Below are 45,120 nucleotides of genomic sequence, written 5' to 3'. Positions count from 1 at the left end.
GGGGAAGAATTGTATTAGTGAGATTCCTAAAAAGCGTTGGGATATTGATAAATATTATCAAAAAGGGGAGGCTGTTGCAGGCAAGACCTATAGCAAATGGATGGGCGCTTTGGAAGGGTATGATCTTTTTGATCCCTTATTTTTTAATATTTCTCCTATTGAGGCAGAGAGTATGGATCCACAGCAACGATTGTTTTTGGAGGCTTGTTGGCATACGATAGAACATGCAGGATACAATCCACATGTGCTTTCGGGTAGTAAATGTGGAGTATATGTAGGATGTGCAGCTGGAGACTATCTTCAACAATCAAAAAAACATCAATTGAGTGCTCAGGGATTTACGGGTGCAGCCGGTTCTATATTAGCAGCACGTATTTCTTACTTTTTAGATTTACAAGGTCCTTGTATCTCTATTGATACAGCCTGTTCATCTTCACTGGTGGCTATTGCCAATGCCTGTGATGGCTTGGTGTCGGGCAATATTGATTCTGCTCTGGCAGGTGGGGTTTATTTGATGGCAACACCTTCGATGCACATTATGAGTTCACAATCAGGTATGCTCTCTCCAGATGGTAAATGCCATACTTTTGATCAGCGTGCCAATGGTTTTGTACCGGGAGAAGGAGTTGGAGTGGTCATGCTAAAAAGATTGGAAGATGCAGAAAAAGATAAGGATACTATTCTGGGGGTTATCCAGGGGTGGGGTATTAATCAAGATGGAAAAACCAATGGCATTACGGCTCCTAACACAGAATCACAAATACAATTAGAACAACAGGTGTATGATCAATTTGATATAGATCCGAATAAAATTCAGTTGATCGAGACGCATGGTACAGGTACTAAGCTTGGAGATCCTATTGAGGTAGAAGGATTACGCAGGTCGTTTAAAAAATACACAGAGGAAAAAGAATATTGTGCTCTGGGATCTGTAAAGAGCAATATTGGTCATTGTTTAACTGCTTCAGGAGTGGCAGGGTTTATTAAGGTACTACAGGCGATGAAGTACAAACAGTTGCCACCCACTATAAATTTTGAACAGTTAAATGAGCATATCGATTTGAAGGATAGTCCTTTTTATGTGAATACAGATTTAAGGGATTGGGAAGTCAGGGAGTCACAACAACGTCAGGCAGCGATCAGTTCTTTTGGATTTAGTGGCACTAATGCTCATTTGGTGATAGGCGAATACGTTTCTCAGAACCAGAAAGTGGTTAAACGACCTGTTCAGGTCATTACACAATACTCGGATTTTATAGTTCCTTTATCAGCCAGATCTGAGGAGCAATTAAAACAAAAGGCTTCTGATTTACTGGGATATATTGAAGAGAAGAAAGGTTCTCTGGACTTGATTGAGATGAGCTATACTTTACAAGTAGGCAGGGAAGCGATGGAGGAACGCCTTGGTTTTATGGTGAAGGATATCGATCAACTTACAGAAAAGCTTAGAGCTTATGGTAATGGAGAGGATGCTATAAACGGTGTCTATTTGGGTCAGGTGAAGCGCAATAAAGAAGGTTTACGAATCATTAGTAATGATGATGAGATGAAAGAAACCATTATAGATACATATATACGTCAGAGGCAATTATCGAAATTACTGGATTTATGGGTTAAAGGATTGGAGTTGGATTGGGATAAACTCTACGGAGATCATAAACCTAATCGTATCAACTTGCCATTGTATCCATTTGCAAGAGAACGATACTGGATTGAAAGAACACTTGGTAATGATAAAAAAGAGAAAGAAAAGACTTTAGAAGTACTTCATCCATTAGTGCATAAGAATACTTCGGACCTTCATCAGCAAAGCTATAGCACCATATTTGATGGTGAAGAATTTTTTATCAAAGAGAATAAGATTCATGATAATAAAGTCCTACCAGGATTAGCTTGTTTGGAAATGGCTCGCGCTGCTATGATATTGGCTAATGCCCCTCAGAATGAATCTTCGATAATTGAATTACACCATATTTCCTGTACAAAACCAATTGTGGTTGAGGAAACAAAGGAAGTTGAAATAGCCTTGTTTGCAAGGGAGGGAGAAGATCGTATAAATGAACGAATAGATATTGAAATTTATAATACTGAAGAAGAACAGGAAGTATATTTTCAGGGACAAGTCACTTATAGCCATCAAAATATAACCGCTAAACTGGATATTTCCCAGCTCAAGGATGAAATGAAACAGATTTCTTCGAAATCCAATGATATCTATGCAAAATTATCTCAAATAGGACATGTCTATGGTTCTACTCTCCAGGGAATCTCAACTATTTATCGAGGAGATAATCAATTATTAGCAGAAGTAAGCATACCACTTCTAGAAGAAAATGATCAGAATGGATTTATACTCTACCCTGCGATCATGGAAGGAGTGATGCAGGCATGTATCGGTTTAATTACAGATATGAAATCTATAAGCCAACCATTATTCCTAGCTTCTTTAGATACCGCACGTATCGTATCTTCTTGTACTAAGGAAATGAATATCTGGGTACGTGTTAAGGATATGAAAGTAACTAATCTTATACTAGATATTGATCTTATAGACCAGCAAGGGAATGTTTGTATAGAAATGAGGGGATTATCTTTACAAAATTTTAGTGTAGATACTAATACTTCAGAAAATGTAGAAAAAGCAGTTGATATACATCAAGACAAGTATAGTGATACTGCCTTACAGTCAGAAGAAGCTTCTCAGGAATTATTTTTCAAGGAATATTGGCAAGATCAACCTCTTACTTTTGATACTTCATTACCCGATAACAAGCAGCTTATCATTTTTGCAGATAAAGAGTTTAAAGAGAGTATCATAAATAGCGATAATACTGACCAGTTTGCTAAAGCAATTTTTGTATTTCAAGAACAGAAATACAAAAAGGTCACAGACAAACTTTATCACTGTCGCTTCAATAATGTGATAGATATTCAAAAAGTACTTAAAGGTGTAAACGATAAAAGTAATAAGTCTATTGGACTAATATATACTTGGGCAAAAAATAATAAGGAAAAAGGTATTCATGCGTTGTTTAATGTATTCAAAGCTATTAAAAAATTTGACAATTCTGTTGATATTACGCTAGTAGGTAACTATGATCCTGCATCTGTAGAAACATGTTGGGATTATTCTTGGATAGGCTTTGAGCGTTCCTTAAAATTAGTATTACCTAATTCAAAGATATCATTACTTTATACAGATTCATCTGGATGTACGCCTCAGCAATTATTAGATGCCGTACAACATCCTGGAGTAATTTGGTATAAAGATCAGCAAAGGTTTGAACTGTCATACAAACCATTTGATCTTAATAATACTGTAAAAACACCAGTACTTAGAAAGAATGGAAGCTATTTAATTACCGGAGGTATCGGAAAGCTAGGATTCGAGTTAGCATGTTATTTAGCCAAGGAATATCAGGCAAAACTACTCTTACTTGGTAGGAGACCATTAACCTCTGATATTAAGGAAAAGATCGATAAGTTAAAACAGGAAGGAGCTCAGGAAGTTTATTATCAGTCTGTTAATATTAGTGATAGAAAATCTATGACGTCTTGGGCAAAAAAACTTCCTTTTAATCTATCAGGAATTATTCATACAGCGGGAGTTGAAGGTTCTGAGGTTTTCTATGAAAAAACAACAAAAAACATCAATGAAGTGCTTCAACCTAAATCTAAAGGCATAATAATATTAGATGAAATACTAAATAAACAACCTCTGGATTTTGTATGTTATTTTTCATCATCAGCTGCTATGTTGGGTGATTTTGGATCTTGTGACTATGCCATAGCAAATCGCTTTCTAATGGCTTATGCCAATTACCGTGAACAGAAAACTCAAAATAATGGAAAATCCATTGTTATAAACTGGCCTTTTTGGAAAGATGGAGGTATGGGTAAAGGCGATTTTGAGCAAGCTGCCTTTTATCTAAAAAGCAGTGGTCAGGAGGTACTCGAAACATCAGAAGGAATAACAATATGGAATGATATCATCCAATCCAATCAAACACAAATACTGGCGCTCAAAGGTAAACCTAGTCGTGTTGAACAATTCTTACATCGTGCCTATACAACTGAACAACTGAGTCAATCACAGTCGAATGTTGAAAACCAACGTTCCCACATGAGTAAAGGGTGGAAAATACAATATCAGGACCTCTCTCTAAAAGAATGTGTCTATTCTGATCTGATCAAGCTTGTATCTACAAGTTTGAAAATACCTTCAGAGAAACTGGATGGAGTAACCAACCTGGCAGATTACGGTTTTGATTCTATCAGTTTGACAACATTTGCCAAAGAACTAAGAGCATATTTCTTTATTACTATAACCCCTGCGGTATTTTATAACTATTCCACTATTGAGAAATTAAGTGATTACTTCGTAGAAGATTATCATAAACACTTAGAAGAATTTTATAGTAAATCACAGAGTAAAGTGATTGAGAGAGAACGGGTAGCAGTGAAAAACCCGGTATTAAATAAAACATCAATCCGAAAACGTTTCTTACAAACTAAATCCAAAGATACTTCAAACTTTTCGAGTTTGGATCAGGAGCCTATTGCCATTATAGGTATGTCAGGACGTTTCCCCGGCGCAGATACAACAGATCAACTATGGGAAATGTTAGAAAAGGGGGAGAGTGGTATTAGTGAAGTTCCTTTATCACGTTGGGACTGGCGCGATTATTTCTCAAAACCAGGTGATTCAGATAATAAAATCAGTACTAATAAAGGAGGTTTTATTAACAATGTGGATGAATTCGATCCTTTGTTTTTTGAAATAACACCCAGAGAAGCAGAAGCCATGGATCCCGGCCAAAGAATGCTTTTAATTGAAGCGTATAAAGCGATTGAAGATGCTCAAATAGACCCGTCATCGTTACGAGGAACTCCAGTAGGTGTTTTTGCAGGAATGGAAGAAAGCCAATATAGCTCACTTACTTCAGATGAACAGGGAGTTGGGAATAGTGGCAATGCCATGATATCTTCCAGACTTTCATACTATCTGGACTTACAGGGCCCTACAATTGCGACCAACACAGCCTGTTCTTCAGGATTGGTAGCCATGCATCAGGCAATTATGAGTTTACGAAACAGAGAATGTGAATCAGCATTAGTTGCCGGTATCTCTTCTTTGATTTTATCACCTAAATTCTATGTTAAGATGAGCCAGGCAGGAATGCTTTCGGAAGATGGTCAATGCTATAGCTTTGCTAAAAAAGCCAATGGTATCGGTGCTAGTGAAGCTATTGTAGTGCTAATGCTAAAACCTCTGTCAGCAGCCATTGAAGCAGGCAACCCTATTTATGGAACGATCAAAGCCAGCGGTATTAACTTTGACGGGAAAACCAATGGAGTTACTGCACCTAGCGGTAAAAGTCAAGAAGAACTAATTAAAAATATCTATACCAATTATAATATCAATCCCCGGGACATCTCGCATATTATTGCTCATGGCACAGGAACAAAATTGGGTGATCCCATTGAACTTAATGCCTTAAATGACGCTTTTAAAAAATTGATTAAAGAACAACCGCATTCAAAACAAACCACTAATTGCGCCATAACAAGTTGTAAAAGTAACTTAGGTCATACAATGGCCGCTTCGGGATTGGTAAGTGTAGTCAGCCTATTAAAAGGACTGCAGCATAATAAAATACCCGCTACTATTAACTGTGAGGATGAAAATGATTATATAAGCTGGGAGAACAGTCCATTTTATATCAATAAGATGACCAAGAAATGGGAAAAAGAACAAGGTAAATCTCGTGTGGGAGGCATAAGTTCTTTTGGTCGTAGTGGTACTAATGCTCATGTAGTCATTGAAGAGTATAAAACACCAACAGCTCCTGAATTTTCTTCTGTCACGAATCCTGAAGATGATACACAGGTTATGATTGTTCTATCTGCCAAAACAGAGGAGCAATTACTGCACAAAGTTAGTGACCTGTTAACTTTAATAAAAAAACCTGATCATGTTATTGATTTACTTTCTATAGCCTACTCCTTACAAGTAACCCGAGAAGTTATGGAGGTGCGTTTAGGGTTTATTGTGAGTTCTGTAGAGGAGTTAGTAGATAAACTAGAGGCATACCTTAATTCAGAAAGAAATATTGAAGGCTTTTATAAAGGAGAAGCAAAACACTATGACACCTCAATATCCATATTTAATTCAGATACCGATTTACAGGAAACTATTGATAAATGGATAGCAAATAAAAAACTTTCGAAGTTACTCGAGTTATGGGTTAAAGGCCTTAAAATAAACTGGAACAAGCTTTATGGAGAAGTTAAACCTAAATGCATCAGTTTACCCAAATATCCATTTGCCAAGGAGCGATATTGGATCAAAAAGGAAAAATCGAAACAAGTCATTGAAAATAGCCCTGTAGAGGTTAACAATAATTATGAAATCATAGAAGATCTCGTCAATCAGATAGAAAGTGAATCCATTGCAACAGATCAAGCCATTGGCTTACTAAAGAAATATAGCACATATTAATAAATACTTAAGATAAATTGATTATGCAAAGTATAAATGAAACCGTCATTCCCTTATTAAAAGAAGAATCATCTACCATAATAAAAGGTGAAAATGGAATAACCACAATAACCTTTTATCAAGGTGATCAAACGCACGCATCTAATGTTCTACGCGCCCGGTTAAAAGAAATTATCGATGATAACCCTTGGTTGGCCGGACGATTAGTAAAAAATAAGAAACATAAAAATTTACAACTTTCATACCCTTCTGGACCTATACCAGACAATGTGATAGAACGTATTTTCCTTGATAATCCTTCTCATATTAAAATTGGATCTAATACAAAATATGAGGAATTATTTAAAGTATCCAAACCTGCCATAGTGAAAAAGGGAGTGAAATTAATTAATAAAACAGATCCTGTAACCAAATTGACCATTGTTCCTGACCAGCATTCTCAGGGAAAAGGATTTGCTCTTGTTTTTTCAATTTCTCATGTGGTAGCAGATGGATATACGTATTATAAGATCTTTAACCAATTGTTTACTGATAAACCTGTGGAACGCTTGGCAGCACAACGAAATCAAAAAGCTGCTGATAGGGTGACTGAAGTTGTGGGTCAAAAATCATTTAAGTTTTTTCATTCTGCACCATTTATTTTAAACTTAGTGAAAGGAGCCATATTTGGTAAAAAAACAAAGTGCTATGGATTTTATGTAGAACCCAAAAAAATCGATACAGCCAAAAATCAAGTTAAGGAAAATTCAACATCAGGGGTAGATTATATTTCAACCAATGATATCCTTACTTCAAGCTTTGCAAAGGTAACTAATTCACGTATTTGCATTATGGCAGTTAATTTGAGGAGTTGGATCAAGGATATTGGTAGTGATGATGCAGGAAACTATGCAGGAGGACTTCTATTCGATAATGATACAGGTCATCATCCAGTTAATATTCGCAAGGCTTTTCAATCAGGATTACCTGTTCCAACTACAGCAAAGCCCTTACCTAAATTTGGTGAAGCACTGCAATGTAAGCTTGGTTTGATCAGTAGTTGGGCCGATTTTCAAGAAAGCCATGATTTGGAAAAATGTGAACAGTTATTTCATATTCCTTTATATGAAGCCAAGAAAGCTTTTCCATTAGACTCTGCAGTAGTTTTCAAAGCCAAACCAGAACAATTTGGAATTATATATTTTTCAAAAACAGTAGAACGAAATAAATTTTTGTCGGATTGTGAAATTGATGATACTATCTCATCAAAAATTTTCGATTAAAAAAAGCGTGTAAGCCTTTTATACAGCATTATCTTAAAACCTTTTAACCCACTTTTTGTATAAGAACTTTGTGATGAAGCTTTGAATTACCATAAATACTGATGGATTCTTAATTTTTGTAGAGCATCGCTATGGTGAAATTGAAAAACATAGTGAAACGGTAGTATTTGCAGTAGTTCAAAGATGTAATAAATTTTCTAATCATGAAGCGGGTTTAATCAATAGCAGTACTATAATGATTGATTTCATAGAATATGTAGTTTTAGAATTGAAGAGCAAGAGACTTTCAAAAGCAAATGCTCTAGATCTTATTAAACAATTTAGTCACCGTGCAGTAACCCATACTAACAGAGATGTTATACATCCCTTGTTACACAAGAATACATCCGATTTAAGTCAGCAAAGTTTTAGTACAACATTTAATGGGGAGGAGTTTTTTCTGAAAGATCATGAGGTAAAAGGACAAAAGGTTTTACCTGGAGTTGCTTATTTGGAAATGGCTCGAATGGCCTTTAGAAAAGCCTTATCCCTTCAGGAAGAATCAATTGTTGAATTACGTAATATTATATGGGCTCAACCGATTATAGTTCAGGAATCTAAAGAGATCACTATTGCTTTATTTGCTGATGAAACTGAAATAAGTAATGGACAGATAAATTACGAAATTTATAGCAGCGAACTAGAAACAGAAAATGGTATCAAAGAAACGATTCATTGCCAAGGTCAAGCTGTCTATATCAATAATTCAAAGTCTGTACAACTCGACATTGATAAACTCAAAATAGAAATGCAACAGGGAAAGATAGAGTCAAAGTCTATCTATGCAGCGTATTCCAAATTAGGTCTAAATTACGGAGCTACTTATCAGGGTATAAAAACGATATTTCAAGGTGAAGGACAATTACTGGCAGAATTAAACTTACATAAGGGTATTGGATCAGACCTTGATGAGTATACTTTACATCCTGGTTTGATGGATAGTGCGTTGCAGTCTGCTATTGGTTTATTTGGTAGTTTAGACCAAATACCCAGTAAGCCATCATTACCATTTGCTCTGGAGTCATTAAAGGTTTTTTCGAGTTGTACTAAAGAAATGTTTGCTTGGGTTAGATATGCAAAAGGAAATAAACCTACCGATAAAGTTACCAAGCTAGATATAGATTTGTGTAATCAGGAAGGTGTGGTTGTCATACAAATGAGAGGATTTTCTTCACGATTACTTAATGAAGATTCGGTGACCAGAGAAACCACTGTAACAGAAAAAGGAGTGTTGTTTGCTGCCCCTGTTTGGCAAGTGACAAAAGATATAAAGCCTTTCAGCGAAAATGGAATAGATGTATTGAAACAACGATATGTTTTTCTATGTGAAATTCCCCAGGTAAATACAAAACAATTGGAATCTCTTCTTGCTTCCAGTAAAGTGATGCATTTACAAAATACTCAGCAAAAAAATATAGCGGAGCGATTTAGTGACTATGCGCGAATTTGCTTTGAACAGATCCATGCTATACTAAATGATAAACCTCAGGATAAAGTGTTTATCCAAATTGTTACAACCAATAATAGTGAACAATCTATATTTACAGGTCTTTCTGCATTGATTAAAACCGCTACCCTTGAAAACCCTCAGTTAACGGGTCAGGTTATTGTTACTTACCCAGATATAACGATAAAAGAACTGACAGCGCAACTTCAGGAAAATCAAAACAAAACACAGGATACGATTATAAAATATGAACAAGGTACACGACATGTTTTGGGTTGGAAAGAAATACCAGTAATACCTAATAAACCCAGAATTGTTTTTAAGGATAATGGTGTCTATCTCATTACGGCAGGACTGGGAAATCTGGGTATAGTGTTTGCGAAGGAAATTTTGAAACAAACCCTGAATGCCAAAATCATTTTGACGGGAAGATCAAAGCTTACAGAAGAAAAACAAACCCTTATTGATGAAATAGGTGGTAAGGTTGGTCAACTCACTTATAAGCAATTAGATGTCACAGATTATGATAAAGTGAAACAGATCATTGTTTCAATAAAAAAAGAGCATAAAGGTGTTCATGGTATCATTCACAGTGCTGGAATGGTTTCGGATAACTTTATTCTCAAGAAAACACCTGAAGAGTTTAGTAAAGTTCTTGATCCTAAAGTTTTGGGGACGTATAATCTGGATGAAGCTAGTAAAAATATTGATCTTGATTTTTTAGTTTTATTCTCATCAATCTCGTCTATAACCGGAAATAGTGGTCAGGCTGATTATGCAACAGCCAATAGTTTTATGGACCAGTTTGCCGTTTATCGTAATCAATTGGTTGCGATTAAACAAAGATTAGGGAAAACTATAGCTGTTAACTGGCCTTTATGGCAAGAAGGAGGGATGAAAATCGATCAGTTGAAACAGGAAATGTTACTGCAGAGTACGGGTATGTACCCAATGAGTACAGAGACAGGAGTACATGCATTTCATAGAAGTTTACAACTAGCTCATGACCAATTACTTGTTGCAGAAGGTGATTTAAACCAATTAAATCAGGTATTATTTACTAATAACACTTCTGAAACGCCATCTTCAGATAGTATTACCCGGGAGAAAAAAGAATCAGTTGTTGAAATAGATAAAGGAAACCTGGAAGAGAAAACCCAGAATTATATCAAAAAACAACTTTCTGAATTGTTCAAGCTTCCATCTCATAAGATTGATCCACTTGCTCCTTTAGAAAAATATGGTATAGATTCTATTCTGGCAATGAACCTAACCAATCAATTAGAAAAAACTTTTGGTTCTCTGCCAAAAACACTCTTTTTTGAATATCAAACTATTCAAGAGCTTACAGATTACTTTATAAAATCATATTCGAAGAAACTGACTACACTCTTTGCTTCTTCATTAGAAAAAGATAGTTCGAAAAATAGAGATATTTCCATCCCCTCACCTGTTAAAACTCAATCAGAACAAGCTCATTTCAGAACCATTAGACGTCAAAGGAAGATTGAGGTTTCTGTAGATAAAAAAAATAATATCGATACAGATACTATTGCGATTATCGGTTTGAGTGGTCGCTATCCAAAAGCAACTAATATTGAAGCGTACTGGAATAACTTACGCGATGGTAAAGACTGTATTACTGAAGTACCAAAGAATCGTTGGGACTGGCATGAATATTATAGTCCAGATCGTAATAAAAGCGGGTATCATTATAGCAAATGGGGAGGATTTATTGATGGTGTTGACGAATTTGACCCTTTATTTTTTAATATTTCACCTCTAGAAGCAGAGATACTGGATCCCCAAGAACGTTTGTTTTTACAACATGCATGGATGGCTATAGAAGATTCAGGCTACTCTAAAGCTGGTCTACAAATACCGCACAAATTTGGACAGGCAGGACAAGTCGGTGTATATGCTGGAGTTATGTACAGTGAATATCAACTTTATGGTATTGAAGCCAGTAAGAGAGGGCAACGAATTGGAGTTCCCGGGAGTTATGCCAGTATAGCAAACAGAGTCTCTTATATGTTAGATCTTCATGGACCTAGTATGACAGTCGATTCTATGTGTTCCTCATCCTTAACGGCTATTCATTTAGCATGTCAGGATTTAAAACAAGGGCGAACCAGTTTGGGAATTGCAGGAGGGGTCAATGTTAGTATTCATCCCAACAAATATATGGTAATCAGTGCTGGGCAATATATTTCAAGTGATGGACATTGCCAAAGCTTTGGAGAAGGAGGCGAAGGCTATATCCCGGGTGAAGGTGTAGGTGTGGTTGTATTGAAAAGATTATCTGAAGCGGAAAGAGATGGAGATCATATCTACGGCATTATTAAAGGTAGTACTCTTAATCATGGAGGTAAAACTAATGGTTATAGTGTGCCTAATCCAAAGGCACAATCTAATCTTATTAGTAATATATTAAAAGAAACAGAGACAGATCCTAGACATATAAGTTATATTGAAGCACACGGAACAGGAACTAAACTAGGCGATCCTATTGAAATATCAGCCTTAAATAAGGCATTTAAACAAAGCACATCAGATACAGGATTTTGTTTACTGGGCTCTGCTAAATCCAATATAGGTCATTGTGAGTCGGCCGCTGGTATTGCAGGACTAACCAAAGTATTGCTACAATTAAAACACAGAGAAATAGTTCCATCTCTGCATTCAAAAAACTTAAACCCTAATATAGATTTTGAGAAGACCCCGTTTATTGTCAACCAAACATTAAAAGCATGGGAACAACCCATAATTGATGGTATCCCACAACCTCGGATAGCTGGCGTTTCATCTTTTGGTGCTGGAGGGGCAAATGCACATATTATTGTTCAGGAATATGTAGCACCCGAAAAGGTAAGTCAATCCAGAATTTCTACTGATTCGGATTCAAAAACTATCATTCCTTTATCAGCTAGAACACCAGATCAACTTAAACAAAAAGCTCTTGATCTTCTCGATTTCCTTCAGAAGGAAAAAACAAAAAAACAAGATCAGGCTATTGAATCGGTTGATCTTACCGAAATGGCATACACGCTACAGGTAGGAAGAGAAACAATGGATATGCGACTTGGCTTTATGGTAAGTTCAGTTGATGATTTGATCCAAAAGCTTGAAGCATATATCAATGGTGAAAAGGATATTGAAGATACATATCAGGAGTATACAAACAAGGATAAAGACACTTTATTGGTATTTAATGCAGATGTAGATTTTGAGCAAACTGTTGATAAATGGATAGCTAGGAGGAAATTATCTAAACTTCTGGATTTGTGGGTTAAAGGCTTAAACTTGGATTGGAATAAATTCTATGGAGAGAATAAACCTAAACGTATAAGTTTACCTGTATACCCTTTTTCTAAGGATAAGTATTGGATCGATGTAAAAATGAATAATCAAAGTACGGTTGATGGAAAAATCACATCGATATTGCATCCTTTACTACATAGTAATACTTCAGACCTTAGCAAACAGAGTTATAGCTCTATCTTTAGTGGCGAAGAGTTTTTTCTTGCAGATCATCAGGTGAAAATTAAAGAAGATGAGATAAGCAAAGTATTACCAGCAGTAGCTTACCTTGAAATGGCACGGGTGGCAATAGAGAAAGCCACTCCTGTTAAAACAAGATCAGGTATTCTGGAACTTCATAACACCGCATGGGCTCAACCACTCGTGGTAGAGAAAGATAAGCAGGTAGAAATAGCTTTGTTTATTAAAGGTGAAAACCAGATTGATTATGAAATTTATAGTAAGAATAATGAGGAGGAAATTGTTCACTGTCAGGGAATAGCTAAGTATAGCACTTATCTTTTGCCTGAAAAATTAAATATAGAGCAACTCAAAGGACAAATGAATAGAGGCAGCATAGAAGCAGCTACCTTATATTCAATATTTAAATCTATAGGGCTTGTTTATGGTTCTGCCTATCAAGGGATCACTAAGGTTTATCAAGGAGAAAAACAGCTCTTGGCACAATTGAGTTTGCCATCAGTTGTTAAAGCAAACCAAAAAGACTATTTGTTGCATCCGAGTTTGATGGATAGTGGTTTACAAGCTGCTTTTGGTTTGATAGATGATTTAACTACGATTCCTTCACAACCTTCTGTACCCTTTGCTTTGGAGACTATACGAATACTATCTGCTGTTACAGAACACATGTTTGCTTGGGTTCGTTACTCAGAAGGAAGTCTGCCTACCGATGCTATTACCAAACTAGATATTGATATATGTGATCAAGAGGGGAATGTATGTGTACAAATGAAAGGATTATCTTCCAGGCAATTAAAGGAAGACACCATTGGTTTAAAAAATAAGGATATAGGCACTTTAATGGCTAAACCTTTATGGAAGAGCTGTGAAATAGCTCATATATCAGAAACTACCGAAGCTAAATTTGATGAGAAACATGTTATTTTGTGTGAAATATCTGGTGCAGAAGCAAGTCAGCTTGAAACATTAATTCACAATAGCCATTGTATACAACTTGAAGCCTCACAAAAAAATATAGCAGAACGTTATAACAATTATGCATTGACTTGTTTTGAACATGTTCAGAAAATAATAAAGAATAAACCCAAAGGAAAGGTTCTTATCCAAATTGTAGTTGCCGATAACAAGGAACAGGTACTTTTTTCAGGATTATCAGGATTACTAAAAACTGCAGCTCTGGAAAATCCAATGCTAACCGGTCAAATTATCCTCACAAAATCAAGTATACATACAAAAGAACTGGTAGGTCAACTACAGAAAGCAGCAACTCTACCAGAAAAATCTATTATAAAATATGAAAATAGCACTTCATATATTTTACAATGGAACGAAGTAAAAGCAAATCAGGAGAATACTAAACCTGTATTCAAAAATCAAGGCGTTTACTTGATTACGGGAGGTCTTGGTGCTTTGGGAGTTTTGTTTGCCAAGGAAATTTTACAACAAGCCAAAGAGGCAAAGGTTATAGTAACCGGGCGCTCTGAACTGATAGAAGAAAAGCAGATAATTTTAAATGAACTGAACTCGGGTACTGGTCAGGTTGAATATCAACAGCTAGATCTTAATGATCTGAATCAAGTAGAAAAACTTATAGCTACTATTGAAAAGAAAAATGGAAAACTTAATGGTATAATTCATAGTGCCGGTATGATATCAGATAACTTTATTCTGAAGAAAACCAGTGCCGAATTTACTAAAGTGTTAGCACCCAAAGTTACCGGAACGTACAATTTAGATCTGGCTAGTAAAAATATTAATCTTGATTTCTTAGTATTGTTTTCATCACTATCAGGTGCGATGGGTAATCTGGGACAGTCGGATTATGCAACAGCTAATGCCTTTATGGACCAATTTGCGAGTTACCGTAACCAATTGGCAGATCAAAAATTAAGACATGGACATACCCTTTCTATCAATTGGCCTTTGTGGGAAGGCGGAAACCTGAGTATTACTCAGAAAAATATTGAAATGCTCCAGCAAGCAACGGGAATATCTCCTATGCAAACTTCATCTGGTATCAAGGCATTATATAGAAGTATGACCTTACAGGATAATCAAGTTTTGGTTATGGAAGGAAATGTTCAGAAAATGCGCTCAATCTTACTTTCTAATCAAGCTCATAAGGTAGAACATAGACTAGAAGTTACAACTATAAAGAACAAAGAGTCCTCACAAGCTTCTATAGTAGATTCAAATATCCTTTTAGATAAAACCATAAGCTATCTTCGAAAACTGTTTGCAGAGGTTTTAAAAATTAAGACTCATGAACTTGATCCAAAAGCACCACTAGAGAATTATGGTATTGATTCTATACTCGCTATGAGATTGACCAATATACTTGAAAAAACTTTTGGCTCTCTTTCTAAAACCTTGTTTTTTGAATATCAGACTTTAAAAAGCTTAGCAGGATTTTTTGCCAAAACATATCCCCAAATTATTCAGGAACGTGAAGGGACTCAACAAACAGTATCTTCATCGATAGAATTGCCTAAGGATACAATTAAGAAACAATCACCGACTTCTACAATGTATTCAAGTAATCGTTTCTTTACTAATGAGGTCAACGTTCAGAGAGAAGTTGCCATTGTAGGATTAAGCGGTAAATATCCATTGGCAGAGAATATGGAAGAATTTTGGGAAAACCTGAAAAATGGTCGGGATTGTATTACACAAATTCCAGAGGGACGTTGGGATACAGATCGTTTTTTTGATCCTAAACGTAATCAAGTTGGGAAAAGCTATAGTAAATGGGGAGGGTTTATTTCTGATGTCGATAAATTCGATCCGTTGTTTTTTAATATATCACCTAAAGAGGCTGAATTAATTGACCCTCAGGAACGACTTTTTGTCGAAACTGCATGGCAAACCATTGAAGATGCTGGCTATAGTAAAGAAAATATCTCAACACTGGGACGAGTTGGTGTGTATGTTGGAGTTATGTATGGACAATATCAACTTTATGGGGCAGAAGCTATGTTGGCAGGTAATGCTGTTGTTCCAGGTTCATCTTATGCATCAATCGCAAATAGAGTTTCTTACTTCTTAGATCTGCATGGACCCAGTATTGCTTTAGATACTATGTGTTCGTCATCTTTAACAGCTATTCATCAGGCTAGTGAAGAAATACGGAAAGGTGAAATAGAAGCAGCCATTGCCGGAGGGGTTAATGTATCTATACATCCTCATAAATATCTCATGCTAAGTCAGGGTAATTTTGCAGCCAGTGATGGCAGGTGCAGAAGTTTTGGAGAAGGTGGAGATGGATACGTTGCTGGTGAAGGTGTTGGAGCTGTTCTGCTCAAATCTCTTGATAAAGCCATCGAAGATGGTGACCACATATATGGTATAGTGAAATCCAGTGTAATTAACCATGGAGGAAAAACGAATGGGTATTCGGTACCAAACCCTAATGCACAAGGGGATTTGATTCGGGAATCACTTAAAAAAGCCAAAGTTGATCCTTCAACATTGGGATATATTGAAACTCATGGTACAGGTACAGCTTTGGGAGATCCTATCGAAATTACCGGATTAAATAAAGCTTTTGGAGAATCAATTTCACAAAAACAAGTATGTCCGATAGGCTCTGTTAAATCAAACATAGGGCATCTGGAATCGGCAGCAGGAATAGCCGCAGTTACTAAGGTATTACTGCAGTTGAAACATAAAAAACTAGTTCCTTCTTTACATGCAACTACATTAAATCCTAATATTAATTTTAAAGACTCACCTTTTTATGTACAGCAAGAATTAGCAACCTGGAAAGATTATGAAGAACACCCCAGACGAGCTAGTATAAGTTCTTTTGGTGCGGGAGGTTCGAATGCACACCTTATTATAGAAGAATATAAAAACAGTAACGACAACAAAACCGAATCTTACTACAATGGACCTCAGTCGTTTGTTCTCTCTTCGAGAGATAAAAATACACTTTTGAAGTATGTCAAGAAGATGACAGGTTTTCTTAGAAGAAACAAAGATATTGAACTAGAGGAGTTGGTATATACCTCACAAGTAGGAAGGACACCAATGAATGAGCGTCTTGTGATCGTAACTACTAATATAGATGAACTTGTCGAAAAACTGGATCAATGGGCATCAATACACGAAGTAAAAAATCATACAGTATTAAAAAGAGGTACAAATGAGTTAGAAGGTGTATACTATGGAAATATTAAGAAAGCTTCTTCCGACACCATTGCCTTATTGGAAGGAGAAGAAGGCAACGCTTATCTGAAGGTGATTATGGAGGCCCGTAATCAGGAAAAATTGGCTAAACTATGGATATCAGGAGCTGATATTGATTGGTCTCTGTTCTATCAGAATGTTCGCCCAAAGCGTATTTCTCTTCCCACGTATCCTTTTGCTAAAGAGCGATATTGGATTACTAAACCTGCATTTTCTCTGCCTGTCGATTCACAGATAATACAAGGAAACAATATTGAGGATACATCTGAAGAAGAGAAAAAGAAATTACATTACTGCACTAAATGGGTTGAACAAAATCTTGATGTGTCTGAAGAAAAATCACCAGAGAATGGTTTCATACTAATCCTGGATACCTCAGAAGAACTTTTCCTTACTCTAAAAAAACAATCAAATCAATATCCAGAAGGGAATTCATATATTTTGTTAAAACCAGGATATGCTTTTGAAGAAATAGAGTCATCTGTTTTTACTATTGACTTTCAGAAGGAAGAACACTTTAAAGAACTGGTAGAACACCTTAGCATAAAAGACCAGCTTCCTTATCGAATTATTCATCGGGAGTTAGAGCCAGATGGTTTAGATGAGAAAGAAAACATAACTCATCAGCTCAATTATAGTATTTATACCTTGTTTAATCTATGCAAGGCTTTAATAGAACAAAAACATCAAACCTCGCTTCAGATTTTGTCAATTTTCTCGGGTAATACAAATTTAACTGTTCCATACAATGCTGCACTAGGAAGCTTTTTCAAAACCTTAACTCTAGAGAATCCTTACTATAAAGGAAAGATTGTTGAGGTTAAGGATAGTAAGCAAGTCGCTATGGTAGAAAAGGTTCGTATTATTAGGGATGAATTCAGTGATGAAAACTGGAGGAAGAATGAAATTCGTTATAAATTCCTAAAAGATAAACAAACCTATGTTCGTTATGTCAAGGAACTAACTCAATTTACCAATATTGAAAAGAATACAGATCGTTTACCATTAAAGCAGAACGGTGTTTATATAGTATCAGGAGGTCTAGGTGGGTTAGGTCTTATTTTTAGTGAATATCTGGCTAAAAATTACCAGAGTAATTTGATTCTTTTTGGGAGATCCCCCCTTAAAGCAGCACAAAAGAAAAAAATCGATATACTTAAAGCTTATGGCTCTAAAATCTTATACCTGCAAGCTGATGTATCCAAATTAGAAGATGTGGAGGCCATTGTAAAAACGGCAAAGACAAATTTTTCACAGATCAACGGAGTGATTCATGGCGCAGGAATTAACCGGGATTCGTTTATTCTCAAGAAATCTAAAGAAGAGATAGACAAAGTATTAGCTCCCAAAATTTACGGAACAATTAATTTAGACCTAGCTACGAGAGATGAAAATTTGGATGTCTTTATCATGTTTTCTTCAATCGCAGGTGTGTTAGGTAATATAGGACAATCCGATTATGCCTATGGCAATCATTACCTCAATTCATTTGCAGAAAATAGGGAAGCTCTGGTAAGAGAACAAAAACGCTACGGCAAAACGCTGGCAGTTAACTGGCCTTATTGGGAAGAAGGAGGAATGCGTATTTCTGATGAAGAAGTTACTTTGATCCAAAAGGAAACAGGTCTTTGCCCTATATCTATAGAAGAAGGGATACAATTTCTAGAAGAATTTCTATTATCTGATGTATCTCAGGGTATTCCACTATATGGTTTCCCATCAAGAATCAGGACTTATATTGATCGAACTGCTAAAAAAGTTGAAAAAAACAAGCAGATCCAAGCTAATACAATAGATATTGATATTCTTCTTGAAAAAACAGAAGAGTATCTTAAAACACTGATCGGAAAAGAGATTAAACTTGATCCGAATCGAATTGATCCTGAAGAACATTTTGAGTCCTTTGGTATTGATTCTATAAGTATTAACCAGATAAATTTAAATCTTGAAAGAGACTTAGGAGATTTGCCAAAAACTTTATTTTATGAATATTCTACTATAGGAGAATTGGCTGCATATCTGATTCAGGAAGAACAGGAGACGTTAATCCAATTCCTAAATATAGAAGGTTTGATAAACTTATCAAGTAATCAGATTAAACCACAGTATGAAACAGAAATCCAAAGAGAACCTGTAAGAGAAAGCAAACAGCAAATAAAGGATGCAATTGATGAACCAACTACTTATCAGGATTCAGAATCGATTGCCATTATTGGAGTGCATGGAAGCTACCCTCAATCTGAAAATTTGGATTCATATTGGGAAAGTCTGAAACAAGGAAAAGATTTAACGGACTTAGTACCTAAAAGTCGATGGGATTTTGAAGAATTTTATGATGGAGATCCAGAGAAAGCGGCAGAAGGAAAAATTTATGGCAAGTGGGGAGGTTTTATAAGTGATGTTGACAAGTTTGACCCTCATTTTTTCAATATCACTCCGGAAGAAGCCAGGATAATGGATCCGCAAGAGCGACTTTTTTTACAATCTGTTTGGGCTACCATAGAAGATGCAGGGTATACAAAAGATAGTCTGAAAAAACGATATCCTAAGGCCAAAAGTGCTAATGTAGGAGTTTTTGTAGGCGTTACAACAAATACCTATAACCTGTTGGCATCTGAAGAATGGAGTAAAGGAAATACAGTTCCTAGTGCCCACCCCTGGTCGATTGCTAACCGTATATCCTACTTATTTGATTTTAACGGACCTAGTATGCCTGTTGATACAGCTTGTTCATCTTCTTCAGTGGCGATACACCTTGCATGTGAAAGTCTAAAAAAACAGGAATGTCAGGTCGCTGTTGCTGGCGGTGTAAACTTATATTTGCATCCATCTAAATATCATTCATTATGTAAGAATCGAATGATATCCCTGGGAGGAAAATGCCATAGTTACGGTAAAGGAGATGATGGTTTTGTTCCTGGTGAAGGAGTAGGATCGGTTCTGCTAAAACCACTCAGTAAAGCCATTGAGGATGGTGATCATATATATGGTGTACTGGCAGGGAGTGCGTTTGATCATAGTGGCAGGTCGAATGGATATTCTGCTCCAAATCCTAATGCCCAGGCAAATTTGATAGAGCATACCCTTCAAAAGGCTCAAATCCATCCCGAAACCATAAGTTATATAGAAGGGCATGGCACAGGTACACAGCTGGGAGATAGCCTTGAAATTGTGGCTTTAACTAATGCATTTCAAAAACAAACTGTAAAAAAACAAGTTACCGCTATTGGATCAGTCAAATCCAATATTGGGCACCCTGAGTCAGCAGCAGGAATTGCAGGAGTAGCAAAAGTACTTTTGCAAATGAAATATCAACAGTTAGTGCCTACAATTAATTCTGATGAAATAAATCCAAATATTAATTTCAAAGAATCACCATTTTATCTCCAACATCAATTGACTTCATGGGAATCTCCCTCGGGGAATCCTCGTAGAGCACTTATAAACTCGTTTGGAGCAGGAGGAGTGAATGCATGTTTAATACTAGAGGAATATAGGAATGTAAAAGCTGAAGAGGTACACTCGAAAGAAGGGCCACATCTTATAATATTTTCTGCAAAAAATGATGAACGTCTTAAGGAATATTCGAATCGGCTACTCAATTATATAGAAAAAGAAAAACAAGTGAACCTTGCAGATCTATCTTTTACCTTACAAGTTGGTCGGGAAGTGATGTCAGAAAGATTGGCGATTGTTGCTTCAAATAGAGAAGAACTCATAATTCGATTGAAAGATTGGGAACAACAAAACGAGTCTGATCATATTTTTAGAGGTAAGCCAAATCCTAAACGAGGAAGAAAGAAAATACTCAATAACGAAGAAGAACTTCGTTCTCTTTTTGAGGCAGGTGATCTGGGTAAACTCGCGCAATTATGGGTTACCGGAGTTGAAATGGATTGGGAAAGGTTATATACTCGGGATAAGCCCAATAGGATATCACTGCCTACTTATCCTTTTGCCAAAGAAAGGTATTGGGTATCAGATCGAGTAATTGAAGAAAAGAGAACGGTAACCAAACCCATAGGTGCTCAACTACATCCTTTAATTTCATATAATTCATCTACATTAAGAGAAGTTCGTTTTAGTTCATGGTTATCTGATAGAGAGTTTTATGCATCGGATCATAAGGTTAATAAAGAGAAAATCTTTCCAGGTTCAGGGTTTATTGAAATTGCAAATATTTCAGGAAACCTCGCAGGAGAACAAAAGGTTAGTAAGATTAAGGATATTGTGTGGGCTCACCCATTAAGTTTTAAGAAAGGCTCACAGTTTATTAATACATCATTAAAACCTAATGGTATTGGTACTGAATTTAAAATTACTTCACTTGATGATGAAAATGAACAAATAATTCATTCTGAAGGGAAGTTGTTTTTTCAAAACGGTAATAAACATTCAGCAGATACTGAAAATATTTCAATACAAAAGCTTAAGGAACAGTGTTCTGAGCCTCAGAATGGCTCATACTACTATAATATCTTTAACCAGGTAGGTTTTAATTATGGCTTAGCATTTAAAACTATTCAGGAATTTTATATCAATGAATCCTTTGCTTTATCTAGGTTGAAATTAACAGATCATTTATTAATCGATTCTGATCGATTCATTCTTCATCCTTGTATTGTCGATGGCGCTTTACAAACTGTTGCTGGATTGATTGGACAGATGGAATCAGCAACTCCACATGTACCATTTGCTATCGATGAAATAGAAATTTTTCGCTCATTACCTCATACCTGTTATGCTTATGTGGAACACGTAGAGGAAGAAGTTCGGTCTCCAGCAAGTATCAAAAAATTCAATATAAAAATTATCAATGAAGCAGGAGATGTTTTAGTTAGGATTAAAAACTTTTATGTAAGAGCATTTAATAAGGTTGATACTGATCAGGATAATCTACATACCGATCAAGTTATAGAATCTAATAGTATGGCTTTCGAAGTAAGCTCATAATATGGATGGGTTGTGAATTCAACAAAATCATATTTCAAAATCATAAAACTGTTGTAATAAGAAACACACAAAAGGTACCCTAGTCACACAAAGGGTTTCTTTTAATAAACATAATTCAATCTTTCTAACAAGAGAAATGGGTTATGAACTATATATAATTAAAAACTCACTAAAATTTCCATTATGAAGGCTATTAAAGAAGGTTTAAAAGTATTATCCAGAGGAACTTGTGGTACAGCATTTTGTTCTCTGTTAAATAGCGAGTATGGTGTTCCGAATGAAATAGCAGAGATTGCGGCATCTCCTTTTGCAGGAGGACTATTGAATAGAGGATACCAATGCGGAATGATCGGAGGAGCCGTTTTGGCTGCCGGAGCAGAATCATACCGAAGAAATGAAGACACAGGAGAAGCAATAGCAATGGCTATAACAGCTACACAACATCTGATGGAATCCTTTAAAAAAAGAACAAATACGATAAGTTGCCGTGATATTACAGATATGGATCTTACTGGTAAATTAGCTCCGCTAAAAGTATTATTTACGGGAAAAGCATTTGGTTGTATGAAGCTGGCAGGAAGATGGGCTCCCGAAGCAATTAAATCAGCAGATGAAGGCTTATCGGATGAATCTGTAAGTTTCTGTCCGGGATCGGTAAGTTGTGCATCTGAGGTGGTTAGAAAAATGGGAGCTACAGAAGAAGAAATGCTTATGGTAGCTGGATATGCCGGAGGGCTTGGTTTAAGCGGAAAAGAATGCGGAGCGCTAAGTGCTGCGATTTGGTATAAAATGGTGGATTGGATAAAAAAGAATCCTGGTAAATCACCATCGTCATTTGATAGCCTGGAGACCAAAAAGATGCTGAGAGCGTTTTATGTTCAAACAGACTCTGAAGTATTATGCAGTAAAATTACAAACAAAGAATTTAAGGATATAGATGATCACTCCGAATATATTAAGAATGGAGGTTGTAAGAAGATCATCGATGCACTTGCTGCACTATAATTTAAAAATATGATTGCCATGCTAAAACAAATATTGAACAAGCGAAATGTTTATTTCGATCATAACGCAACGACTCATATTGCACCATCTGTAAGAAGCGTAATGAACCGGGTATTGAAATCTTATTGGGGAAACCCCTCATCAGGGTATTCTAAAGGGAGAATGTCTGCACAAATTATTGAAAAAGCTCGTGAACAAGTTGCTGCCGCGATCGGAGCTCATTCACATGAAGTGTATTTTTCTAGTTGTGCAACCGAGTCCAATAATGCGTTATTGAAAACAATAAGTAATCATTTCTATCCAGATAAAAACAAAATAATATCTACACCAATTGAGCATCCTTCGGTGATTCAAACACTAGAGTATTTAAAGACCAAAAATATAGATGTTCAATATTGTCCTGTAGATAGTTCTGGACGTGTATTGCTTAAAGAGCTTGAAGCAATGATAGATGATCGAACTTCTATGGTTTGTTGTATGTTGGCAAATAATGAAATAGGAACGATTCAGGATATTAAAAAAATATCTGAAATGGCCAAGGCTAAAGGTGCTCTGGTTTTTTCTGATTGTGTGCAGGCATTAGGCAAAATCCCTATAAACGTGAAGGAATTAGGAGTCGATTATGCTACATTTTCTGCTCATAAACTCTATGGTCCTAAGGGGATAGGTGCCTGGTATGCCAAAATCAGCTGTCCTCTGGAACCTTATATTCATGGAGGACATCAAGAAGAAGGAATGCGAGCAGGTACAGAATCCATTCATAATATCGCAGGTTTTGGAGAAGCTTGCAGGCATGTAAATAAACTTGTATCTCTTTCAATAAAAAATGAGCCTCTTAAAAAAATATTCATTAATGAATTGAAAGCGATAAAAAGTGATATCATTATTAATTCTCCAATAGATAACTGTTTGACAAATACCATTAATTTAACCTTTCCAGGTATTGGCAGTGGTGACTTAATGAAATCACTGGATTATAAGGGAATTGCTGTTTCTTCTGGCTCTGCGTGTAGTGCATCATCTAATAAACCCTCCCATGTTTTAAAAGCAATAGGATTAACAGATGAGGCAGCACAGGAATCTATCCGGATCAGCTTTGGATCGAAGACAAAACACCAACATATCAGGTACGCTTTAAAGGTGATGAAAGAATATATTGAAGAAATAAAATGCGAAAAATCAAATTCATCTGTAAAGATCAATAGACCAGGCTTGAATTATAAATAGGTGAAGATGTCACTCAGGTAAAAAAAGCATTAAAAATTTTAAGCAATTATTTAATGTGAAGAAATGATTAAATCTTTAGTGCTATAGCGAAGTGTTTGCACTCATTCTCAATTTTATAACTAATTTGGGGATAAATGATTACTAAAATTTAAATGTATAAAAATGTATAAATCCGAAAAATTTTGGGATAAAAGTGCGAATGGGTACGATAAGGAAGAAATGAAAGATAGAGAGGTGCGAATTAAAATTCTTCAAAAAATCAAGGGATATCTCAAAAAAGAGGATAATGTTCTGGATTATGGATGTGCCACAGGAATATTAGCTAATGAAATCGCTAGTAATGTTGATAAGGTTTACGGTATTGATATATCGTCTGAAATGATCCGGATTGCCCAGGACAAAGCCAATGAATTACAGATTCAAAATGTAGATTATTCACATACCACAATATTCGATATGAACTATAAGTCAGGAAACTTTGATATGATACTAGCAGTCTATATGCTTCATTTATTAGAAGATTTACCCAAAGCTTTGGAAAGGATTCATGAATTGTTAAAACCAGGAGGAGTATTTATTTCTGTAACACCTTGTTTGGGAAAAAGATCTTTTGTGGGAATTGCACTATCGCTTGTCAGTAAAATCGGATTAATTCCGAAACTGAAAACATATACTGTTTCAGAATTAGAAAACTCAATAAAGGATACGGGATTTGAAATTTTTGAAACCGAATGTTTGCACCGCAGAGGGCGTCAACATTTTATTGCAGTAAGAAAAAATTAGGATGTTTAGTGTTAAGAAAATTATTCAAAAATAAAAATAGATTAAAAATTAAATAAAACGAGATTCAAATGGAAACAACTATGTATAATGAGCATGGATCATCAAACGTTAGCCAGCTCAAACAACAAGAAAATGGCGCGCTAAAAGGTAATGAATCAGAAACAGCATTTGCTGAGCTGGAACGTGGAGTGCATGCAGCACTAGAAACTTATTCCAACGTACATCGTGGGAGTGGACACAATTCGATGGTATCTTCTCATCTATATGAGCATGCCAGAGATATTGTGTTGGAATATATGGGGCTTAACAAAGATAGATACATTGTCATTTTTTGCTCCTCCAAAAGAACAAATAGTTTAACATCACAACTTAAGTCTGGAAGCTATCAATTTTTGACAAGTCTAGAGATTGGTTTGCCGTTGGGTATAACCGCAGTTGTTGTCGGGAAAAAAGCATTACCTAAAGGCACCCCATCCGAGTGTGGTGGAGGAACGGCCAGACTTGTTGCGGCAGAATGGATAATCTGGAATAACGGACCAGACAAATTTGAAGCAGGTACTCCGGCCATTGTTAATGTTATTGCATTTAGTAAGGCACTTCTCTTAATGAAGCAATATGGAAAAGATATCTTTAAGAAATTATCTCAAAAGGATCTTAGCGTAAATGAGTTGATATATAAGGATGAGTTAGAGAAATACTCCGGACTGGAACTCATGAAGAAACTTAAACAAACCTTAATAGGACGAGGTTTAATTGTACCAACCATGGAAGGTGAAAGACAATTCGTAAACCTGGATAATAGTGCCAGTACACCTACATTTACCCCAATTTGGAACACGTTTCGTGAAGCATTACGTTTGCCAGAGAAAAGAAGACAAGAAGTAGTGCAAGAAGTAAAAACTATTTGTAGTGAAATCCTAGGAGCACCTCTTGAAAACTATGATATTATTTTTACCAAAAATACTACCGAATCTATCAATCTTGTATCAGAAAACCTGATCAATAATCCCGAAAATAATATTGATCCAGTAGTACTGATCTCCCTGCTGGAGCATTCCTCTAATGATTTACCTTGGCGCATGATTTCCCAAAACTCTCTGATCAGGTTAGGAGTGAATGAAGAAGGTTTTATAGATTTAGTAGAACTGGAAAAAAACCTACGAGAATATAATCTAGAGTATAAGTACGCAAAGAAACGTATTAAAGTTGTTGCTCTGAGTGGTGCTTCTAACGTTTTAGGGTCATGTCATAATATCAAGGAAGTAAGCTCAATTGTTCATAAATATGGTGCAAAACTTCTGATAGACGGTGCCCAGGTAGTTGCTCACCTTAAGGTTGAGATAGAAAAAGATGGGATCGATTATATGGCTTTTTCTGCTCATAAAATCTATGCCCCATTTGGTACCGGAGTATTGGTGGTTAAAAAAGGATTACTCAATCATAACCTGAATGAGAAGAAACGTATCCAATTATCTGGAGAAGAAAACATAGGAGGAATTGCGTCATTGGGTAAAGCACTTGTACTTTTACAACGCATCGGTATGGATGTGGTTCATAAAGAAGAACAAGTATTGACTAAACGAATATTAGATGGAATGTCAAAAATACCTGGACTGACTGTTTTCGGGGTAAATGATCCAAAGTCCCCTAAATTTGATGATAGGATAGGAGTTATTGTTTTTGAGACAAAAGGAATTTTGCATAACAAACTAGCAGAAGAGATGTTCCGAAAAGGAGGTATCGGTGTAAGATACGGTTGTCATTGCGCTCATTTACTGGTTAAGAAAATAACAGGTATTAGCCCTGTACTCGAGCAAGTACAACGTGTTGTTCTAACTGTAGCTCCAAAGACCCAATTACCGGGAGTTGTTAGAGTCAGTCTTGGAATAGAAAATACAGAAGAAGATGTAGACATCTTAATTGAGGTGTTACATAAACTAATTCAACAAATCAAAGAAAAACCTAGTGGGGCGCAAAAAAAGGCAAACTCCAAAGCAGAAGCTGATTTCCAGAAACAGCTGGATGATTTCTCTCAGGCAGCAGTTAAAAGAGTTTATGCTTAGTTGCTAAAAAGGGTTGCAACATATGTTAATACTCATGAATAAAAAATAATACCCTTACTCCAAAACATAATCTGGTTTTGGAGAATTCCTAGAACTTAAATTTTTATTTACAAGAATTTTATTAGATATGCTGAGGTAGGATTTTGTTTACATATCCTGATAGCCTTATTCATGGCAGATCTTTTGTGTCAGTAAGCCAGCATTTAAGATAGATATCAAGAAAGATAAATGATCTTGAGTGACTACTTGGTAATTGACATTGGTAATTGAATTTCAACGTTCTATTGATTAAACGAAGCCTTCGAGATGGCCTATCGTAAATCAAATATCATCAACGATACATTATAATTAAAAAACTAAGATACAGGTAATGTAGCTTAATCTGGTATGCTAGAAAAAATCGTATGCCAATCACACAAAAACTTAATTTTTAATCATTTAATAATAGAAAAATATATGCGTATAGCAGGAATTGAAGCAATGAATGTCTTCGGAGGCACAACATTTTTGGATGTAGAAAAACTTGCAGAATATCGTAAATTAGATACATCTCGTTTTAAAAATCTTCTTATGAAAGAGAAGACGGTGGCATTACCCTATGAGGATCCAGTCACTTTTGGAGTAAATGCTGCTAAGCCTCTCATAGATGCTCTTAGCCCAGAAGAAAAAGATCGTATCGAGCTGGTAATCTCATGTACAGAATCGTCCTTTGATTTTGGGAAATCAATGAGTACTTATTTTCATGAAATTTTGGGATTGAACCGCAATTGTCGCTTGTTTGAGTTAAAAAATGCATGCTATTCTGGGGTGGCCGGTTTTCAAATGGCAATCAATTTTATCTTGTCTCAAACTTCACCTGGGGCAAAAGCTCTGGTAATTGCGACAGATGTATCTCGTTTTATGATAGAAGAAGGTGGGGATGCACTCACTATGGAGTGGTCATTTGCAGAACCTAGCGGAGGAGCCGGAGCGGTTGCTATGCTGGTTAGTGAGAAACCTTATGTGTTTCAGGTAGATATTGGCGCTAATGGATATTATGGTTATCAGGTGATGGATACTTGTAGACCTACTACAGATGGCGAAGCCGGAGATTCTGACTTGTCATTACTCTCTTATTTAGACTGTTGTGAGAATTCTTTTTACGAATATCAAAAACGTGTTCCCGAGGCAAATTATGCCAAGACTTTTAGCTACCTGGCCTTTCATACTCCTTTTGGAGGAATGGTCAAAGGAGCACATCGTAATTTAATGCGCAAAGCAGTGAAAGCAAAACCTAAGGACATAGAAATGGATTTTGAGAACCGAGTAGTTCCTGGGTTGGTCTACTGTCAGCGTATTGGCAATATTATGGGAGCGACAGCCATGATGTCACTCGCTAGTACGATTGAGAATGGCAGTTTTGACGCACCACAAAGAGTTGGATGTTTTTCTTATGGGTCGGGTTGTTGTTCTGAGTTTTTTAGCGGTATAGTAGGTGAAAAAAGTCAGGAAAGTATACAAAAATTCAAGATTAAAGAACAATTTGATAAAAGGTACGAACTAAAAATGGATGAATATGAAAATTTACTGGTAGGTAGCAATGCAGTAAAATTTGGTACACGCAATGTAAAACTGGATACGGATTTTATTTCTCAAGCCAGAAAAACGTTGAACAGAGAGACACTTTTTTTAAAAGAGATTAAAGAATTTAAAAGAGAATACGAATGGATATCATAAGTAATGTAACATCATACGAAACTATAAAAACCAGGTTTGAAGGCGATATTTGTTTTATTCAAATCGATCGCCCAGAGGCTAAAAATGCAATTAATAATAGGTTAATCGAAGAGTTTACAAACGCACTTGATCTATGTGAAGAATTGGCAAAAATCGTGGTTGTCGAAGGTTCTCCTGAAGTGTTTTGTTTTGGAGCAGATTTCAAAGGCATCCAACAGAGTCTTGAAAACGGGACTCAGCATCAAGATCAAAACCCCGAACAAATGTATAATCTATGGCAAAAATTAGCTTCAGGCCCATACATTACTATTGCACATGTTAGAGGAAAGGCTAATGCTGGTGGAATGGGTTTTGTAGCTGCTTGCGATATAGTACTCTGTGAACAGAAAGCAGTATTCAGTTTATCAGAACTTCTTTTTGGACTGATGCCTGCCTGTGTTTTGCCTTTTCTGATCCGTCGAATAGGATTCTCCAAAGCACATTACATGACATTAATGACCCAACCTATATCGGCAAAGGAAGCATATGATTGGGGACTGGTGGATGCATATGACGAGAATAGTAAAAATCTGTTAAGAAAGCATTTATTACGCCTACGCCTGCTTTCCAAGCAAGGAATAACCAGTTATAAAAGTTATCTGAATAAATTGGATAATTTCCCAAATGCTACTAAGTCACATGCTCTTGCAGCTAATATTGAAGTGTTTTCTGATGAAAGGAACCTGAATAAAATAGCAAGATTTGTAAAAACCGGTCAATTTCCCTGGGAAGAAGGATAAATAATACATGCGGTATCCGGTAAGATTAGCTGTTAAATCGGATTTACACATATTGTTTAAACCTTTCAAAAACCAAACACAATTAGTTTTTTAGATATGGCTTCAAATGATTTTGATACATCATTAACGTCGTGAAGAAAACAAATCATTATTAATTTATTTTTTAGAGAGAGGCATGAAGAATTGCTCCAACTTCACCAATGATGTTGTATATAGTATTATCATCTCACTTATAAGTATTTCATGTGTTTATGGCCAGGTTCCTGTAGAAAACGATACCATAGAAGACATCGAGGATTTCGATATCATTGATATGGAATCTACTCTGGTTGAAGAGAAGAAGGATTCGATATCATGGGTTTCAGATGTGTTTAGTGCAATGCGTTTGGGGATACAATATGGTTTTACGTATAAAGTCGAAAAACCGGATAAGATAATGAATAACCGGCTTTCGTTTCGGTTAGAATATTCTAAATCCTTCTTGGATTATCTTTCACTCCATATAGATACTAAAATGTTTACTTTTCTCAAAAATGATCATAGGATTCGTGATGAAAATGATATAGTGGCATTTGAAGGAAGAACAAGAGAAGCTTATTTACAGACTAGTTTTAATAGAACAAGTATCAAAGCTGGAATTCAGATAGTTGTATGGGGGGAATCGGATTATGCGATTGTTACTAATGAAATAGGCCGTTTGGATTACCGGGAACCGCTAAGTCTCAATATGGATGACCTTAGGATAGGACAACCTATGCTAACCGTAGACCAGTATTCATCATTTGGATATTGGAGTGCGTTTTTTGTGCCTTATCCCGAATTTAACGAACAACCTCGAAAAGGAACAGGGTATTATTATGATCCTTTTGACGGAAAAGTTGAATATCTAAAGGAAAAACAAAAGGGAAATTTTTCTGAATATGGTTTACGATGGAGAAAAACCTTCGGAAAAAGTGACATTAGTATTATGGCAGCCAGTTTGATAGATAATCAATATGCCTTACGAATGGTCAACCCTGATCTTATTGCCAAAAGTAAACAGCGGTTTTTTATGACTGGTGTTACCTTCAATCGAGCAATCAATAATTTACTCGTTAAAGGTGAAGTAGCAATAAAATCTGAAAAAGCATATAACGATACATCGTTTCAGATTGTAAAAAAAAATGCTTTGGACGCCTCAATTGGTATTGATTATTCTCCCAACAGTACTTTTACGTTAAGTATGGAAGCAGTGAATTACCATATCATGGATTGGTCTGATCAAATTCAGGGAATTCCCAGAAATAATTATATAGCCCTATTGGCCTTAAGTAAACAACTAATGAAAAATAATCTATCCCTTAGTTGGGCTTCTATGTACAACGGACCTTATACTAATTTTTTTAATGTGTTATCGGCTTCCTACAATTGGAATGACCATATCACTTTAAATTTTGATGCACTCATTCCTATTGTAGACGATGCTAGAAGTGGATTTTACCCTTATCGTGATCAAAAACAGGTTGCTTTTAGGGTTTTGTATCAGCTTTGATTAATTCACGATTAATACTATGTGCGGTATTTTTTTGGCTTTAAATAGAAAAAGAAGAGTTCAGGTAATATTGAAGTAAAACGTCTTATCCGATTACCAAAAGGTTTTTCAGGTTTCCTAATCATACTAGTTGTACAAAAAGTGTAATGAGATTAGGAAAGCCTGTCATTAAATAAAAAAATCAAATGAATAAACAGATTATATGTATGTTCTCTGGCCAGGGTTCTCAATACTATGAAATGGGTAAAGAACTCTACGAACATAATGAACAATTCAGATATTGGATGGATCATTGTAATGAAATAGTTTTTCCATTAATAGGAACCTCTTTAATTGATGTTTTGTATCGAGGAAAGAGAAAAAGCGAACCCTTTGACAACATTCTTTATACGAACCCTGCTTTATTGAGTATCCAATATAGTATGTTCAAATTACTTAAGGGAATGAATATCCAACCAGATTTTCTTATGGGATATAGTATGGGAGAGCTTCATGCAGCTGTTGTTTCAGGTGCTATTTCCCTGGAAGATGGAATCAGGGTATCGGTTGATATAGCTAAGCTTGTTCATGAAAAAACCCAGCCTGCAGGTATGTTGGCTATTATGGGATCAAAATCAATAATGATCCGCTACCCAGATCTTTTTCGTAATTGTTGGTTTACAGCAGGAAATTTTCAAGAGAACTTTGTTGTGAGCGGTTTGCCTCACACAATAGAAAACCTTTATCAAAACTTAAATAAGGAAAATGTTATATCACAAATATTACCGGTAAAATATGGGTTTCATACCAAACTCATAGATCCAATCGAAGAGGCTTATAAACAAATTTTTAGAGATATTAAGGTAGTATCTCCCGAAATTCCAGTGATATCATCATTGCAAACAGGGACAGTTCGGGAATTGAATGGAGACTATGTATGGAAAGCTATCCGTAATCCTGTTAATTTCGAGCAAACTGTTGAAAGAATACTGGAAACCGAAGATTACGCTTTTATAGATATAGGACCTAGTGGAACTTTGTCAACTTTTGTTAAATATATACTTCCTTCAGGTTCAGGTTCTATTTCATTGCAAATGATAAATCAATTCGGAAGTGATTTAAATGTCATTCAAAAATTAAAAACCTGTTTATGTTAGTGAATCACTGCTATAAACATTCTTTAGAAATATTGACGGAAAATATTTTATAAAAAAACAATAAGAAAAGGTGCTGTGCCCAAGAGGTTTAAGGGGAAGGTCTGCAAAACCTTTATTTCAGTGGTTCGAATCCACTCAGCACCTCTTAAGAACATAATAACCTGTAAGTTTTGAATCTATGACTTACGCAAATGGCGCTGTACCCAAGAGGTCTAAGGGGAAGGTCCGCAAAGCCTTTATTTCAGTGGTTCGAATCCACTCGGCGCCTCTATAAATGCAAAATAGAGCACATTAATTTACACATCAATGAAATTTGAAAATCTGATAATGGATATTGGATATACCGATACTGGTTATAGCGGTATAGTACAGGTTGTCATACTGAGAATGACTTATATGTCTATGGTAAACTATAGTTATTTGGTGGTTGACCATATTAATAATCAAGCTATTATTGTGGATCCGGCCTGGGATATGAGAAAAGTAGAGCAGGCACTGGAGAATACCGGAACAGTCTTAAGTGGAATTTTACTTACTCATTCTCATCTTGATCATATTCATTTAGCCAAACCTCTGGCAGAAAAATACTGTTGCCCTATTTGGATGTCCAATGAAGAAATTACGTACTCTGGTTTTCATGCTCCACAATTAGAAAGCATTGGTACAACACCATGGTCAGTTGGCCAAATACAGATTGAACCTTTATTTACCCCGGGTCATACACCTGGTGGTATGTGTTATCTAATAGGAAACAGTCTATTTACCGGGGATACATTATTTGCCGAAGGTTGTGGCTTATGTTTTGACATGCAAGGAGCACATAATATGTACGAAAGTATTAAATATCTAAAAAAAAGAATTGCAACAGATACGCTCATTTTCCCGGGTCATAGTTATGGAAGACCACCAGGTCAGGTATTTTCTGAAGTATTGAAGCAAAATATATATCTGCAATTTAAAAACAAAAATGATTTTACTGCATATCGTTTAAGAAAGGGACAGAATAAATTGAACTTTTTTGATTTTCAGTAAGATAAAATCTTAAGCTAAAAAGAAGTGTATAATATTTAAATAAATAATAGAAGTTATGTCAAAAGAACATGTTTTTGAAGTAGTAAAAAATGTTATTATAGAAGTGCTTCCGGACATTAAACCGGAGCAGATTCAGATCGAAAGAAATCTACGAGAATTGGGTGCTAACTCAATTGATAGGATGGAGGTTGTTACCATGTCGATGGAAGAATTAGACCTGAAAATACCTTTAATGAGCTTTGCTCAAGTAAGTAATATTCAAGGTATGGTAGACGTATTGGTAGAGAACTATGCATCTGTCGAGAGTAATTAATATAGTTAATGGTATTGCCAATAGATTACTAAAATAAGATAGATGATAGTAACCATAAATAAGGTTGGGATTACTGGTATGGGAACAGTTTCTTCAATAGGTAATGATGTTTCTACATTTTGTAACTCTTTAAGGGGTGGAAAATCAGGTATTAAGCAAACACCAATTATAAAAGAACCAAAAATATCTGTTGATCTTGCGGCTAAGATAGAAGACTTTTCCTTCTCTGATTCTATAGATCGTTTTCAAAATGTATCAGAAGAGAAATATGATCATGCCAAGCGATTAGGAAGAAGAGCTCCATTTGTTATTCAAACGTCCATTATATCTGCCTTAGAAGCATGGTTTAGTGCCAGATTACATGATAACAAGCCTTTGCCAGAGCGAATAGGATTGATTGTTGCTGGGCAAAACAGTACTCAGAATTATCAATATGACTTGATTTCAAAATTTAGGAAAAATCCGGAGTATCTATCTCCCCGATATGCACTTGAGTTTTTGGAGACCAATCAAATCGGGGTTTTGAGCGAACTATTTGGTATTGAAGGAGAAGGGTTTGCCGTAGGAGGAGCATCTGCAACTGGGAATGTCGGTATTATAAAAGGATATCAGCTTGTTCATTCAGGTCTGGTTGATGTGTGTATAGTTACAGGTGTTGTTGCTGACCTTTCCCCAATGGATATTCAAGGTTTTATTAACATTGGAGCCATGGGAGGTAAGAAATATATAGATCAACCAGAAAAATCCTGCCGCCCTTTTGATACACAACACGAAGGTTTTATTTATGGACAAGCTAGTGCCAGTGTAATTCTAGAATCAGAAATAAGTGCTACTAAAAGGGGTATTCCATTCCTGGCAGAAGTCAAAGGTTATGCATTGAATCTTGATAGCAATAGTTCTGCTAATCCAAATGTAAATGGCGAAGCAAAAGCGATGCTTTCAGCGTTAAATCAAGCTGGGTTATCAGCTTCAGATGTTGATTATATAAATACTCATGGAAGCTCTTCTCCCTTGGGAGATAAAACCGAAGCAGAGGCTATTAGCAAAGTTTTCAAAGATCATAGATCTGATTTGTGGTTAAATTCTACCAAAGGGTTAACAGGGCACTGTTTGTATTCGGCAGGCATAGTAGAGACAATTGCTACAGTTGAACAAATGAGACAAGGATTTCTACACCCAAATAAAAATCTGGAGATCCCGATTTGTAAAGACTTACAGTTTTGTGGTACTGCAGCCGTTGATTATCAGGTTGATGTTGCAATGAGTAACTCTTTTGGCTTTGGTGGAATAAATACTTCGATTGTATTAAAAAGAAGATAAAATTAAAATTATAAACCTAATATAAAAAAACAAGATAAAAATGAAGAAAACATATGTGTTTCCTGGGCAGGGCTCTCAGAGAAAAGGAATGGGAGAGACGCTTTTTGATGAGTTTCCTGCGTTAACAAAGAAAGCGGATAAAATATTGGGGTATTCTATTAAAGAACTTTGTTTAGAAAATCCTAATGATCAGTTGAATCACACACAATATACTCAGCCGGCACTATATGTAGTGAACGCTTTGTCTTATCAGAAGAAAATTAAGGATGGAGAAAAACAACCAGATTTTTTAGCAGGCCATAGTCTGGGTGAGTATAATGCATTGCAGGTATCGGGTGTGTTTAGTTTTGAAAGCGGTCTTAAACTAGTTAAAAAAAGAGGTGAACTCATGAGCCAGGCTAAAAATGGAGGGATGGCCGCTGTTCTAAATTCTTCAGAAGAAAAAATTCTGGAAATACTTAAGAATGCAAACCTGACTACTATTGATATTGCCAACTTAAATGCCTCTTCTCAGATTGTTATTTCAGGTTTAAAAGAAGACATTGATAAGGCACATCCATTTTTTGAAAAAGCAGATATCATGTTTATACCTTTAAATACAAGTGGTGCATTTCACTCACGCTATATGAAAGAAGCAGCTGCTGAATTTGAAAAGTTTGTAAAGAAGACAAGGTTTTACAAACCAAAAATCGATGTAGTTGCTAACGTTACCGGGAAACCCTATGTACATGGCAATGTAGCTCAGCACTTAATAGATCAGTTATCCAACAGTGTACGATGGTCCGAAAGCATGACATATTTGTTGCATCAGGGAGAGATGGAGTTTGAAGAACTGGGAGTAGGAGATGTACTGACCAAATTGATGGGGTATATCAAAAGAGATTATACAAAAACGGTTAGGGAACAGACCGGTAAAAAAGCAGAGACCAATCAAAAAAAACGTTCCCAAGCAGCACCTGGTAGTTCAAAGAAAGCGGCCAAACCAGTTAAAAAAAACAAATCGGTAACAAAAAAAGTAAAACAAAAGAAACTATCAGACCCGACTAAACTTGTCGAGCAATGGAACGAAGTTTACCCAGTAGGAACAAGGGTAATCTCAGACTTTTATGAAAATGAACTGGAAACCAGATCAGAAGCCATAATATTATTTGGGCATCGAGCAGCCGTATATATCAAAGGGTATAATGGATATTTTGATCTAAAAGAAGTGAAACCGGTTCAAAGGAGTTAAATGAAAAATAAATTAATATTTATTTTTTTAGATGGAGTGGGCTTAGGAAAAAATGTGGAATCAAACCCATTTACAAGAGCTTTAATGCCAACAATGTTTAATCTAGTTGGCGAGGCATTAACCAATACCACAAATGTTGTGAAGCAAAATTTTCTGGTGAAAGGAATTGATGCATGCCTGGGAGTTGAAGGAGTACCTCAAAGCGCAACAGGGCAGTCATCTTTATTTACCGGATATAATGCTCAGGCATTTTTAGGCCATCATTTGATGGCGTATCCAAATGATCAATTGATATCATTGATCAACAAAAGATCAATTTTCAAATACGCCAATGAGAATTATATCAAAAGCATTTTTGCTAACTCCTATACCGATGGGTTTTTCAAATCTTTTAATACGAATTCTCCAAATTACAGCGTGACTACACGTTGCGTATTAGCGGCCAAAAATAGTTTTAATACTATGAATGATCTTATTGAAGGCAGAGCTGTACATTGGGATATTACAAACCTTACTTTACAAGATGTGTCCAATAATAAGATACCTTTAATAACTCCGTTTATAGCTGGAGAAAATTTAAAGAACTTAACAAAAGATCATGATTTGATTTTATATGAATGTTTTTTACCTGATTTAATAGGGCATAGAAAGGACATGAATAAATCCATCATGTTTTTAGAGATGTTTGATGAATTTCTTAATGGAGTAATTCATGATAAACCAGAAAATATTCATGTTTTAATTACCAGTGATCATGGGAATATTGAAGACCTTTCTTTTGGCGGTCACAGTAAAAATGAAGTTCCGTTTATTTTTATCGGTAAAGAAGCACATCACTTTTTAAAAGTGAGAGCTATTGATGAAATATTTAACGCCATATTTTCAAAACTATTTAATACGGCCTCTATTACTAAACTTGAAAAGATTTGAGAATGCAATCAATAGATATATTTTTTACATCCTTTAAAAATCCGATGGAGCAAAGTCTTTTTTCAGATTATCTATTATTGCTACCGCCAGATTTGAGAAAAAAAAATTCACAATACATTCGTTGGCAGGACAGACATGCACACTTGTTAGGACGCTTACTATTGATTGAAGCACTAAAGAACTATCATATAGAAAATAATATTTGGGACCTTATCGCTTATAGCTCACACAAACGCCCATATTTAACCTTGAAGGGGTATGATTTTAATATATCTCATTCTGGTGATTTTGTGATTTGTGCGATAGGAAAAAATATCAGGCTTGGTATTGATATTGAAGAAAACCGAAAGAGAAACCTTAAAGACTTCAGGGGTTTAATGACTGATGATCAGTGGGATGAAATTAACGGTGCGAGTTGCCCATTAAAAGCATTTTATAAATATTGGACAATTAAGGAAAGTGTGATCAAGGCAGATGGACGGGGATTTTATATACCTCTAGATAAACTTGAAGTGAAGAATAATACAGTTCATTTTGACGATAAATTGTGGTTTGTAAAAGATTTTGTGTTCACAAACGGTTATAGTGCTGCACTAACAACCAATCAATTATCAACATTTAAAATGCATGATGTAAATTTTTATAAATCACATATGGTTTAGCCCAATTAACAGATTAATTAAAAACTAATTCAAATTAAATTATAGATTATGGATAAGAACGAAAACGACATTTTTGATTTGATAGCTACTCATGTAGCTGATATCTCTTTAGACATAGCGCATGGTCCTATCATACGCTCTTCAATGTTATCTCCTCTCGGAATGGATTCTATTGGTAGAGCAGAGCTAATTGCAAGGATGCTCGAAGAACTATCATTGACAGCTTCGGCAAGAGAATTTTACAAAGCCAATAATCTTGGCGAACTTGCAGCGTTATTTGCAAATAAGCTGAAGGAGCAGTGAATCCTGTTAGTTGATCGAGATTAATAATTGAATACTTTTTTATCAGAAACCAGAATTGATGTTTTTGACAAAAAGCTTTTAGATATATCTATATGTTTTTTGTGTTCACTTTGTACTTTTGTACAAAATTAGAAAGACCAGTTAGTCGTGTTTTTTATTACTTATTGAATATTTATACTTATTAAAAAAAGTTTTATAGCAAAAAAAATAGCTTATGTATTTGATGAAAAGTAAAGTAAGATTGGCAGGTTTGTTATTTATAGCAGGTATGGTTGCTGGGGTTTTTAGTGTAGCACCATCGATTGATTCTACAAAATATTTAACAGAAGCCGCTGCAAATTCTAATAATGTAATCATAGATGCTTTCTTTCAATTCATAATGTCGCTTGCATATTTAGGAATTGCAATTTTATTATACCCTGTAATCAGAAGGTTTGATGGTAGTTTAGCAATCGGCTTTTTTAGTTTTAGGATAATTTCTGCAACACTCGTAATTTTTGGAACAATATTATTATTGTCAATATTGGCATTAAGTCAGGAGTTTGTATATAATTCACCTCAAAGCTCTCCTGATTTAAAAGCATTAGGAAATGTATTCAAAGTTATGCGGGATTATATAAACCATGTATTTATGGTTCTGGTTTTATGTATAGGAAATTTTATGTTGTATGTTTTATTAGTGAAATCACGGCTAGTGCCTCGTTGGCTTTCAGTTTGGGGAGTATTAGGTACATTGTTGTCTGCAATAGCAAGTATTTTAATTTTATTTCAGGTTATTGAAATTATCACAGCCGAATACTTAATTTTAAATGTTCCAACGGCAATATTAGAATTGATTCTGGGGATATGGTTAATAGTAAACGGATTTGACAAAAGAGCATGTGTAGAAATGTACGAATAAAGAAAATGTAAGAAAGTAAAAAAGATATACATAGGAGTTTTGTAATATATATTCCACATTTTGAATTTGATTTAAGCTTAGACTTTACGCGAAAAAGCATAGAAAATGAACATTTAATAATACGATAGAAAGTTGAAGTAGGGTATAATCTTCGGATAAAAAGCTCGATACTAGTCACGACTTTAATACTATTTTGTCTATAAACCTCTATACATACAATATGTATAGAGGTTTTCTTTGTTAGATATTATAGTACCAGCTTTTTATGTAAATTGAGTATAGATCTTTGATTTTCAAAATAATAACATGCTAGATGTAGATTCTGCTCTACTAGTTCTTCTAATTTGACAGTATATTTTTTACTTGATACCAGTAAAATTTTTAAAAAAACAGGATAGAATATTTTTATTTATAATCATTCTTAATAGATTTGCGGCGCATACATTATATTTATTTAGAATAAATAAATATAATTTTCTAAATCTATTAATTATAATAAATGAAAAATCAATTACTTATCATTTTAGCATTGCTATTATCAACCTCTTTTTCTTTTTCACAAAATGGAAGTATAAAAGGTACAACTGTAGATAACACTCAAGCTGTGATATCAGGAGTTAATATTATCATTAAAAACTCAACTCAAGGAGTACAATCTGATGAAAATGGAGCTTTTGAAATCACAAACGTTGCAGACGGGGATCATATTCTTGTTGTATCCTATTTAGGATTTAAGACAAAAGAAATTCCTTTTACTATATCTAATAATGAAACCAAACAATTTGATGCCATTATCCTATACGAAGGAAATGAAATTTTAGCCGAAGTTATAATAGAAGGAGAGCGAAGAAATAAATTTTCAAGAAAAAAAACAGCCTATGTAGCTAAACTACCTTTAAAAGACTTAGAGAATACTCAGGTTTATAGCACAGTCACCACAGATTTGTTAAAATCACAGGTGGTAACAAACTTTGAAGATGCATTAAAAAATGCAGTTGGTGTTGAAAAATTATGGTCTTCTACAGGACGAGGCGGAGATGGAGCCGGATATTATTCTTTACGAGGGTTTTCGGTACAACCTCAATTGGTTAATGGAATACCAGGTCTTACAAACGGAACTATTAATGCAGCAAACATTGAAAGAATTGAAGTGGTAAAAGGCCCTTCTGCGACACTATTTGGTAGTGCCGTAACTTCATACGGAGGACTTATAAATGTCGTTACCAAAAAACCATATATAGGTTTTGGAGGCGAACTTTCTTTTACATCTGGAACCTATGGTTTTAATCAAGTAAGTGGAGATATTAATACCCCATTGGATAAAAATAATAACATTTATTTTAGATTGAACACATCTTATGCTACAGAACAGAGTTTTCAAGATGCTGGTTTTAGAAAATCTTTTTTTGTAGCTCCATCACTATCTTATCGTGTTAGTAATAAATTATCCTTTTCGTTTTATGGAGAAATTTCACAGGCAGAACAAACCAATCCTATGTTTCTGTTTTTGAATAGGAGTGCACCTACCCAAGCAAATAACTTAGATGAATTAGGATACAATTATAAATTGTCATTTACTAGTAATGAATTAACCTTAGAAAACCCTACGCAAAATTATCGTGTAGAAATGGATTATAAGCTTTCTGATACTTGGCAATCACAAACCGTATTGTCAAAAAGTTCAACATCTACAAAAGGATATTATTCTTATTTGTTTGATTTTGGAGTTTTGGGCAATGATACTTTTTCTCGTTTTATTAGTAAACAAAATTCCAATACTCAAACAACAGATATTCAACAAAACTTTATAGGAGATTTTAAATTGGGATCAATTAGAAATAGAGTTGTTTTGGGTATCGATTATTTTAACTCGACACAAACCAATAATAGTAGCGGCTTTACTTTTTATGGAAATATAACTCCTGAGGGAGGTTCTAGTGGGGATAATCCTTTTACACCAGATGTAGAGACTGATACATATACATTATCAGCGGCTAGTGTAGATGCTGCTCTAGAATCCCAAGGTATATCTAATGTAAAATCTAAATCACATATTTACAGTGCTTATATTTCTGATGTTGTTAATATCATCCCATCACTGTCTGTAATGGTAGGCTTAAGGTTAGATATGTTTGATAATGAAGGTGATTTAGCAAATCTTGATGATGATTTTGACCAAACAGCTTTTTCTCCAAAATTTGGTGTTTTATATCAACCTATAATGGATAAATTATCTGTATTTGCTAATTACCAAAACGGATTCACTAATGTAGAACCTGCTTTAGTAGGAGATCCGAATGCAGGGCCACAAACGTTACAAACTTTTGATCCTGAGCAAGCTAATCAATTAGAATTTGGTGTTAAGACTAATTTATTTAATAATAGATTAAATGCTTCGGTGAGTTATTATGATATTAAAGTAAAAGATCGTGTTATTACAGATCCGGCTTCACCTTTCAATAAAATACAAGGAGGTGAAGTAGAAAGTAGTGGTTTTGAAATTGAAGTAAACGCTAGCCCTATTGATGGCCTTAATATTAGAGCAGGCTTTAGCAATAATGATAGCGAAACCACAAAATCTGATAATGCAGAAATATTAAATCGTAGACCATTAGAAGCTGGCCCTGAGACGCTTTATAACTTTTGGACGAGTTATGAATTTCAAAATGGTAAACTAGATGGTTTTGGATTGGGATTAGGCTTCAATGGTGCGAGTGAACGTTTTGCAATCAACTATGTATCTACCGGAGAGTTTATTCTTCCGAGTTATACTATTGCTAATGCTTCTATTTTTTATCAAGCGAAAAAATATAGAATCGGCCTAAAACTGAATAATGCATTTAATAAAGAATATTACAAAGGTTGGTCAACTATAACGCCCCAAACCCCAAGAGCTATATATGCGAATTTAATATATAAGTTTTAAAATATTTTAATATAAACAACTCTAAATATCTTATTTAGAGTTGTTTGGTTTATAAAGATGAAATGATAACAATTAGTGTATTATTAATTTTTTTTGGAAGTTTTTTATTATACCATACCTCAAAAGAGGTACTGATAAACTATGATTTAACTATTGAAAAATGGATTAAATTAAACATGGTTGTTTCAAAGCTTATAGCGGGTGTACTTTTATTAGCTTCATTAATCATTGCCATTGTTTCTTTAGGAAGAACATCTGGGATTTTATTTTGGCTTTTTTTGATGATGATAATTTTAGGATTAATCATCATTATAGCTCCATTAAAAAAAGTAACATACAAACAGATTTCAGTTTTATTTTTAGTGCTATTAATACTTGAATTAATATTATAAATTATGCCAGCAAATCCAAAATATTTAGATAAATCTCCCTGGCAACAATTTGCTAAAATTTCTGCAGGAATTTTAGGAGGTTATATCATTTCTGCATTATTACATATGTGTTTACCGCTTTGGTTGCCTAATCCACAAGAAATTTTAATTACCTCAATATTTACTTTGTTTATCGTATGGTGTGCGCTTTTAATTGTTCCTTTTTTATTTAAAAATGGATGGAAAGCTTGGTTGCTATATATATTAATAGCCATAGTATTGTTTGGGATATATTATTTAGGAAATCAAAATAACCCTTTTGTATAATGAGTAAGAGAAATCATAATATATTCTTTAATACACATACTGTAAGTGGTATAGTGATTAGTGTTACTTTGTACATCATATTTTTTGCAGGAGCATTTGCTTTATTTAAAGAAGAAATTGCGATATGGGAAGAAGGAAAATCCATAGGTCATGTTGAAAGAAGTGATATTGATTATGATAGAATATTAAAAACGCTGGATGATCAATATCAATTAACCGGTAGAGATTTACAGCTTAATTTAGGAGAAGATCGTGACCATATTTATGTTTTTATGGGAGCGAGTAAAGACTCGTTGGCATCAGAAAAAGGAAAACAGTCTAATTATTTCTATGTTGATATTAATTCTATCGATACCAAAACGTATCCAGAGCAATATAGTTTGGGAGAGTTTTTATATCGATTACATTTTTTTGCACAACTACCCTCAATTGGTATATATCTAGCTGGTTTTGTAGCATTATTTTTCTTATTTGCTATAGTTACCGGGGTTATTGTTCATTGGAAAAAAATCATCCCTAATTTTTATACGTTCAATCCAAAATCAGTTTTAAAACGTGTTTGGGTAGACGCTCACACTGCTCTTGGAGTAATAGGATTACCCTTTCAGTTTATTTTTGCTGTTACCGGTGCCTATTTTTGCTTAAGTATTTTGGTATTACTTCCCGCTAATACCTTATATAATAATAATCAGACCAAACTGATGGAGGATTTACGTCCCGAACGAAAAACGTACGAGTGGATTGCTAGAGCAGAAAAAGAAATCCCCAGTTTTAATGCCTTTTCGAAAAAAACGACAAATAATCAGACCGATTTTCACCTAACAAGAGGTATTATAAAAAACTATGGTGGCACCAATATGAAATATGTTTTAATTGGTGAATATGAAGATAATAAACGTTTTATTGGCACGGGTCGCACTGTTCTTGATGTCTTCTCGGGAAAAATAGAAGAACAGAAAAACCCCGATAAAACAGTTTACTCTGAAGATTTTCAACGTACTATAAGTCGATTACATTTTGGAGATTATGGTGGAATCCCAATGAAAATGATCTATTTTATTTTAGCAATGATAACGTGCTTTGTTATCATTACAGGAGTTTTAATTTGGATTGAGGCTCGCAATAAAAAGAGCATGACAATTAGCCAAAGATTATATACTGCTAGAGTAGGTCATATTTACTTAGCTATTTGTTTGTCAATGCTTCCTGTAACTGCGTTAGCATTTTTATTTGTAAAATTTTCGAATGGCTATTTTGAAGATAAGCAAACCACGATCTATTACTTTTATTTTATGCTATGGTTGATCGCTATTTTCTTTTTTCGATTTAAGAGAGATAATTATGCAACCAATAAATATAGTTTATTACTTGGAGCCATTTTTGGATTTCTGATCCCAATTAGTAACGGAATTATATCAGGAAATTGGATATGGAACACTTTTAATCAGCATCAATTTGAAATTTTATTGATCGATGTTCTGTGGATTATAATTGCTTCAATTTCACTTGTTTTTTATTTTAAGATACAACCACAAGTTAAAGCACAAAGTAGCTTTGATAAAAATCAGATAGATTATAAAAATATTTCGGTTTTAAAAGCTGAAGAAATAAAAAAAGCTAAAGCAAAACAGAATAATAGCAATGATATGGAAGCTAGTAAATTAGAAATAAAAAACGAAAATCATAATTCGATAACCATGAGAACAAAAATTATCATATTGTGGATATTTATTATCCTTGGATTTATATTTCACCACATTTATGGATTAGCTAATGTGTTTTTTAAAGAATCAGTATTTATTGAAGGTTCAACAGGAGAAACACCTTTTTGGGCACATCAGTGGCGTATTTTAATGGAAGGATTGGCCTTCTTATTTGCAGTAATGACTGTGCAAGTATCTAAAAAATGGTTTCGATGGATTTCATTTATTTGGGGAATTATTGTAGCCTTATTTAATGTATATCATGTTATTGAAGCTATCATGCATGAAGAAGCTAATTATTCTGAAATTTTTATATTGCTCTTGATGGCGGTTGCAAGCATCTTTTTGGTTATAAATTTGAATAAGTGGAAAAATATTCAAATAACATAAATTGTTCCTTAAGTTATAGAAATAACAAACGTTGGTGACTAGAAATAGAAAAAGCCTGGATTTTCATCCAGGCTTTTTCTATTCCCGAATTCCTGAATGTAATATAGCCCAAACAGGAGTATACTCAGAGCTTGAAGAATTTGTAATTTGTTTTAAGTCATTCCCACCAATTTTGATAGTAAATAAATCGAAATTATCGCTTGTTATATTAGTGAAAACTATGGTTGAACTGTCGGGAGACCAAGATGATTTAAATCTCCAATACATATTACGATCCTTATAATAGTTATAACTGTTGTATTTACTTTGTAGTGTATTGGTTAGATTAATTTGATTTGAACCAGTAGTATCCATTCTGTATAGATCTAAATACCCATTTCTATCCGAAAAAAAAGCAATATACTTCCCGTCGGGAGATACCGAAGGCGCAAAATCATTTCCAGAAATATTTTTAGTCAAATTTGTAACTTTTTTACTTTTTAAAGTAATACTGTAGATATCGTTCGATCCATTTTTATCACTATAGAAAATTATACACTCACCATTTACCGACCACACAGGAATTCTATTTTCTTTACC

General features: G+C 34.9%; 24 protein-coding genes and 2 tRNA genes (1 of these 26 cut by a window edge). 25 read left to right on the top strand and 1 reads right to left on the bottom strand.

Features of this window, described 5'->3' with window-relative positions; genetic code table 11:
- The 25 genes from DG435_RS11260 to DG435_RS11140 all read left to right on the top strand — a co-directional run.
- On the top strand, nucleotides 1-6,502 hold a 6,502-nt coding region (locus DG435_RS11260), incomplete at its 5' end, for a type I polyketide synthase (protein ID WP_108840607.1).
- 23 nt (nucleotides 6,503-6,525) lie between these two features.
- Nucleotides 6,526-7,764, top strand: coding sequence for a hypothetical protein (locus DG435_RS11255; RefSeq protein WP_106794055.1), 1,239 nt, complete (start codon nucleotides 6,526-6,528; stop codon nucleotides 7,762-7,764).
- 235 nt (nucleotides 7,765-7,999) lie between these two features.
- Complete coding sequence (locus DG435_RS11250) at nucleotides 8,000-21,892, top strand: SDR family NAD(P)-dependent oxidoreductase (RefSeq protein ID WP_106794054.1); 13,893 nt, start codon at nucleotides 8,000-8,002, stop codon at nucleotides 21,890-21,892.
- A 183-nt stretch (nucleotides 21,893-22,075) separates the two neighbouring features.
- Nucleotides 22,076-22,897, top strand: a complete 822-nt coding sequence (locus DG435_RS11245; protein WP_024772257.1) for a C-GCAxxG-C-C family (seleno)protein — start codon at nucleotides 22,076-22,078, stop codon at nucleotides 22,895-22,897.
- Between the two features lie 18 nt (nucleotides 22,898-22,915).
- Entirely contained in the window at nucleotides 22,916-24,124 is a 1,209-nt protein-coding gene (locus tag DG435_RS11240; RefSeq protein WP_159025693.1) for a cysteine desulfurase family protein, read from the top strand.
- A 162-nt stretch (nucleotides 24,125-24,286) separates the two neighbouring features.
- Nucleotides 24,287-24,907 (top strand): class I SAM-dependent methyltransferase, encoded by a 621-nt coding sequence (locus DG435_RS11235; RefSeq protein ID WP_106794052.1) that lies wholly within the window; start codon nucleotides 24,287-24,289, stop codon nucleotides 24,905-24,907.
- 68 nt (nucleotides 24,908-24,975) lie between these two features.
- Complete coding sequence (locus DG435_RS11230) at nucleotides 24,976-26,970, top strand: aminotransferase class V-fold PLP-dependent enzyme (protein WP_106794051.1); 1,995 nt, start codon at nucleotides 24,976-24,978, stop codon at nucleotides 26,968-26,970.
- A gap of 456 nt (nucleotides 26,971-27,426) precedes the next feature.
- Nucleotides 27,427-28,686, top strand: coding sequence for a hydroxymethylglutaryl-CoA synthase family protein (locus tag DG435_RS11225; protein WP_106794050.1), 1,260 nt, complete (start codon nucleotides 27,427-27,429; stop codon nucleotides 28,684-28,686).
- Complete coding sequence (locus DG435_RS11220) at nucleotides 28,674-29,465, top strand: enoyl-CoA hydratase/isomerase (RefSeq protein WP_106794049.1); 792 nt, start codon at nucleotides 28,674-28,676, stop codon at nucleotides 29,463-29,465. The genes DG435_RS11225 and DG435_RS11220 overlap by 13 nt, the downstream gene beginning before the upstream one ends.
- Nucleotides 29,466-29,640: 175 nt before the next feature.
- Nucleotides 29,641-30,996 carry a DUF1302 family protein gene (locus DG435_RS11215; RefSeq protein WP_106794048.1) on the top strand — a complete coding sequence of 452 codons (1,356 nt, stop codon included), beginning with the start codon at nucleotides 29,641-29,643 and terminating at the stop codon, nucleotides 30,994-30,996.
- Nucleotides 30,997-31,181: 185 nt separating this feature from the next.
- Nucleotides 31,182-32,132: an acyltransferase domain-containing protein gene (locus DG435_RS11210; protein WP_106794047.1), complete on the top strand. Its 951-nt coding sequence runs from the start codon at nucleotides 31,182-31,184 to the stop codon at nucleotides 32,130-32,132.
- A gap of 69 nt (nucleotides 32,133-32,201) precedes the next feature.
- A tRNA-Cys gene (locus tag DG435_RS11205) sits at nucleotides 32,202-32,276 on the top strand.
- A 49-nt stretch (nucleotides 32,277-32,325) separates the two neighbouring features.
- A tRNA-Cys gene (locus DG435_RS11200) sits at nucleotides 32,326-32,400 on the top strand.
- 38 nt (nucleotides 32,401-32,438) lie between these two features.
- Nucleotides 32,439-33,164: an MBL fold metallo-hydrolase gene (locus DG435_RS11195; RefSeq protein ID WP_106794046.1), complete on the top strand. Its 726-nt coding sequence runs from the start codon at nucleotides 32,439-32,441 to the stop codon at nucleotides 33,162-33,164.
- A gap of 55 nt (nucleotides 33,165-33,219) precedes the next feature.
- A complete protein-coding gene (locus tag DG435_RS11190) occupies nucleotides 33,220-33,477 on the top strand; it encodes an acyl carrier protein (protein WP_106794045.1) in 258 nt (85 codons plus the stop codon).
- A gap of 42 nt (nucleotides 33,478-33,519) precedes the next feature.
- Nucleotides 33,520-34,797, top strand: coding sequence for a beta-ketoacyl synthase N-terminal-like domain-containing protein (locus DG435_RS11185; RefSeq protein ID WP_106794044.1), 1,278 nt, complete (start codon nucleotides 33,520-33,522; stop codon nucleotides 34,795-34,797).
- Nucleotides 34,798-34,837: 40 nt separating this feature from the next.
- Complete coding sequence (fabD, locus tag DG435_RS11180) at nucleotides 34,838-36,028, top strand: ACP S-malonyltransferase (RefSeq protein WP_106794043.1); 1,191 nt, start codon at nucleotides 34,838-34,840, stop codon at nucleotides 36,026-36,028.
- Complete coding sequence (locus DG435_RS11175) at nucleotides 36,029-36,958, top strand: phosphoglyceromutase (RefSeq protein WP_106794042.1); 930 nt, start codon at nucleotides 36,029-36,031, stop codon at nucleotides 36,956-36,958.
- Nucleotides 36,959-36,960: 2 nt separating this feature from the next.
- Complete coding sequence (locus DG435_RS11170) at nucleotides 36,961-37,620, top strand: 4'-phosphopantetheinyl transferase superfamily protein (RefSeq protein ID WP_106794041.1); 660 nt, start codon at nucleotides 36,961-36,963, stop codon at nucleotides 37,618-37,620.
- Between the two features lie 48 nt (nucleotides 37,621-37,668).
- On the top strand, nucleotides 37,669-37,923 hold the full coding sequence (locus DG435_RS11165; protein ID WP_074409451.1) for a phosphopantetheine-binding protein: 255 nt from the start codon (nucleotides 37,669-37,671) through the stop codon (nucleotides 37,921-37,923).
- A 223-nt stretch (nucleotides 37,924-38,146) separates the two neighbouring features.
- Nucleotides 38,147-38,824: a DUF4386 domain-containing protein gene (locus tag DG435_RS11160; RefSeq protein WP_199852718.1), complete on the top strand. Its 678-nt coding sequence runs from the start codon at nucleotides 38,147-38,149 to the stop codon at nucleotides 38,822-38,824.
- A gap of 499 nt (nucleotides 38,825-39,323) precedes the next feature.
- The gene (locus DG435_RS11155) at nucleotides 39,324-41,750 is read left to right on the top strand and encodes a TonB-dependent receptor (protein WP_106794039.1); all 2,427 of its coding nucleotides are present in this window, start codon (nucleotides 39,324-39,326) and stop codon (nucleotides 41,748-41,750) included.
- A gap of 62 nt (nucleotides 41,751-41,812) precedes the next feature.
- Complete coding sequence (locus DG435_RS11150) at nucleotides 41,813-42,142, top strand: hypothetical protein (protein ID WP_106794038.1); 330 nt, start codon at nucleotides 41,813-41,815, stop codon at nucleotides 42,140-42,142.
- A 3-nt stretch (nucleotides 42,143-42,145) separates the two neighbouring features.
- Entirely contained in the window at nucleotides 42,146-42,448 is a 303-nt protein-coding gene (locus tag DG435_RS11145) for a hypothetical protein (RefSeq protein ID WP_024772239.1), read from the top strand.
- Nucleotides 42,448-44,541, top strand: a complete 2,094-nt coding sequence (locus DG435_RS11140) for a PepSY domain-containing protein (RefSeq protein WP_106794037.1) — start codon at nucleotides 42,448-42,450, stop codon at nucleotides 44,539-44,541. Before DG435_RS11145 ends, DG435_RS11140 begins: the two co-directional genes overlap by 1 nt.
- A 78-nt stretch (nucleotides 44,542-44,619) precedes the next feature.
- Here DG435_RS11140 and DG435_RS11135 read toward each other — a convergent pair whose 3' ends face one another.
- Nucleotides 44,620-45,120, bottom strand: the 3' portion of a protein-coding gene (locus tag DG435_RS11135; protein ID WP_106794036.1) for a PD40 domain-containing protein. It continues 432 nt past the right edge of the window; 501 of the gene's 933 nt are visible here — the last part of the coding sequence; the start codon falls outside the window, past its right edge — the gene reads right to left on this strand; it ends in the stop codon at nucleotides 44,620-44,622.

The organism is Aquimarina sp. Aq78 (assembly GCF_900299525.1).
Taxonomy (GTDB): domain Bacteria; phylum Bacteroidota; class Bacteroidia; order Flavobacteriales; family Flavobacteriaceae; genus Aquimarina.
This window is presented reverse-complemented; position numbering and strand designations above follow the sequence as displayed.

Bases quoted from the DNA above. Each gene is read 5' to 3' on its own strand.
- DG435_RS11215 (WP_106794048.1), top strand. From the start codon at position 29,641: ATGAAGAATTGCTCCAACTTCACCAATGATGTTGTATATAGTATTATC.
- DG435_RS11245 (WP_024772257.1), top strand. From the start codon at position 22,076: ATGAAGGCTATTAAAGAAGGTTTAAAAGTATTATCCAGAGGAACTTGT.
- DG435_RS11230 (WP_106794051.1), top strand. From the start codon at position 24,976: ATGGAAACAACTATGTATAATGAGCATGGATCATCAAACGTTAGCCAG.
- DG435_RS11140 (WP_106794037.1), top strand. From the start codon at position 42,448: ATGAGTAAGAGAAATCATAATATATTCTTTAATACACATACTGTAAGT.
- DG435_RS11175 (WP_106794042.1), top strand. From the start codon at position 36,029: ATGAAAAATAAATTAATATTTATTTTTTTAGATGGAGTGGGCTTAGGA.
- DG435_RS11185 (WP_106794044.1), top strand. From the start codon at position 33,520: ATGATAGTAACCATAAATAAGGTTGGGATTACTGGTATGGGAACAGTT.
- DG435_RS11255 (WP_106794055.1), top strand. From the start codon at position 6,526: ATGCAAAGTATAAATGAAACCGTCATTCCCTTATTAAAAGAAGAATCA.
- DG435_RS11240 (WP_159025693.1), top strand. From the start codon at position 22,916: ATGCTAAAACAAATATTGAACAAGCGAAATGTTTATTTCGATCATAAC.
- DG435_RS11220 (WP_106794049.1), top strand. From the start codon at position 28,674: ATGGATATCATAAGTAATGTAACATCATACGAAACTATAAAAACCAGG.
- DG435_RS11210 (WP_106794047.1), top strand. From the start codon at position 31,182: ATGAATAAACAGATTATATGTATGTTCTCTGGCCAGGGTTCTCAATAC.
- DG435_RS11190 (WP_106794045.1), top strand. From the start codon at position 33,220: ATGTCAAAAGAACATGTTTTTGAAGTAGTAAAAAATGTTATTATAGAA.
- DG435_RS11170 (WP_106794041.1), top strand. From the start codon at position 36,961: ATGCAATCAATAGATATATTTTTTACATCCTTTAAAAATCCGATGGAG.
- DG435_RS11165 (WP_074409451.1), top strand. From the start codon at position 37,669: ATGGATAAGAACGAAAACGACATTTTTGATTTGATAGCTACTCATGTA.
- DG435_RS11150 (WP_106794038.1), top strand. From the start codon at position 41,813: ATGATAACAATTAGTGTATTATTAATTTTTTTTGGAAGTTTTTTATTA.
- DG435_RS11195 (WP_106794046.1), top strand. From the start codon at position 32,439: ATGAAATTTGAAAATCTGATAATGGATATTGGATATACCGATACTGGT.
- DG435_RS11145 (WP_024772239.1), top strand. From the start codon at position 42,146: ATGCCAGCAAATCCAAAATATTTAGATAAATCTCCCTGGCAACAATTT.
- DG435_RS11250 (WP_106794054.1), top strand. From the start codon at position 8,000: ATGATTGATTTCATAGAATATGTAGTTTTAGAATTGAAGAGCAAGAGA.
- DG435_RS11225 (WP_106794050.1), top strand. From the start codon at position 27,427: ATGCGTATAGCAGGAATTGAAGCAATGAATGTCTTCGGAGGCACAACA.
- DG435_RS11155 (WP_106794039.1), top strand. From the start codon at position 39,324: ATGAAAAATCAATTACTTATCATTTTAGCATTGCTATTATCAACCTCT.
- fabD (WP_106794043.1), top strand. From the start codon at position 34,838: ATGAAGAAAACATATGTGTTTCCTGGGCAGGGCTCTCAGAGAAAAGGA.
- DG435_RS11235 (WP_106794052.1), top strand. From the start codon at position 24,287: ATGTATAAATCCGAAAAATTTTGGGATAAAAGTGCGAATGGGTACGAT.
- DG435_RS11160 (WP_199852718.1), top strand. From the start codon at position 38,147: ATGAAAAGTAAAGTAAGATTGGCAGGTTTGTTATTTATAGCAGGTATG.